Here is a 55,372-nt window from a genome sequence, read left to right as displayed (position 1 = left end):
TACCGCATGCCGGCGGGCATGGTCGAGCAGGATGCCGGAGACCGGCGGACCGGTCGCCGGCATGGCGGTGGTGCGGCGGCCCGGCCGTCGACAGGACCGTCGTCAGGTGCCGCTTCTGCTCACGTGCCGAGGTGCTTGCGCAGCCACTGACCCATCTGCTGGATCGCCTGGTCCACCTCGGGTACGCGCCCGGCGCCCAGGACGAACGAGTGCTGCCCTTCGGGCAGCGGGTGCACCTCGGAGGTGACCTTGAAGTCCGCGAGGCGGCGGCCGAGTTCGGCGCCGTCGTCGGCGAGGGTCTCGTACTCGCCGTAGTGGACGGTCGTGGGCGGCAGGCCGGTCAGATCGGCGTTCGCGATGCTGATCGAGGGGTCGGCGAAGTCCACCGAGGGGTCCTGCAGCCAGGCTCCTCGGAAGAGTTCGAGGGTGTTCCTGCTGAGCATCTTGTCGTTGTCTTCGTTCTCGTCCACCGACGCGTTCTGGATGGTGAGGTCGGTCCACGGTGAGACGCTGACGATCGCGCCCGGGGTTGCCTCCCCCTTCGCGAGCAGGCGCAGCGGGAGCATCACCGCGAGGGTGCCGCCGATCGAGTGGCCCGTGCTGCCGATGTTCCGCGGCTCGTAGCCCTGCGAGAGCAGCCAGCGGTAGGCCGTCTCGGCATCGTCGAGCTGCGCGGGGTAGGGGTGTTCGGGTGCCAGGCGGAAGTCCACGACGAGCGAGCGGGCGCCGGCGGCCTTGGCGATGTGGCCGGCGGCCTTGCGGTCCGAGTGCATGGAGGCGGTGACGGATCCGCCGAAGTGGAAGTGGAGCAGCGCCTTGTCGGGGTCGGCGCCCTCGGGGATGGCCCACAGAGCGGGGACGCCGCCCGCATCCACCTCGGCGTACGTGACGCCTTCCGGCTCGGTCGACGCCTTGTGGTTCGAGTCGACGATGTCGCGGATGACGGCCAGGTCGAGGCCGGGTGTCGACGACTTCGCGCTCACGCTCGCGAGGAACTCCGCGAACTCGTGTGCCTCTGGGCTTACTCCCATGGTGCTGCTCCTTGTCGGGCGGGTGCCGTGCCGCGTTCCCCCGCGGCGGGCGGGTCGAGGTACTGGTCATGACGCTAGTGGCTGAGTATAAGAAAGTAAACTCAGAAGGTCGGAGTCACCTGATGGATGCGCGGAGCCCATGACGGGGCATCGGGCATGGATCCTTCAGGGCGCCTGCCGGGCGGGTCGCGACCTGTGGGCCGGACCGCCCGGGGGCCGGTGGGGCGAGTGCGTGCGACGCGCCTGTGGGCGGCGTCCGCGCCGGCGATCCGGGGATTCTGCCGCCGCGTCCAGGCTTGGCTTCGGGGCGGTCGCGTGGCGGTGGGTGCGGGCGCGACCGCCGGGCGCCACTGCGCCCGGCCTGCATCGCGCGGGCTTGCCCGCCTCGGCCGGCCGTACCGGTAGGCCTGTCGGCTTGCCGGGCAACTGGCAGGCCGACGGGATTAGCGGCGATCCGACCGCCGGACTGTCCTGTGTCTGCGACCGTGGAGGCGCAAATGACTTCATGGATGAGAAGGCGCGCTTGTCGCAGTCCTGGGACCCGTTGGGCTGGGCCGTCATTGCGCACCAGGCATCAGCGACTGCACGAGTGCTACTCCTCGAGGAACTGAATGGCGTGCTTCAGGAAGCGCTCGGGGTTCTGGAACTGTGCTCCATGCCCGGCATCGGGGTAGATCAGCAGTTGCGCGTCGGGGATGTTCTGGGCGAGGTGCCAGGAGTTGATCGAGGCGATCATCACGTCGTTCTCGCCGTTGAGGACCAGCGTCGGCTGGGTGATCGCGTTCAGGTGGGCGTAGGGGTTCTCGCCCGGCAGCGGTTCCGCGTAGGCCATGGTCGCTTCGAACTGCGCCTGTGCGACCGCGGGCGAGCTCGGCGGGTCCTGGTCGGCCCGCTGGTGGCGGCGCTCCCAGAAGGCCTTGCCCGCTTGCTTCGCGGCTTCCGAGCGGCCGAAGAACAGGAAGAGGAAGTCCTCCAGGGTGGGGACCGGGTTCAGGGCGTACTGAGGCACCTGGGGGTCACTTGTCGGGTCCCCGCCTCGGAGGCCGGTGCCGAGCAGGAGGAGCTTGCGTACCAGCTGGGGGTGGCGCAGCGTGACCTCCTGGGCCTGGAAACCGCCGAGCGAGAAGCCGAGCAGGTCGACCTGCTCCAGCCCCAGTGCGCGGATGACCGCGGCGATGTCGTCGGCCATGTCCTCCATCCGGTTACGCGGCGTGCCCGATGACGAGGCGACGCCGCGCCCGTTGAACAGGATGACCTCACGACCTTCGGCCAGGCCGTCGGTGAGCAGCGGGTCCCAGTTGTCCATTCCCCCGCGGAAGTGCTGGATCAGGAAGATCGGGACGCCGGAAGGCTTGCCCCAGCGGCGGTAGGCGAATCGGTCGCCGTCGACCTCGATGTACTGAGTCGGTGCGGTCACATGTGTGTCACTCATGGCCTGAGCCTTTCTGGAGGGGATGAGCAATACGATGACGGTCATCATCTAAAAAGTCAACCCTTTTGATGTCGATCGACATCTATGTATGCTGAACCGTCGAGCATCGACCGAGGAAGGGACGGCTGGACATGCGGGTCACCAAGGCGCAGGCGGAGCAGAACCGGGCCCACATCGTCGCGACAGCCTCCAGGCTGTTCCGTGAGCGCGGCTATGACGGTGTCGGCGTGGCAGAGCTGATGGCGGCCGCCGGGTTTACCCATGGCGGGTTCTACAAGCACTTCCGCTCCAAGGCCGACCTGATGGCCGAGGCGTCCGCGAGCGGGCTCTCACAGACCGCGGCGCGGGCGGAAGGCCGGGACCCCGCCGAGTTCGTCGAGCTCTACGTCTCCCGGGAGCATCGCGACGGGCGCGGTGACGGCTGCACCATCGCGGCCCTCAGTGGCGACGCCGCACGCCAGCCGGCGGACATCAAAACAGAGTTCGCAGCCGGGATCGAGAACCTGCTGACGGCCCTCCAGGCTCAGAGTGATACGCCGGGGGATGCGGACCAGCGCGCGACCCGCACCATGGTGATCGACATGCTCGCCCACTCGGTCGGCGCGATCATGCTGTCGCGCGCATGCCCGGACGGTTCTCCGCTGGCAGACGAAATCCTCGATGTCTGCCGCGAGGAGATTCTCGCGTCACTGACACTCGGCAACGTCGACGGGTCGGAGGCGGGGGGCCCGGAAGCCTGACCGCAGCCAAGTGGTCTTGCCGAGTTGCGCGGCGCGGATCGCGGTGACGTACTCGCTGTTCCGGCGCCGAGGATGATGACGTCGTAGTGCGTGCTCATGACGTGCCCCCTTTCCCGAGTGCTCGATGGTTGGCTCGTGGAGCGAGTGGTCATGCGGCGCGGTGGTGGGGCGTCAGGGTGGCGTGGATCTGGTCGCGGATGTCGGCGAGGACGGCTTCGTCGCTGCGGTGCAGGTACAGGGTGGCGGTGGTGCTGATGTGGATGATCGCGGTGATCACCCGCGCCAGCGTCGCCGCGTCGGCGGCGCCGATGTACTCGTTGCGGACGAGTAGGCCGGTGATGCCGTCCTCGAGGTGGCCGGCAAGGGTGAGACCCGCCTGCCGGTAGGGCTCGGCCGGGTCGCCGAAGACGAGTTCGTGCAGGTATGTGCGGCCGTTCTCGATGTGCTCTCTCAGGCACTCCATCACGGGACGGATGAGAGCGATGACCGGCTCCAGCGTGCCCTGTCCGACGGTGGCGTTCGCGGCGGCGAGGCCGACGTCGAGGGCGGCGGCGAACTTCTCGTTCTGCACCATGATCAGCAACTCGGCCTTCGTGGACGCGTACAGGTAGAGCGTCCCGATCGCGACATCGGCCCGGCGGGCGATCTGCTGCGTCGTGACCCCGCTGACGCCGTGTTCGGCGAACAGGTCGCGGGCTGCGGTCATGATGCGCTCGCGCTTGGCCTGTTTGGCCAGCTCGCGGCGCCCGATCGGCATGTGGCCGCGTCCCATGGGGACCTCCCTTGACAATAATTCTGAGTGCATTCATAGTTGAGTGTACTCGGGTCGATCGGTCGGGGCGAGACCCGGATGCCGCACCGGGTTGGCTGATCTCATCGCAAACATGGATAAATAAGACAAATTTTAGGAGTGGCGCCCCATGAGAGCGTTCGTCGTCACCAAGTACAAGGAGCCGCTGCAGGAGGCGGACGTCCCCGAGCCCACCGTGGGGGAGCACGACGTGCTGGTGCGGGTTCAGGCCGCCGGGCTCAACCCGCTGGATGAGAAGATCCGCGCCGGTGAGTTCAAGCAGATCCTGCCCTACAAGCTGCCGCTGATCCTGGGCAACGACGTCGCGGGCACCGTCATCAGCGTCGGGACGGCGGTTCGCGGCTTCAAGCCCGGCGACGAGGTCTACGCCCGGCCCCACCAGAACCGCATCGGCACCTTCGCCGAACGCATCGCCGTCGCAGAAGACGACCTGGCGCTCAAACCTGCCTCGGTCAGCATGGAAGAGGCCGGCTCACTGCCGCTGGCGGCGCTCACGGCGTGGCAGGCGCTGGTGGAGCGCGGGAAGGCGCGGCCCGGGCAGAAGGTTCTCATCCACGCCGGCGCGGGCGGGGTCGGTTCGATCGCGATCCAGCTCGCCGCGCACCTCGGTGCGAACGTCGCCACCACCGCCAGCGGTTCCAACGCGGACTTCGTGCGCGCGCTCGGCGCGGACACGGTGATCGATTACCGCACCCAGGACTTCGAACAGCTCCTGACCGGCTACGACCTGGTGCTGGACAGCATCGGTGGGGAGACCCTCGAGAAGTCCCTGCGGGTCCTCAAGCCCGGCGGCAAAGCCATCGGGATCGCCGGGCCCCCGGACCCCGCGTTCGCCCGCGAGGCCGGCCTGAACCCGCTGCTACGCCTCGCGGTCACAGGCCTGAGCGGCAAGATCCGCAGGCAGGCCAAGAAGCTCGGCGTGACGTACGAGTTCCTGCTCATGCGCGCCAGCGGCGACCAGCTCCGCCAGATCACCACCCTCATCGACCAGGGCGTTGTGCGCCCGGTCGTCGGCAAGGTGGTCGGCTTCGACCAGACCCCCCAGGCGCTGCAGTCCCTGTCCCAGGGCGGCATCCGCGGCAAGGCCGTCATCGGCAACAGCTGACCCAGCTCACCCCGCCGCAACCGCGACGGGCGACACAAAACACACAGCGACACAGAACACGCAAGGAGAATTCGTCATGAGCAGCACAGGCACCCCGAACGACGCCGTCATCACTTCCTACGCGAAGGCCCCGGCCCGCACCGTCAACGCCGGCGGCGTCACCTACGCCTACCGCGAGCTGGGACCGAAGGGCGGCATCCCCGTCGTCTTCTTCGTCCACCTCGCCGCGACCCTGGACAACTGGGACCCCCGCATCATCGACCCCATCGCGAAGGGCCGTCACGTCATCGCCTTCGACAACCGCGGTGTCGGAGCGTCCACCGGCCAGGTGCCCGACAGCGTCGAGGCGATGGCCGACGACGCCTACACCTTCATCAAGGCGCTCGGGTTCGACAAGATCGACGTCTTCTCCTTCTCCCTCGGCGGCATGGTCGCCCAGGCCCTGGTGGTCAAGCACCCCGAGCTCGTCCGCAAGCTGGTCCTCACCGGCACCGGGCCCAAGGGCGGCAAGGACATGGACAAGGTCGCCGGAGTCACCTACTACGACATCCTGCGCGCCACCCTGACCCGCTCGGACCCCAAGGAGTTCCTGTTCTTCAACCGCAACGCCACCGGCAAGCCCGCCGCACGCGCGTTCGTCAACCGGCTCAAGGAGCGCACCGTCGACCGCGACGCGGACATCAAGACCAAGGCGTTCCAGACACAGCTGAAGGCGATCAAGAAGTGGGGACGCTCCACCCCCGACAACCTGTCGACGATCACACAGCCCACCCTGATCGCCAACGGCGACAACGACCGCATGGTGCCCTCGGTCCTGTCGGAGGACCTGCACCGGCGCATCAAGGGCAGCGAGCTGATCATCTACCCCGACTCCGGGCACGGCGGCATCTTCCAGTACCACCAGGAGTTCGCCCCCGTGGCGGTCGAGTTCCTCGCCCCGTGACCACCACCTGACCAGGAAAAAGGGCAACACCATGAGCACGTCACCGGCCGCCGCGCCCCGGGAAGTGAAGAAGCCCCTCACCTCCTCGATCCTGCTGTGGGTGCGCATCGACCAGCCCCGCCAGAAGGGCATGGACCACTGGAAGGGCCCGCACTCAGGGATCATCTCCGCCACCCCGGGCCTGGACGAGTACCGCCAGATCCACCTTGCCGAGCACAACCCGGGCCGGTGGCCGGCCACCGACGGGGTCCAGACCGCGATCCCCGCCGACCGGAAGATCGACGGCGTCGCAGAAGTCACCTTCCAATCGGCGCTCGCACCCCTGAAAGGGCGCAAACAGACAAAACTGGCCTACGCCGACGAGATCAACGTGTTCCGCCGCACCCTGCTCTACACCGGCCCGCCGAACTCCTCGCGGTGGTACGACGTCGCAGGCCCCGGAGAGACGGTCGGCGCCCGCACTCTCATCTACCTTCGCCGCAGGGACGGCGTCGGCGCCGGCGCCTTCCGGAAGTTCGTCAACGAACAGCTCGCCCCCGCGCTCGCCGGCACCGGAGTACTGAAGGAACTGCGCACGCAGACGTTCCTGCCCTGGATCGAAAAGCTCTGGGACACCCCGCACGTCGCCCACGACAACCCCCAGGACCAGCGCTTCCACGCCTCGGTCAGCCTCGGGTTCACCGACACCGCGGCACGGGACGCCTTCTTTGCCGGCAACGCGATCGGTGACCTGTCCAGCCGGCTGGCACCGCAGGTGTCCGCGATCCACGCCTACGACGTCACCGCCGCCCTCACCTACGTCAAGAACGGCGTCATCCTCCCGCACTACGAGGAGTGAGCGGCGCGCAGACGGAATGCGGGACCGCCGGATCTGCTCGGCAGATCCACCGCCCCGGCTTCCTGGCCCTCCTTGCGCCCCCGTCGCCATCTGTTACCCACCACCCATCTGGAGCCAGCCATGAGCGAGCAGCAGAGCACCATCCAGTACGAGCGCACCTCACCGCAGATCGCGAAGATCACCTTCGCCAACCCGCCCGTCAACCTCATCGCCGGCGAGACCGTCCTGCGCCTCATCGAGATCGTCCAGGAACTGGCCACCGACCCGGACATCCAGGTCGTGGTGTTCGACAGCGCCACCCCCGACTTCTTCTACAACCACTTCGACCTGGCCGCCGCCGCCGACTTCCCCGCCTCCGAGGACCCGGACGCGGTGCCGGCCTGGACGAATCTGGTCCTGGAACTCTCCAAAGCGCCGTACGTCACCATCGCGGCCATCCGGGGACGCACCCGTGGCGGCGGGAACGAGCTCGCCCTCGCCCTCGATCTGCGCTACGCCAGCCGTGAGAAGGCGATCTTCGGACAGCCCGAGGTCGGCAGCGGACTGCTGCCCGGCGGTGGCGGCAGCGAACGCCTTCCCCGGGCCATCGGACGCGACCGCGCCCTGGAAGCCATCCTCACCAGCGACGACTACGACGCCGACACCGCCGAGCGTTGGGGCTGGGTTACCCGCGCCCTCCCCGACAGCGAACTCGACGCCTTCGTCGGCACCGTCGCCGCCCGGCTCGCCTCGTTCGACCGCACCTCACTCGCCTCGGCCAAAGCCCAGATCAACCGGGCATCCCTGCCCCCGGACGCGGACCTGGTCGCCGCGTACGGCGAGTTCGCCCACTCCCTCACCCTCCCCGGTTTCCTCGCCCGGGCCGCAGGCACGCAGGCCGTCGTCGAACAGGCCGGCATCGACTTCGAATACCGCCTCGGGCACTACATCGGCCTCGCCAACCAGCAACGCTGACACCCGGCAGGAATCGAGGACGGACGCAGCCGATGCCGCGTCCGTCCTCGTTTGCCGCGGGGCCCACCTGATTTCCGAGGTCTTCGGCACCGTGGTCGACTGGCGCACCAGCATCGTGGGTGAGATCGAACGCGTCGGCGCCCTCTCTGGCCACGGACCGATTGGCCAGGACTCACGACCCAGTGGCGCAGCCTGTACCCGCCGACGCTGCTGTGAGTGGTGGCGGGGGAAGTGCCCCGGCGGTCGCTGGACGAACTACACCGGATGATGCGCGGACGAGTGCGTGCCGAGCATGGCCTGACCAAGGCTTCACCGACACCGACCGGGCCGAACTCGCGGGGTGCCTGGCACCACCTGAGCCCGTGGCCCGACAAACGCGATGGTCTGTCACCACGGTGGCGCCCCGCTGCTGATCGGGCTGCTGCCGGATCGACCGCCGATGTCATCCACCGCTCGACGGCCGTGACGGTGCAACCCTTCTCGACACCGGCAGGCTAACTGTTCGAACGTCATGGATTACGGGGTCCCGACGTGAAGAGGCCGCATCGGGACCGAGGAACAGGCTCAGGCGTTCGTGCCGCGCAGGTCCGGGTAGAGCGCCTCGACCGGGCCGCTCAGAGCTGCCTTGACCCCCTGGGTCAACTCGTCGGCCAGGACCTCGTACTCGCCGGCCTCGACCGCGTCGTAGACCGTCGTCACCAGCTGCGTCGGCAGCATCTTGGGGCCGTCGGCGTGCGCGGCCATACCGGTGTCGACGTAGCCCATGTGCACGCCTGTGACGTGGACGCCCTTGGGGGCGAGTTCGATGCGTAGCGAGTTGGTGGCCGACCAGAGTGCGGCCTTGGACGCGCTGTAGGCGCCGCCGAAGGCGTACCAGCTGGCGACGGAGTGCACGTTGATGAGGATCGAGCCCTGCTTGGCGGTGAGGATCGGTGCGAAGGCGCGGGCGAGGAGGACCGGTCCGAAGAAGTTCGTCTCCATGTTGGCCCGGATGTCCACCTCGGTGACGTCCAGCAGGCTCGCGCTCGGCGGGGTGGCGCCCGCGTTGTTGACGAGGACGGTGACGTCCGCAGCGGCGGTGGCGGCCGCGGTGATCGACGCGGGGTCGGTGACGTCAAGGGTCAGGGGGATGATGCGTTCGTCGTCCCAGGCGCGGGGGGTGCGGGCGGTGGCGTAGACCTTGGCGGCGCCGCGAGACAGGGCCTCGTGGACGAAGTGGGTGCCGATACCGCCATTGGCACCGGTGACGAGGACGACTGCGCCGTCGAGAGAGGGCATGGGTTCCTACTTTCCAAGGGGGATGTGAAGTACGTGGCTGCGCACGGATGGAGCAACGACACGTCGCCCCGCGATGGGAGAATGAACGGAGCCACATTCGAGCCCACATGATATTGAGTACAATCATAACTGATTGCAGTCGAAATCTATTCCTGGAGGACGCGACCATGCCTGTCGGACGGCGCGAGCGGAACAAGCAGGAGAAGTTCGACCGCATCGTCGCTGCCGCGACTGAGTTGTTCGCCGAACACGGCGTCGATGAGGTCACGACCCAGCAGATCGCCGACAAGGCCGACATCGGCACCGGGACCCTGTTCCTTTACGCCAAGACCAAGGGCGAACTCCTCCTGCTCGTGCAGAACGCCAAGTACGCCGAAGCACTCGAGCAGGGCCTTGCGGACGCCGAGACCGTCCCGGGCGTGCTGGACGCGGTGATGGCGATCGTCCGGCCGATCGTGGAGTGCAACCGCATCCAGATCGACAACGGACGTACCTACCTGCGAGAGATGGTCTTCGGCGACCCCGAGGAGCCCCGGCACGGCGCGGCACTCGCCATCGTCGCGCAGACCGAGGAGGCCGTCGCCGCCGTGCTGCGCCGAGACGAGCGGGTCACGGAGGGTGACGCCGCGACGCTGGCACACATCGTGTCCGCCGTGATGTTCCTCAGCATGGCGGTGAGCGTGAACATCGGCTTGAGCGTCGAGGAGCTCCTGCAGGACATCCGCAGGCAGGTCGACGTCCTGCTGCCTTGAAGCACGGCCGCCTCCGCCCCAGGCGATCATCAGGATGGTTTTCGGCTACGCCATGGCTCTGATCCTGACCGCCGCGACCAGGCGGCGGCTGTAACTCGCCGGCGTTTACTCCGGAAGCAGTTCATCGGCCCGTTCGGCGACCTCTTGCCGTAGCGCGGCCCACAAGGCGCGCACGGCGGCGTGTGTCACCGCTTCCCGGCGGACGGCCAGGGTGATGGGGAGCCGGATGTCGATCTCGTCGGGGAGTAGTCGGCGCAGTTGCGTCCGCTGAGTCAGGAAGGCCGGCAGGACGCCGATGCCGGCTCCCTGCCGGGTGGCTTCGAGCTGGGCGAAGACGTTCGTCGAGGAGAACGCCGGGGTCATGCCGGGAAGGTGGCGTTCGATGTCGAGGTCGCCGACCTGCAGCATCGACTCGATGTAGAAGATGAGCGGGTGCTCGCGCAGCTCGGCCAGCGACTTCGGCCGGCCGTACTTGGCCAGGTAGTCGTCGCAGGCGTAGAGACCCAGCGTGTAGTCGGTGAGGTGCTCGGTCACCAGGCGGCTGCCGGCGGGAACGCCGATCACTACGGCGAGATCGAAACCGGACGGGCGCAGGGCGAGCTGCCGTGTCGCGGTGATGAGTTCGACCTGGAGCTGGGGATGGTGGCGGCGCACCCGTACCAGGGCGGGCGTGGCGAAGGCGGTGCCGAAGCCGTCGGGCGCGCTGACGCGCACCGTGCCGTGCAGGGACGGCGAGTCCTGGCCCTCCACGGTGTCGACGACGCGGTCGACGGCCTCCTCGATCACGCGCGCGCTGTCCGAGATGGCTCTTCCGATCTCCGTCAGTGACCATCCGTCCGGGCCGCGCTCGATGAGGCGCAGGCCGATGCTCTTCTCCAGTGCGGCGACACGGCGTGACACGGTCGTGTGGTCCACCCCGAGCGCGTCGGCGGCCGTCACCAGGCGTCCGGTACGGGAGACCGCGAGCAGGTAGCGCAGGTCATCCGCGCGGAGTCTGCGCGGATCGATGGAGCGGGGCGAGCCGGCCGGCCGTGGAGCGGGGCTCTCGTCCGGGGAGCGGGGATGCACAGTCCCACCGTATCTGCGTTTCTGCACAGTCGGTGTGCGCCATTGGTGGTTGTTTGCACACGGTGCGGGGCCGCACAGTCGGGGCAGCGGGCGCGACACCCCCGTTCCCCGTTCTTGCCGAAAGGGCCGCCATGGTTGCCAGCCTTTCCCTCCCGCGGATCCTGCGCGTCGGCGGCGGTGCCGTCGGCGAGCTGGGTGACGTCGTCGCAGAGCTGGGCCTGCACCGCCCCTTGCTGGTGACGGACGCGTTCCTTGCCGGGACGGGTGTGGCGGAACGCCTGATGTCGACGCTGAGGGATGCCGGGCTACAGCCGTGCCTGTTCGCCGGCACCGTCCCGGATCCGACGACCGACTCGCTCGAGGCGGGCCTGGCCGTGCTGTGGGAACACGGGGCGGACTCGGTGATCGGGTTCGGCGGTGGCAGCCCGATGGACACCGCCAAGGCCCTCGGCCTGCTGGGCGTCCAGGGCGGCCGGATGCGGGACTACAAGGCCCCGCACACCAGCCTCGGCCCGGCGCTTCCGGTGATCGCGGTCCCGACCACCGCGGGCAGCGGCTCGGAGGCCACCCAGTTCACCATCATCACCGACAGCGCGACGGACGAGAAGATGCTCTGCCCGGGGCCGGCGTTCCTGCCGGTCGCCGCCGTCGTCGACTTCGAACTGACCCTGTCGATGCCCGCTCGGTTGACCGCCGACACCGGTGTCGATGCGCTTACCCATGCCGTCGAGGCGTACGTGAGCCGCAAGGCCAATCCGTTCGCCGACGGCCTCGCCCTGAACGCGATCCGGACCATCGGCCGCCACCTCCGCCGCGTCTACGCCGACGGGGCGGACACCGGGGCTCGCGAGGCGATGATGCTCGCCGCGACCCAGGCCGGCATCGCCTTCTCCAACTCCAGCGTGGCGCTCGTGCACGGCATGAGCCGCCCGATCGGCGCCCACTTCCACGTCGCCCACGGTCTGTCGAACGCGATGCTCTTCCCCGCGGTGACCGCGTTCTCCGTGCCTGCCGCCGAGAGCCGGTACGCCGACTGCGCCCGCGCCCTCGGAGCCGCCACCGACGGCGACAGCGACACCTTGGCCGCCGATAAGCTCGTGGAGGCGCTCCGAGCCCTGTGCCAGGATCTTGAGGTGCCCACCCCCCAAGCCCACGGCATCGACAAGGACGAGTGGTTCCGCCTGTCGCCCCTCATGGCCGAGCAGGCGCTCGCGTCCGGGTCCCCCGCCAACAACCCCGTCGTACCCACCGTGGACGAGATCCAGGATCTCTACGCGCAGATCTACGCCTGACATCCGACGAGTGAGGAACCGTGATGGCCACGACAGCCAGGTCCATGCGGAGTGCGAGATGACGAGCCATGACTGATACCGCTGAGGTCGAGGTTCTCATCGACGTGCACCGAGGCGTGGGCCGGATCCTGCTGAACCGGCCCAAGGCGCTCAACGCCCTGACGACGAGCATGGTCGGCGCCATCGACGGCGCATTCGCCGCATGGGAGCACACCCGCCTGTCCGCTGTGCTGATCGCCAGCACCAGCACGAAGGCGTTCTGCGCCGGCGGAGACATCCGCACGATCCAAGAGCACAGCCTCGCCGGGGATGCCGAGGGCAGTGAAGGGTTCTTCGCCTCCGAGTACCGGCTCAACGCCCGGATCGCCGAGTATCCCGTCCCGATCGTGTCGCTCGTCGACGGCCTCTGTATGGGTGGCGGTCTGGGGCTGTCCGTCCACGGCGGCTTCCGCGTCGTCACCGAGAGCGCGGTGCTGGCGATGCCCGAGACCGGGATCGGGTTCTTCCCGGACGTCGGGGCCAGCTACTTCCTGCCGAGGCTGCCCGGCGCGATCGGCATGTACCTGGGGCTGACCGGGCACCGGCTCGACGTGGCCGACGCCCTGTACACGGGGCTGGCCACACACTTCGTCCCCAGCGACCGGCTCGCCGGGGTCGCGGACGCTTTGGCCGACAGCCCCGGTGACCCGGTGGACGTCGTCCTGAACCGTCTTGCCGGCCGTTCCCCGGTGGCGGAGAGCAGGCTGGCGGACGTACGCGGTGACGTGGACTGGGCGTTCGGTGCGCCGACCCTCGGCGAGATCGAGAAACGCCTGCACCACCTCGACACCCCCTGGGCCGCAGCAGCGCTGGCCGCCCTGGAGGCGGCCTCGCCGCAGAGCCTGGAGATCACTCACGCCTTGCTCGGGCGGGGCAGGCAGTCCACGTTGCGCGAATGCCTCGCCATCGAACTTGCTCTCACCCGCACGACCATCCGCACGCCGGACTTCCTGGAGGGCGTCCGTGCGGCCCTGGTCGACAAGGACCGCAGTCCCCACTGGCAACGTGCGTCGCACGGCGGAGGGACGCTGCAGTCCTGAGTAATTCCGCGGGGTCGGGAGGGACGCGGAGCCGTCCACGGCGCCGGTGCGTGGTCGATGCAAGCCTGTCAGAACCTGTCCGTCATGAGCGTCGATGACCGCGAGCCGTAAGGGGTTTCGCCTGGCGCGGTGAAATCTCCGTCTCTCCGCCTCGGCGGGCTCGCACAGGCGCGGTGGTTCGGAGTCGTGACCCAGCCTGACGCGCAACGGGTGCGAGGTATCGACCACAGCTGGGGCGGCGTAGCGGCCCGGCCTGATCTCAGTCGCCGTCGGGCACCATCGAGACCACGACCTTGCCGGCCTTGGTGCGGCCCTGCTCGACGTACGCCATCGCCTCGAGCGTCTGGTCGAACGGGAAGGTCCTGTCGACGACCGGGCGGAGCTTCCCGCTGTCGTAGAGGGCGCTGAGCTTGCGCAGCTGGGAGCCGTCGGCCTGCATGAAGAAGAACTGGTAGCGCACGCCCAGCGCCTTGGCCTGCTTGCGGACCTTGCGGCTGAGCGTGTTCATCACCAGGCCCATGAACGAGGGGGCGCCGAGCTGCTTGGCGAACCCGGCGTCCGGCGGGCCGACGACACCGATGGCCAGACCGCCGGGCTTCAGCACCGTCAGGGACTTCTCGAGGTTCGCCCCGCCCAGGGAGTCCAGCACCAGGTCGTAGCCGGACAGCTCCTTCGAGAAGTCCTCCTTGGTGTAGTCGACGACGATGTCGGCGCCGAGGCTCCTGACCAGCTTCTCCGTGTCGGTGCTCGTGGTCGTGGCGACGGTGGCCCCGAGGTGCTTGGCGAGCTGGATGACCGTGGAGCCGAGGCCACCGGCACCGGCGTGGATGAGCACCTTCTGCCCCGGCTTTACGTGGGCCCGGTCGACGAGGATCTGCCAGGCGGCCAGGGCCACCAGCGGCACCGCGGCCGCCTCTTCGAAGGTGAGTGAGGCCGGCTTGGGCGAGACGTCGTCCTGGTCGATCGCGATGAACTCCGCGAAGCCGCCGATCCGCAGGTCGCGCGGACGGGCGTAGACCTCGTCGCCGACCTTGAAGCCGCGCACGGCGGAACCGACCCGGGTCACGACGCCGGCCACGTCGTGGCCGAGCACGAACGGGGGCTTGTACTTGAGGAGTTGCTTGAACTCTCCGTTGCGGACCATCTTGTCCAGCGGGTTGATGCTGGCGGCGCTCACTCTGACCAGGACGTCGCGGTCCCCGACGGTGGGCTCGGGTACCTGTGAGGCGCGGGCGCCGTCCTTGCCGTACTTCGCGACGACGAATGCCTTCATATCGGCCGGCTTTCTGCGAGGCCCCGCTTCGCGTGCGCGGCCGGGTTGATGTGCCAGTTGCGACGCTACTCGCTGGGTATAGGAAAGTAAACTTAGACGAGGTTAGTATCACCCCATGGATGTATGGACCGAAGCTCTTCAGGACTCCGGCATGGACCACCGTCTCGACCGGGACACGTCGAACTGCTCGATCGCGCGGACCCTTGAGGTCGTGGGGGAGAAGTGGACGATCCTGATCCTCCGCGAGGTCTGGTACGGCTCGTCCCGCTTCGGCGACTTCGAACGCGTCCTGGGCTGTCCTCGCAACCTGCTCGCGGCGCGACTCCGGATGCTGGTGGAGGAAGGGATCCTGGCCACCGAGACCTACAAGGAGCCGGGTGCGCGGAGCCGACCGAAGTACGTGATCACCCCGAAGGGCATGGATCTCGTGCCGGCCGTGATGGGGCTCCTGCAGTGGGGCGACCGGTATCGCGCCGATCCGGAGGGGCCGGCCGTGCTGACGCGGCACCGTGGGTGCGGCGCGCACGTCAACGTCCACGTCCGCTGCGAACAAGGCCACTCCGTGCGGGAGGAAGACATCGAGAGCGTTCCTGGGCCCGCTTTTCGCATGAAGGCCGCCGAGTGAGCTGAACGCGGTTGCGTCGGGCGACCGGCGCGACGTCGCTGGCTGTCGACGAGGGTGCCGGGTGGAGGGCCTCAGCCTCTCGGGGTGTGCTAGCTCCGTCTGGCCCGGGCCTGGTGGAGGCGGACCTTGGTGCGGTTGCCGCAGCGCGCCATGGAGCACCAGCGGCGGTTGTGGGCAGGGGAGCGGTCCAAGAAGCGCAGGGCGCAGGTGTCCGCGCCGCAGACGCGTACGCGCCGGATCTCGGCGGACAGAAGTAGATCGACGGCATCCTGAGCGACGAGCGCTAAGGCGACCGCGGGGTCGGTGGCCATGTTCGTGGTGCCGGCAGGCTCCAGGCGTCCGTCCGTGACGGCGATCTGCAGGGCGGGGCGCGGGGCCTCTGCTGCTGATCGGTTGAGCACCATGATGTCGTCGGCTGCCGGCAGACGGCCGTCGGCGCCCGCCAGCACGGCCCGGTTGACGGCCTCGCGCAGTCGGCGGCCCGACGCCAGGGCGGCGGCGGTGGCGGAGCGCGGAGGGTCCGGTGCGAGCAGCCCGGCTTCTTGAAGCCAGAGGACCAGGTCGCCCGAACTCTGCAGTGTCTCCACCGGCGGTGTCCGCCAACGGTTGCGCAGGGTGTTGACGAGGTCCAGGCAGACCCGCCCGCCGTCCCAGATCCATATGCCGTCCGTTGCCACGTCCCTATTCTGCACGTTAGCTTAACCATCTAAGAGGGTTAGTGCGTGTGAAGGAGGCGGATCCATGGGACAGCCGACAGTGGCGACCGGAGTGAGTCAGGTGGACGGGGTCCGTCTGCACTACCTCCGCGCGGGATCCGGCCCTCTGCTCGTCCTGCTCCACGGCTGGCCGCAGACCTCCGACTGCTGGCGGCCAGTGCTGGCGGATCTCGCTGCCGACCACACCGTCGTGGCACCCGACCTGCGCGGCTACGGACTGAGCGACAAACCCACCACCGGCTACGACAAACGGCGCATGGCCGCCGACATCGCCGGCCTCGTCGAAGTGCTCGGCTTCGAGAAGGCCGCGGTCGTGGGGCACGACCGCGGCGCGCGGGTGGGGCACCGCTGGGCGCTGGACCGCCCGGAGCAGGTGGAACGGCTGGCCGTGCTCGACATCGTGCCCACCCGGGAGATGTTCCGCCGCCTGGACGCCTCGCTTGCCTCCGGATACTGGCACTGGCTGTTTCAGATGCAGCCCGATCTGCCCGAGCGGCTGGTGGGGCATGACATACGGGGGTATCTCGAGTACTTCTTCGAGCGGTGGACCTACAACCGCCACGGACTGACACCCGATGCAGTCGACGGGTACGTCCGCGCCTTCTCCCGTCCGGGTGCCATGCGCGCGAGTTTCGACGATTACCGGGCCATGGAGCAGGACATTGCGCTGGACGACATCGACGCCTCCGCGGGGCGCCGCCTCGCCATGCCGGTGCTGGCGTTGTGGGGTGCCGCGGGGCTGCCGGCCCGCTTGCCGACGCTGGAGATCTGGCGCGACTACGCGGATGACCTCACGGGTGCCGAGATCCCGGAATGCGGTCACTTCATCCCGGAAGAACAGCCGGAGGCGCTGTTGGCGCACTTGCGCCCGTTCCTGGCCGGAGAGACGAACCGCTGACGCCGTCGCGGTGACGGACATTACGTCCCTCCGGAGGGTGCGCACCGGCCGCATGGGCAAGTCGTCGGAGGGGCTTCGGCCACGGTGCGATGCCCCCGCGTGCGGCGAATGAGCTTGAAGCGTGAAGGACGGGAGCGCCGGGGGGTGGCCCAGCTGCAACAGGCTGGGCCACCCGGCGTGGAGCTCAGATTGCGACCGATACGCCGGCCGGAGCGTCTTCCGTGGCAAGGCCGTCAGCTGGGCCGTCAGCCCCGTGCCGCCGGGGCATCAGGAGAGCCAGGGCCGCCCGCAGGCCAGGTCGACCGCACCGGCACCGACCCAGAGCGCCAGCACCAGCCCGTCCACGAACAGCGAGGCCGATTCATAGCCGCCCTGCGCGGAGAACACCGCCGCCGGCGATGCGACGCCTGTGCCACCGCCTCGCCTCGCGGATCGCGTTGTTGGCACCGGAGGCTATGCCCTGCTCCTCCGGGCGGACCGTGCTCATGACGAGGTTCGCGCTGGGAGCGACGAACATACCCATGCCGATTCCGCAGACGATCAGCGCCGGCAGAAGCGAGGTGTACGACACCTGCGGCTCGACGGCCGGCGCCCAGAGCTCCAGGCCCACCGTGTTCAGGGCCATGCCGACTGTGATAACGGGAGCGCCGCCGATGCGGTCGGACAGGTGCGGCCCATAACCTCAACTGTGCTGATCAGGACCCTGCAGGGACGGCGGTGTGGCCTGCCCGCAAGGAGCCTTTGTCGATCTTGCCGACCGCGTTCTTCGGGATGGCTTCCACCACGACGTATGAGGCCGGGCGCTTGAAGCCGGTCAGGCTGCGCGCGCAAAGCGCTTCGAGCGCCGCGGGGTCGACGGTCGAACCAGGCCGGGGCTGAACGTAGGCGACCACCACCTCGCCCCACTTCTCGTCGGGTACGCCGATCACTGCGGCCTCGAGGACCGACGGGTCGCTCGCGAGCACGTCCTCGATCTCCTTGGGGTAGATGTTCTCCCCACCACGGATGATCATGTCTTTCGAGCGTCCGACCAGGGTCAGATAGCCCTCGGCGTTGAGGTGGCCCACGTCGCCCGTGTGCAACCAGCCGTCGACGACGACCCGGGCCGTGTCGTCCGGACGGCCGAGATAGCCGCGCATGATGTTGGGGCCCCTCAGGACGACCTCGCCGTCCGTGCCCGGCGCCGCCTCGTTACCGTCGGCGTCGAGGATCCGGATCTCCTGGCCGGGGAAGGGAAGCCCCACGGTTCCCGCGCGACGGGGTCCCGCGACGGGGTTGATGGTGGAGCCGCAGGTTCCTTCGGAGAGCCCGTACCCCTCGACGAGGGGAAAGCCGTACCGGGCCTCGAACCGGGTCAGCAACTCGGCGGAGGCAGGTGCGGCGCCGCAGACCGCGAACCTCACCGACGATGTGTCGGGCCGAACGTCGTCAGGGAGTGCTGCGAGCATGCTGTAGATCGTCGGGACGGCGCTGAAGAAGGTGGGGCGCTCCTGTTCGACGAGGTCGAAGAAGCGGTAGGGGTCGAACCGGCGGCCCGCGATGACGACACTGGCGCCGGCAAGAAGCGGCGTCAGGATGCTCACCACGATGCCGTTCACGTGGAAGAGCGGCAGGATCAGCAGGCAGCGGTCGCTCGGCCCCAGCTCGAGAGCCTGGCGTCCCATCTCCACCATGGCGTCGATGTTGGCGTGGTCGAGCATCACGCCCTTGGGCACCCCGGTCGTGCCGCTGGTGTAGATGAGGAGAGCCAGCGCGGACGAGTCCGGACGCGGCGCCTGATCCCACTCCGGCGCCTGATGTTCGCGCAGTTCACCGACGGTGAGTGTGGTCAGGCCTGCCGTGGTTTCCGAATTGTCCTCGACCACGAGCAGGCGCGCACCGGAGTCCTTGAGCTGCCGGACCACTTCGACATCGGTCATGCTCGGGTTGACCGGCGTGATGGTGGCGCCGAGCCGCCAGGCGGCGAACAGCAGAAGGACGAACTCGACGCGGTTCGTCAGCTTGAGGGCGACGACGTCACCGGGACCGATTCCGAGATCGTGGAGCTGGCGCGCCGTCCGGAGGACGCCGCTCAGCAGTTGGGCGTTGGTGAAGGACTGCCGCCCGTCCGAGACCGCGGCCCCCTGGGGGTCGACCTCGGCTCGGCGATCGGGCAGAGAAGCGAAATTCATGGCGGGCATACCTGTCTCGGTGTGATGCGATCCGGTCAAGTCGTCGACACGGCGGGTGCCGGGTCCAGCTGGCGGGAGAGAAACTGGATCTGGTCGCGAACCAGTTCCTCGAACGTCTCGCCGGTGTAGAAGTCGAAGTGACCGGCGTCGTACCGCTTGATCTCTCCCTGGGGCGCGGTGCGCGCGTATCGCAGGGTCTGGGCGGGAGGTGTGACCGAGTCGGTGTTGCTGACGCAGAAGAGGATCGGCATGGCGACCTTCTTCGCGGCCCGCCCGGGCCGGTAGCCGGCGATGGTCGGGATCACGCGTGCCGCGACCTCGTTGCGGAACGTCTTCCCGGGTGGCTGCAGCGCCTGGTATCCGGGGAGGGCGTCCGGAGCGTTCATGAGGGCCGGTGAACCGGGGGCGGCGGCGATCGGCACCATCGCGGGCGCCTTGCCGCGCACTCTGGCCGTCAGGTCCCGGGCGAGCACCGGAGTCATTCTGAGTGAGGCGAGCGGGCCGAGCGCGAGCGCGGAGGCGAGACCGTCGGTGAACGGGCACTGGGCCACGGCCGCGCGCAGTTCCGGATGCCGGGAGGCGACGGTGATGGCGTGGCCGCCGCCGAAGGAACTGCCCCACACCGCGACGCGTGCGCGGTCGACATCGTGGCGTGTCCTGACGTAGGCGAGGGCGGAGTCCCAGTCGGTCAGCTGACGCCTGATCGACAGGAGCTGGCGAGGGTGGCCGCCGCTGTCCCCGAAGTGTCGGTACGTGAAGGCCAGGGAGGCGATGCCGGCCTGCGCGAAACGCTCGGCGAAGGCGTCCAGGCGCATCTCGCGGGTGGCGCCCAGGCCGTGCCCGAGTACGACGACGGGCGGGGAGACGACACCTGTGGGCAGGTAGAGCCAGCCGGCGCAGGTACTGTCGCCGGAGGGGAAGGTGACGTTGTGCCGGATGAAGGGCTGCGGAGCGGTCATGTCGGTCACCGTCCATTCGCCGGGCGGCGCCCGGGCACGCTGCCCGAGGCGAGCGCCTGCGCGTACGTGTCCGGGCTGTAGAGCGGGAGCTCGCCGGTGGCCTCTGTCGTGTCCTGGTAGTCGAGCATCAGTTCCTGCCCCTCCTTGGACATGACTCTGGCGAAGAACTCGGCGCGTTCGACGTGCAGACCGTCCTCCAGCGACATCGAGCCGCCGAAGTACACCGACCGCTTGGCGGCCTCGACCGACCCCTTCGGCCGCTTGCCGAAGCGTTCTGCGAGTTCGATGGCCTGTGCGACCACCTTGTCCTGCGGAACGACCTGGTCGACCGCCCCGTTGGCGAGAGCCTCCGCAGGCGTGAAGGGCCTGCCTTCGAGGATCGCGGCCAAGGAACGGTGGGTGCCGATCAGGCGGGTCAGCCGTTGGGTGCCGCCTCCGCCCGGGATGATGCCGAGGAGGATTTCCGGCTGGCCGATGAAGAAGTCCCCGTCGGCCATGACCCGCAGATCGCATGCCCAGGCGAACTCCGCGCCGAGGCCGAGAGCCGAACCGTTGAGGGCGGCGACGAAGAGGACACCGCTGCGGTTCATCCGGAGGAAGGTCGTGTGCAGGTGCTCCAGTTGGAGGGCACCTCGCATCGGAGTCTTGCGCATCAAGGTGCCCAGGAGACGAGATCGGTCCACGTGCTTTGCCATGCGCACGACGGCGGCGGCCCCACGGCGGCCGACGGTAGGGCTGGCTGCGCCCTCTTCTTGAAGCCATCGGACCGCGGCATGGCTGACGAACCGTTCGGGATGCGCCCCGGTGAAGACGACGGCACGAATGTTCGGATCGCGGTCGGCCCGGTCCACCAGTTTGTCCAGTTGGGTGGAGATGTCGAGGCCGAACTCCTGGTGCGGGCCACCGTCGACACGGACGATCAGGACGGCTCCCCGGTCCTCGATCTTGAGATGGCCCTTGTCTTTGTACGGCATGAAGTCTGCTCCCGTGCTGAGTTCATGGAGGGGTGGGAAAGTGCGTGGGGACAGTTGCGGCCGCGTGTGGCAGTGACGAGGTCGGGATCGCCCCGGGGGTTGTGTCCGCGCAGGCGGCATGAGACTGGGCAGCGCGTGACGACGTGTCCAGAGACGTACGCCGTGTCCGTGACGACATGTCGCCCACGATGTGTAACATTGCCGTGAAGAGTTAGATAACCAAGTTATTTTGAATGTGTCAACGGTGGAAGCAGGCGCGACATGGCAGGGCGGGCGAGGGTCGAAGACGCGCAGGAGCGACTTGTCCAGGCGGCCATCGGTCTGCTGGCCGAGCAGGGGCCGTCAGCCATCAAGGCGCGCACGGTGGCTTCCGCGAGCGGACTGTCGACCATGGTGGTCTACAGCCACTTCGGCGGGATCCCTGAGCTGATGCGCGCCGTTGCCGACCATGGGTTCAAGGAACTCGGTAGAGCTTTTGCCCAGGTGCCGGTGACTGAGGATCCGATCGCGGAGCTCTTCGCCATGGCCTTGACGTGTCGTCGAATGGCCCACGAGAACCCTCACCTGTACGACCTGATGTTCGGCCTGTCCACTCGCGCGACATACCGGCCGCTGTCGGACTCGGACCTTCGCCTGAGCGGGCATTCACCGGGATTTCGAGAAGCCCACGCCCATGTCGCCGCGGCGTGCGAACGGTTCGTGCGCTCCGGCAGGGGCCGGCAGCAGCGACCCGAGGCCGTAGCCGCTCAGCTGTGGAGCTTTGTACACGGCTACATCACCCTTGAACTGGCCGAGCACTTCGTCGAGTTCGACGACGCGGTGGCGCAGGTGCTTCTACCGATGGGTGTGAACTTCTCTGTCGGCCTGGGTGACAGGCGTGAACGTGCCGAGGCCTCGCACGAGGCCGGCGCGCGCTTGTACGACTCCATCGTCCAAGGCCTGTGAGAAGGGGGGCGGCCGGGTGCCGCCCCTTGCGCTCCACGCTAGGGCGACCTGGTCTCCACGGTGGGGGTGTTGGTGCCCGGCGTGAGTTGGTCATGCCTCCCCAATGCCTCGACCTCCCGTTCCAGGGACGGAACCGCGCGGGCCGCGAAACGCCGAGCCCAGGGCCAGGTCAGCGGCGAGTTCAGTGCCCCCTTGGCCCAGTTGGCCACGGCGACGGCGCGCGGGACGTACACGCGGCTGCGTCGGCGCACGAGCCCGTCGACGATCGCGGCGGCAGCCCGGTCGGCGCTGGTGGTGACATTGCCCGGATAGGGCAGCCGTCGGCGCAGCCCCTGGAACGAGGGGAGGTCTGCCTCGGCCCCCCGGACGAGGTCCGTGTCGATCCAGGAGGGGTGCACGAGGCCGACCGTGACCCCGAGGTGTGCCACCTCCTGGCGGTAGGTCAGGGCGAGCAACTCGACCGCGGCCTTGCTCGTGCCGTACGAGGCCATCGCGGCCAGCGGCATGAAGGAGAGCGCGGACGCCACGACCAGTACATGGCCCCGGCTGCGCTCCAGATGGGGCGTCGCGTACTTGAGGGTGCGGAACACGCCGTTCACATTGACGTCCAGGACCCGTTCGAACGACGCATCATCTGTCTGCCGCACCGTTCCGTATGCCACGACGCCGGCATTGGCGAGGACGAGGTCGACGCCGCCCATGACCTCCGCGGCCCCATCGATCGCTGACCGGAGGGCGGCACCGTCACGCACATCGGCCTCACGCCATGAGGCGGCGGGGCCCAGATCATCGGCGAGGTCGCGCAGTCGATCGGACTCCAGGCCGATCAGGGCCACACGAGCCCCTCGGGCGGCGGCCAGGCGGGCCACCTTCTCGCCGATCCCACGTGCCGCTCCGGTGACAACCAGCTTTCTGCCCAGCAAGTCACGTTTCATGGCGGCAACATAACTTCGTTATTTACGGAACACAAGGCATCGCGCGCAGGTTCCGTACTTGCTGTACCTGCTGGGTCTCATGACTGGACGAACCTATGCTGGCTGTCATGAGGCGGACATCCTTTGCTCAGTGGCCCTGCTCGATCGCGCGGACCATGGACCTGCTCGGGGACTGGTGGACGCCCTTGGTGCTGCGCGAGGCGTTCTACGGGATCCGGCGGTTCGACGCGTTCCAGGAGTCGTTGGGGATCGCACGCAACACGCTCACGGACCGGCTGCGCCGGCTGGTGGAGGAGGGGCTGCTGGAGAAGCGGCCGTACCAGGCGGAGCCGGTTCGCTACGACTACGTGCTCACCGAGAAGGGGCGCGACTTCTACGGCGTGCTGCTGGTGATGAATCGCTGGGGGGACCGTTGGCTGGCTGGTGAAGCGGGCCCGCCGGTCGCCATGCATCACGAGGTGTGCGGGGAGGACACCCATGCCGAGGTGGTGTGCGCCGCCTGTGGTGAGCCGATGACCGCGGACAACACCCGCACTCGGATGGGCCCTGGCTATCCGCCGCACCTGGCCGAGCGGCCGGATGTGAAGGAGCGATTCGCGGGCTGACTCAGTGGTTCCGCAGATCCGCACTCACCCTTGACAGGTAAGTCTATCTACGCAACTTTACAGGTCACAAGCTCACGTGGGTGTCATTAGCGAGAGGCTGCGGGATCATGGAGTGGACGGGCGCGCACTACGCGGACAAGCCGACGGTCGAGGTCCACACCTGGATCGCCGCCCCACCGACAGAGGTGTGGACGCTGGTGTCCGACATTGAGCTGATGCCGCGCCTGAGTCCCGAGCTGCAATCGGTCGAGTGGCTGGACGGCGGAGGCGGACCTGCCCTGGGGGCCCGGTTCATCGGCCGGAGCAGTCATGAGTCCTTGGGGGAGTGGGCCACCACGTCCCACATCGTCGAGTGTGAGCCGTCGAGGAGGCTCGCCTGGGCGGTGGAGGACCCGTTGAACCCGACAGCGATCTGGCGGTTCTCGTTGGAGCCGCAGGACGGCGGCACTCTGCTGCGGGAATGGATGCAGATGGGGCCCGCCCGCTCGGGTCTCTCCTTCGCCATCGACCGTATGCCGGAGAAGGAGCAGAAGATCGTCTTCGTGCGCATGCGGGAGTTCGAGGCCAACATGATCGCCACTGTCGAGGGGATCAAGAAGCTGGCTGAGGGCGCCGGGGCCTCTGGCGAGGCGACTCTCTGATGCGCACCTCTACCACGATCGAAGCCTCCGGCGCCGATTGGCAGGAGATCGTCGACTACGTCACCGAGGCGGAGAAGCTCGGTCTGGACATCTGCTGGGTTGCGGAGGCGTGGGGCTCCGAGGCGCCCTCGCCGCTGGGCTATCTCGCTGCGAGGACCGAGCGCATGCTGCTCGGATCGGGAATCATCCAGCTCGGCACCCGCACGCCGATGGCCATCGCCCGCGCCGCGATCACGCTGTCCCGGATTTCTGGCGGGCGCTTCCTTCTCGGACTGGGACCCTCCGGGCCGCAGGTGATCGAAGGACTGCACGGAGTGCCCTTCGACCGTCCGCTGTCACGGATGCGAGAGACCGTCGAGATCGTGCGGCGGGCCGCGTCGGGGGAGAAAGTCGCCTACTCCGGGCGGGAGTTCCAGATCCCCCTGCCGGGCGGGGAAGCCAAGCCCATGCGGCTGTCGATGCGCGCCGAGTACGACATCCCGGTCTACCTGGCGACCCTCTCCCCGAAGATGCTGCACCTGACCGGTGAGATCGCGGACGGCTGGCTGGGCACCAGTTTCGTACCCGAGGGCGCCAAGGAGGCGTACTTCGACCACCTGGACCAGGGCCTGGCTGCCGCTGGTCGCAGCCGCTCGGACCTGGACATCTGCCAGGGCGCCGAGGTCGCCTTCGCCGAAGACGAGGACGCGCTGTTCGCAATGGTCGCCGGGCGCAAGAAGGAGCTTGCCTTCAGCCTCGGCGGCATGGGCTCGGCGACCACGAACTTCTACAACAACGCCTACAGCCGCCAGGGTTGGGCCGATGTGGCGGCCGAGGTCCGGACACGTTGGCAGGCGGGGGACCGGGACGGCGCGACCGGCCTGGTCACCGACGAGATGGTGCTGGCGACCACGCTGATCGGAACCGAGGACATGGTGCGCGAGCGGCTGCGCGTGTGGCGCGACACCGGTGTCGACACCGTTCGCTTCTATCCCGCCGGCGAGACCCTCGCCGCCCGGCTCGCGACCTTGGGCCGGGCCATCGACCTGGTCCGCGACATCGAGGACGAGGCGGCACGGTAGCGACGGGTCATGCCGGTCAACGAGGGCCGCTCGGCGTCGGCGCCGTCGACGGGGTCCCGGTCAGGTCAACCGGGGGCGCTGATGTCGTCGGCGGCCAGGCCCGACATCAGCAGGGTGATCGCGCGGAACGTCCTGGCCAGGGCCTCTTCCCGATCCGCCGCGGCGGCGATGATCTGGTTGCCCTCGCACAGGCCTGCCAAGAGCAGCCGGGCGACGGTGGGGACGGGCACATCCGGTTGCAGGTCGCCGCGTTCGGCCAAAACGGTCAGGAGCCGTTCGATCGGCGGTTGGGCAACGGTTTCGTTGATGTGCCGGTACTGCTCGCCCAAGACCGCGGGTGCCTGAGCCATCAGCTCGCGGTGCAGGGGGTCGTCGATGGTCCGGCGCAGGAAGGCGTGCGTGAGGTTGGCCACCGCGGTCATGGCAGGCTCGTCCGGCGTGGTCCGGACCGCCTCGGACGTCGCGTCTCCCAGAGCCCCGACCTGCTGAATGAGCTCCGTGTACAGCTCGGCGAACATCGCCTTCTTGTCCGGGAAGTGGTGATAGAAGGTGCCCTTGCTCACCAGCGCCGCCCCGGTGATGGCCTCGACCGACGTGCCCGCGAAGCCATTGTCGACGAACAGTTTGCGCGAGGTCGCCACCAGGTCCGCCCGGGTCTGCTCCGCGTACATCTGGCGTCGGTTCGGCCCTCTCATGTGTGCCATCGTATAGTCAATGACCCGAAGTCAGTGAATGACTCACGGTCGGTCGATGGTCGTCATGACAATGCCCTCCGGGAAGGCAGGCGGAGCCGTGGAGAAGCGCAGGATCGTATTGCTGGGTGCGACGGGATACACCGGACAGCGAGTGCTCCGGGAACTGCTCGAACGAGGCGAGAAGCCGACCTTGGCCGGGCGCAGCCGAACCAGGATGCTGGCTCTGGCTGACACCTTCGAGGCAGAGCTTCCGGTGTTCGAGGTGGACGCCACGTCGGCGTCCGACTTCGCGCGCCTCCTGGAGCCCAGCGACGTGCTCCTCTCTACCGTCGGGCCGTTCACCCACGTCGGTATGGTCCCGGTCACGGCCGCCGCGCGGGCAGGGGCCCACTACTTCGACTCCGCGGGGGAGGGGCCCTTCGCTCGCCGTGTCCGCGATGAGCTGGACTCCGTGGCCGCCGCCCGGGGAGCGACCCTCGTGCCGTCGTTCGGCTATGACTACGTGCCGGGCAACCTCGCCGGCGCGCTGGCTCTGGACACGGCAGGCGAGCGGGCACGACATGTCGAGATCGGCTACTTCATCACCCGCTCGGGACACGGGGACGAACTGCTCTACCGCACCACTCTGCGCGACTCCTACACCCTGACCACGGCAGGTACGCGGCAGACACTCGTTGCCGCAGCGGCCGAGGACGGCTTCGCTTACCGTCCTGCACGTCGCGGGCAGCCTTCCCGGCTGATCGACGAACGTGCCGCCAAGAGGGTCCGCACATTTCGCTACGCCGGTGTGAAGCGTTCGGCCATGACCGTCCCGGGCACGGAGCATCTCGGACTCCCGGCGATTTTCCCCCAGTTGGAGAGTGTCGAGGTAGGTCTGGGCTGGCTCGGACGGTGGACCCGGCCGATACAGATCGCCGCCACCCTGCAGGCGCCATTGCTGCGGTCGGCGAAGGTGCGGGCCGCGTTGGCGCGATGGTCCGAGCGGCTCCCGGGATCCCGCCGTGAACCGGATCTCGACGGCCGTTCCCTGGTGATCGCTGTCGCCCGTGACGGACAGGGCCGGCCCCTGGCAACGACAACCCTCACCGGGCCGGATCCGTACGAGATGACGGGATCTCTTCTGGCATGGGGTGCGGTGCAGGCAGCGGCGCCGGATGCGGTCCTTGAACCTGGCGCGCACGGACCGGTCGCGGCCTTCGGGCTCGACACCCTCAGGCTCGGTGCAGCCGAGGCCGGAGTGCATGAAGTCGACGAGGTCTCGGCGCGCCGCCGCTGACCGCTGCCCGGGCATAGATCATGGCGCCGGGGCGCTGAGATGGACGTACAGGAGACTGCCTGCGCTTTCCCTGAGGCAGGCGGTGGCTGAAGCTGCCACTAATGAGTTGATGAACAGGTTGTTCGATCGGGAGCCGGCCGGTCCCTCGCGAGGAGCCGACCAACCCAACGGAAAGGAACCTTCCATGGACGAGCAGGGCGAGCGCTTCGATGTCGTCGTACTCGGCGCGGGCCCAGGCGGATACGTCGCTGCCATCAGGGCCGCCCAACTGGGCAAGCGCGTCGCGGTCGTCGAGGAGAAGTACTGGGGCGGCGTCTGCCTGAACGTGGGCTGCATCCCCACCAAGGCCCTGCTTCGCAACGCCGAGCTCGCGCACATCTTCACGCGCGAGGCGAAGACCTTCGGTATCAAGGTCGAGGGCGAGGTCTCCTTCGACTACGGCGAGGCCTTCCGTCGCAGCCGGAAGGTCGCGGACGGCCGGGTCAAGGGCGTCCACTACCTGATGAAGAAGAACAAGATCACGGAGATCAGCGGTCGCGGCACGTTCCTCGACCCGCACACGCTCCAGGTGGCCGGCTACGACGGCGACACCCGCACCATCGGCTTCGATCACTGCATCATCGCCGCCGGGGCGAGCCCCAAGCTGCTGCCCGGCACCCGTCGCACGTCGCGTGTGGTGACGTTCGAGGAGCAGATCCTCGCCGAGGACCTGCCGCAGTCGATCGTGATCGCGGGCGCCGGCGCGATCGGCATCGAGTTCGCCTACGTGCTGCACAACTACGGCGTGAAGGTCACCGTCGTCGAGTTCCTGGACCGGATCGCGCCGCTGGAGGACGCCGAGGTCTCCGCCGAACTGGCCAAGCAGTACCGGAAGTTGGGCATCGACGTCCTCACCTCGACCCGTGTCGAGTCGATCGACGAGTCCGGCGCGCAGGTGCGGGTCACGGTCACCGGCAAGGACGGCGCCCAGCAGGTCCTGGAGGCCGACAAGGTCCTGCAGGCGATCGGCTTCGCGCCGAACGTCACCGGCTACGGCCTGGAGAAGACCGGCGTGCGCGTCACCGAACGCGGCGCGATCGACGTCGACGGCCACTGCCGCACGTCCGTCCCGCACATCTACGCCATCGGCGACGTCACCGCGAAGCTGATGCTCGCGCACGCCGCCGAGGCGATGGGCGTGGTCGCCGCCGAGACGATCGCGGACGCGGAGACCATGGAGCTGGACTACGTGATGATCCCGCGGTCCACCTTCTGCCAGCCGCAGATCGCCAGCTTCGGCTACACCGAGGCGCAGGCGAGGGAGAAGGGCTTCGACGTCCAGGTGGCCAAGTTCCCGTTCACCGCGAACGCCAAGGCCCACGGCCTGGGGGATGCGACCGGCTTCGTGAAGCTGATCAGCGACGCGAAGTACGGCGAGCTCCTCGGCGCCCATCTCATCGGTCCCGACGTCACCGAACTGCTCCCCGAGCTGACCTTGGCCCAGCAGTGGGACCTCACGGTCCACGAGGTCGCCCGCAACGTCCACGCGCACCCGACCCTGGGCGAGGCGGTCAAGGAAGCCGTCCATGGCCTCGCGGGCCACATGATCAACATGTAGCAGGGTGCCGTCCCCTCGAAATGCGGTGTGGGGATGCATCGGGGGCTCTGCCGCGTTGCCGACCTGCGCGCGAGACAGTCAGACAGGGGAGATGGTGAGTTGGACCCGGTGCAACGGCGCGGGGGCGCAAGCGTGCTCGGATCGGTTTAGCGCTCTTGAGTCACCAAGGGTTGCCAATCCCTTGCCTGGCGCGTTCCAAGAGACCGGTTGCCCCCGGGGCGTTCAAGGCCGGAGACGCGGGGCCCCGTGTTGCCGGACGTGCAGCATCTTGCTTTGAGGCAGCGTGGGCGGATGGTCAGGGTTCAGCGGTCGGGGGTTAGACGAATGCCGGAGGCGGCACGAAGCCGTCCACTTCCCGGCCCAGCAGGGCGGCGAACTCGATGGTGGTGAGATCGCCCCCGCTGGGGCCCATGGCCTGGAGACCGATGGGCAGTCCGCTCCTGCCCTTGGTCACCGGGATGGTCGTCGCCGGCCCCCCGGAGACGTTGGCAATGGCGCTCCACTTGACCTGGTCCCAGTAAGGGCGTCGTACACCGTCGACTTCGAAGGGCCGTCCGAACCAGTCGATCAGTTTGTTGTGGTGGGCGGGGGCGGCCGTCGGGGTGACCGGCATGAGCACGATGTCGAAGTCCTGGAAGAATTCGAACCATCGCTGCCGGATTTCGTTGCGCACCATGTGGGCCTGCAGCCAGCGGTAGTGGGACTGGAAGGTTCCGAGCAGGGCGGGGCTGGCGTCACCGCGCGGGTGCTGGACCATCCGGGCCAGTGTCGCGGCGCTGGAGGCAGGCGCGAGGCTGGTGCGGTCGCCCGCGCCGAAGAGCAGAGGCAGGAAGGCCTTCCGGTGATTCGTCGCGATGTCGATGGGGAGGTTCGCGGGCTGGACGGTGACCTTCGCGCCGTTTGCCCGCAGCACTGTGACCGCGTCTTCCATGGCTGCCGTGATGTCGCTGTCGACCGGGCACGCGGGATCCTCACCCCAGACGGCGACTCGGAAGTCGGCGAGCTTCGTCGCGCGCGGCGGAGCGAGCGTGTAGCTGAAACCGCCGTCGTAGTCGGCTGCCCCGACCGTTGCCCGCAGGATCGGGACGAGGTCACGGGCGTCGCGGACCTGTGCGCCGCCGCAGGCCATGTCGGCGTCCGTCCATCGTCCCGTGCCCGGGCCGTAGGGCACATGCCCGATGAGGGGTATCGACCGCCAGGTCGACTTGTGCCCGTACAGGCCGTTGAAGTGGGACGGGATCCTGGTCGATCCGCCGATTTCCGAGCCGAAGTCGAACGTCGTGAGGCCTGCGGCGGTGGCGACGGCGCCGCCCCCGGCGGATCCGCCCGAGGTGCGGGTCGTGTCCCACGGGTTCGATGAAGGACCGAACACCGGGTTGTCGGCCTGGACGTCCTGGTTGCCCGGAGGCATGTTGCTCTTCCCTATGATCACGGCACCGGCCGAACGCAGCCGTTTGACCGCCTCGGCGTCCTGGTCGGGCACGTAGTCCTTGAGGTCTGTTCGCCCGCAGACGGTGCGCATCCCGGCTGTCTCGAAGCTGTCCTTGACCGTGATCGGCACACCGTGCAGACGACCGAGGTCTCGCCCGGCCGCCCGGGCGGCGTCGGCTTCCCCGGCCTCACGACGGGCACGCTCGGCGTCGAGGGTCACCACCGCGTTCAGCGCGGTGTTGTGGATGGTGATCCGCTCGAGATAGAGCTCGACGAGTTCCCGGCTCGAGATCTCACCGGCGGCCAGCGCGCGCGACTGCTCCACTGCGGGCTGGAAGGGGACGTCACTCACGGCATGCCTCATCTCTGACTCTGACATCGCCAATAAAATGTGAGTAATAATATTACATTCGACAGACAATAGATGTGGGGCGGGGCGCACGGCAATGGCCTTGCGGGATGAGCGGAGGATTCTGTGGCGCGGTACGTCGGCTGGCGCTCCAGAGGGGACGGTGTCGGTGGCTCCGGCACCAGTGCGGCGTCGGATGTGCTTCCGTCGCCTTGATCGAGGAGTCGGCCGCTGCCCGGGCGCGGTCAATCGGCTGGGCAGCGACGGCGCGCGGGCCATCGTGGACGAGATCGTCGGCCATCTGGCACCCGAGGATCCCGCGCCCGTACGTGGCAAGGTCCTCGGACTCTTCGCGATGATGGCGGGGTCGCTGCAACTGTCCCGCGCCGCCTTCGGCTCGAAGCTCGCCGACGAGGTCCTTGACAACGCCCTCGCGTTCATGTGCTGAGCGGTGCGGGATCAGGCCGGATCGACGAATATGTCGAGCGCGAGATCACCCTCAAAGCCGGCAGGGCTGTAGGCGGACAGGTCGGTGACGCCCTCGTCCGAGAGGACCTCGTCGTCGATGAACAGGTTGGCGGTGCACTTCCGCGCGTCACGCGTGACGATGGCGTACGCGGCGTCAGCCATGATCCGCGGACTACGGGCTTGTCCGGCGCCGCCGACCACGTTGCGCACGGCGGCTGTGTTGATCAGGGTTCGCGGCCACAGCGAGTTGGCGGCGATGCCGTCGGCGGCGAGCTCCTCGGCGAGCCCGATGGTGCACAGACTCATGCCGTACTTCGACAGCGTGTATCCGAGATGCTTCCCCACCCAGTGCGGCGCGAGGTTCAACGGCGGGGAGAGCGTGAGGATGTGTGGGTTGCCCGCCTTGCGCAGATGTGGGATCGCTGCCTTGCTCAGCAGGAACGTGCCACGCGTGTTGATGTCCTGCATCAGGTCGTACCGCTTCATCTCCAGCTGCTCCGACGACGACAGGTCGATCGCGCTGGCGTTGTTGACCACGATGTCGATGCCACCGAAGGCGCTGACCGCCGCGTCGACGGCGGTGCGCACATCGTCCTCGTCGCGGACGTCGCCGACTACGGCCAGCCCCTTGCCGCCCGCGCGCTCAACCTCGTCGACGGCGGTGTGGACCGTGCCTTCGAGCTTTGGATGCGGCACGGCGGTCTTGGCGAGCATCACCACGTTCGCCCCGTCGCGGGCCGCGCGCAGGGCGATGGCGAGTCCGATGCCGCGGCTGCCTCCCGACATCAGGACGGTCTTGTCGGCCAGTGTCTGTGTCATGTCTGAACCTCCAGAATAGATTGCCAGACTAATGATACGTGATGCTAATGGTATCTTCCGCGTATGACTTCGACTCCCACACGCCAGATCGACCGGCTCTACCACGAGCTCCTGGCCCCCAAAGAGACACAGTCCGTTCGCGCTGCCGTGCGCCGGATCGCAGAACGCGAAGTGGCTCCGCACGCCGTGGCGATCGCCGGTGGTGACGAGCGCACGGACGGCTTCCCCCGGCATGTGTTTGACGGGCTTGCGTCGGCGGGGGTCTTCCGGATCCCCTTCCCCGGCGAGGTCGGCGGCGACGGTCTGACCCACCCGGCGACCGCCACCGCCGCGGCCATCGAGGAACTGGCCTACTACTCGAGCAGCGTCGCGGCCGTCTTCGATGTGCACTGCATCCTGGCGGGCAACGCCCTGCGGCAGGGCACCGAGGAGCAGCAGCAGCGATGGCTGCGAAAGGTCGTGGAGGGCTCAGTGGTCGGCGCGTTCGCCACCACCGAGCCGGACGCCTCAAGTGACCTGTCCCCGCAGGCGGTTCAGACCGAGGCGATACGCACCGAGGCCGGCTGGGTGCTGAACGGCCACAAGCGGTGGATCTCCAACTCGCCCGTCGCCGGGTTCGTGGTGGTTCTCGCCCGCACCGGCACCCGGCTGAGCATGTTCATCGTCGACACGGCACTTCCCGGAGTGGAAGTCGGCCTTCCCGACCGCAAGATGGGCAACCGCGGCCAACTCACCGCGGACATCCGCTTCACGGATGTGCACCTGACCGACGACGACCTCCTCGGTGGCGCCGAGGGACACGGACTGCGCCATGCGCTGTCCACTCTGACCTACGGCCGGATCGGCATCGCGGCTGCCGGGGTCGGCATGGCGCAGGCCGCCTTCGACCACGCTGTGGCCCACCTGTCGACGCGACACGCCTTCGGCAAGCCGGTGGCCGCCAACCAGCACTGGCAGTTCCTGCTCGCCGAACGGGCCACCGAGATCGAGAACGCCCGTACCCTCTACACCAAGGCCGCCCTGCGCCTGGACGCCGGTGACCCGTCCCCGGAACCCGAGGCCGCGATGGCGAAGTACTACGGCACCAAGCTGTCCGTGGACATGGCACGCGACGCCGTCCAGGCCTTCGGAGGCCTCGGCTTCGCGCGCGAACTGGGCGCCGACGGCAGCCCCGGCCCCGTCGAGGCGATCTACCGGGACAGCAAAATCGGTGAGATCTACGAGGGGACCAATGAGATCCAGAAGTGGGTCATAGCTCGGCAGATCTTCGGTCGGGCCATCGTCGGCTGATCGCCCAGGACGCGCCGGTGCAGTAAGCCGACGGACAGTGGGGCATCCCGTCGGCCTGCAGCGGTCCCGCCGCCTCGGGCTTCCTCGTACGATGGACAGGACCATACGTATGACTAACCATGGGCGGGATAAACGATGTCCGAGGCTCCGCTGGTACCAGGGACAGTGGCCGAACACACCATCTGCCTGCTGGTCAAGCTCGGGCAGGTGGCGTTCAGGATCGCTGAGGACGGTATCGGCGGGACCGGCCTGCGCGTGCGGCACTACAGCGTCTTGCAAGCTCTTGCGGACAACGGCGCCATGCCGCAACTGGCACTTGGTTCATTCCTGCGCATCGACCCGGCGACGATGGTGACGAGTCTCGACGACCTGGAGCGCACCGGATACGCCGAGCGGACACGAGATCCACAGGATCGTCGCCGCTACGCCGTGGACATCACCGCCGAAGGCCGCAAGGTTCTTGCCGACCTCAACCGCACACTCGTCGATCTCGACGGCGAAATCCTCGCAGACCTGGGCACCACGGAACGAGACTCGCTTCACGCCCTGCTGGGCAGCCTCGCGGGAAGTCCCACTCTGACCTCCCTGTTCGACGCCGCCCGGGAGCAGAATGGAGCGAGACGGGCTTAGCGGCTTGGGGGGATCGCACCTCACGCCATGACCCAGCCGCCGCAGCTCGGTGTGAACGCGCGGGACACCGTAGGCGCCCCGCGAGGCGAGATGGACCACGGTGATCTCGTGAACGAGAGCCTCATCGGCCCGCAGGCGCGCGCCCCGGGCGTCCTGCCCCTGGGCCCAGGCGTAATAGGTGGGGCGGGGCACGCCGAGGATGCGGCACAGCAACGTGACCGGATAGGTGGCCTTCTCCGCCGCGATGAACCGGTAGAGCTCACTCACCGGTCGCTCTCCCGCGCGAAGAAGGCCGTCGCTTTTTCGGGACCTGCCGGCAGAACCTCGAACAGCAGAAGACCATTGCCATGGGCGACTCGCCTCAAACGGTTGGAGTCCCCGCTTTTCCGGAGTGGCTGTGCACGCTGGGGGAAACGCGGGAAGGAGATCATGAACGTTCGAAGCCCCTTGCGCAGGCTTGCACTGGTGCCCGAGCCATACTCCGGTGAGTCGCTGCTGAGCTGGGTGGACGCGCTCGCGCGCCTCAACCAGGTTTCCCGGCCCATGGCACTGCGGATGACGGGCATGGCCAATGGCCCTTCGGTGTCGGACGCTTTCGGCTACCACGTCAGCGACGCCGTTGTCCGGTCGGTTTAGCTTACCACTGGGCTGACGGAGGAGCAGGTGCGGGGCATGACGCTTGCTCGCTACGCAGGAGGGGTCCTGGATCCGCTGCCGCCACCTGACGCGGAAGGGCAGGACGCACTGGCTGGCTGGAGATATTGGCAGCGGATGGTGCTGCGCCAGCGTTCCAACGCGTGTCCGGTATGCCTGAGGGAGAACGGCGCCCGATGGCTCCTGAAATGGCGGCTGGCTTGGTCCTTCGCATGCGTGGAGCATCGGTGTTACCTGATCTCGGAGTGCCGGGGATGTGATGCCGGACTTCATCCCCCGCGGCCTGGGACTCCGAAGTCCTGGATCTGTCCCGGCCCCGCTCCGGGTTGGGGACGCTACAAGCCGAGTAGGCCGTGCGGTCGTGACATCCGCCGAATGTCTGCCAAGCCGGTCCATGACCTCCGGCTTCTCGACTGCCAGCAGCGGATCGACCGCCTTCTGGAGGGTTCGGAAGACCTTCCGCAGGAACAAGTTCACGAGCTTTTCGGAGCGTTGTACCGCTCGATGCAGGATGCCTGGGCTGCGGTGCTGCCGGTGAGCCTGCCACGCACCGACGAGGTGGTCCACCAGGCATGGGACACCTACCTCGCTGGCGGCCTCCGTGGGCAGTACTGGTCACTGGTCGTGGCTGCCACCGTGAAGATTGCGACCGAGGCCGGGGTCGGCTCGGCAGACGGTGGAGAGACTGGGGTAACGGAGCAGTTGAAGGCGCGGTCGAACTGGGGTCCACCCCGGCCGCAACTTCTGTTGGCTCATATCGAGTTCCAGCTGCTTGCGAATCGCTTCGGCGGCCACTGTGGCCACGATGGCTGCGAGGCCTGGGTTCCGGCGGGGCACGGTGCGGTGTTGAACGACGCATCCGGCATGGGCACCCACTGTCTGCGGCACGCGGATCAGGCCACCGTCCGGGCACATTCTCAGGAACGTTCCGGGCCGATCACGTGCACCGATCCGCGGATTCGATTTCTCGATGCGCGGCTCCGCGAAGAAGAACAGCAAATCGAAGCGGCAGGTGATGAACTGCGATGGCGGCGGATTGAGGCTCAGCGGCTGATCATGGACGCCTGTGCGGACACCGATCTGCGAACCAATGAGGGGAAGGCTCTGAGGTATGCCTTACGGTGCCTGCTGCTGCCCTACGCCAGTCACCTGGACTTTCGCATGACATGGCTGCCACGGCGGGATGGAAACCCCGCGCCTCCCATAGCGGAGAACACGATCGGCGGAACAAGCGGAGACCTGGTATCCCGTGATTGAGCAAGAGCACGACCGGCGGCTTGGCGTCGTTCCGACTCCGTTCGCCGGGGAGTCGTTCCTCAGTTGGGTCGACACGGTTGCGGTGACCATGAGGCTGCCGCGTGTGGCCGCACTGCGGGAACTGGGGCTGCCGGGGCCAGCGACGTTTTGCCTCCAGGCCTCCGGTGGCCGGTGGTTGCTCAGCTGGCGGTTGAAATGGACCTTTCTGTGCGCGGATCACCTGGTGTACTTGGCGGACCGCTGCCCGCGCTGCCGTTTGTGGCTCTACTGGCGCCATGACGCGACCGGTCCCAGCCAACGCGAGCACTGCACTCGGCCGTTGGAGCCCCGCCAAGGCCGTGGCCCGCGCCGCTCGGATGCCAAAGTGTGCGGGTTCCAGGTGCGGGAGATCCCGGCAATTCCCGTAGAGGACGAGGAGGCTGTCCACGTCCAACGACGTGTCACCGCTCTCCTCGCACCCGCGGACGGCTCACACAATGAGATGTCGCGCCGCCTGCTGCAACACATGTCGGGGATCGTCAAGGAAGCTGCAAGACGGAAGACGATGGCCGGCATGCTCGACCGTATGGAGAGCAGCGTCGTGCGCGCCGTGTACGAGAGCCAGCGGCAGGCTCCCCATCTGCCGCTGGCGTGGACACTGGAAAACGGGTCGCCTGCCGCGGTCTCCGCCATCGTACGCATCGCTGCCCGCACCGCTTTTTCGGAGAGACCGGGCGCCGGGCCCCCTGGTTGACTCAGCGCTCGGGGAGCGTGGACACGGCTGGCCTGCGACTCATCACGGCCCTGTTCGGATGCGGGAAGAAGTCGGCATACGAACCTCATCTGCCCGGCGCGATGGCGTGATCGACGTGCGCGGAGCACAGGGCGTACGGTCCGTCCTTCGCGTACACCACGGCTCCTTGTCCGGGCAGGGCCCAGGACGGGCACGCGATGGCGCGGCATGATCCACCGAAGCGGTTGACCGGCGGTGCGTCGGTGTTCGGCTGGGGAAAGCCGTCGGTCGACCAGGAGGCCGTGTCCGCCTGCGCAACGGCGTCTTGGGAGGTGCCCAGGCCACCCACCGTCGCGATCTTGATGAGGGCCGCCGTCAGTAGTGGATCGTCTGCGTACGACAAGACACCACCGTGGCCGTGCCACCGGCGATGGAGCACGACGTCGGTGTCCGGCAGCGACGGAGCTTCGTCATAGTTGATGCAGATGTTCTCCAGTGCCACGTGCAGGGTCCGCAGGATGTCCTGGGCGCCCTGGCAGTGCGGGTGGTCGACGAGGTCGTCGAGACGGCGCTGGCACTCAAGGAGATGCGTGTCGAGCAGCTTGGGAGGACGCATGTGCCAGATGGAACGAGGGCAGGCATCTCCTGGACGGTTCCAGTCGTACTGGCCGCACACGACGGCGCTTCCCGGACCAGGCAGTACCTGGTGCAGGCCTTTGCCGCAGCCACGGCAGGCACTGAGCAGGAATACGCGGTGACGTACACAGGCGAAGGACCAGATCAGGCGCCAACGCAGCAGCCAGCGGCCCCCGTTCTCCCTCAGACAGGCCGGGCATGCGCGTGAACTGATTGGGTGCGCGAGCTGCAGGCGGTTCAGCCATGCAGCGATAGTCCGCCGGTGCGTAGCAGAGGGCGGCGAGGGCAGCACGCCATCGGCGTAATGCATGAGCGTCATCCGGCGTAGCTGCTCGGCGGACAGTCCGGTGGTGACCTGGACACGGGCCATCGCCTCCGTCGGCAGATGGGCAACGAAGCGCACACTGGGCCGATATCCGGAGCTGCCGGGACGGACGAAGGCCGCGAAACGTATGGCCTGCAGACGGCTGATCCGGTTCAGACCGGCGAATGCGTCGACCCAGCTGAGCAGGGATTCGCCGGGGTACGGCTCCGGCACCAGAGCAAGGCGACGCAGCGACGTGGACATGCGCAGAGCGTGCCATTACGCCTGTCACAGGCGCCACGTCAGATGTCACTGGCTTCTTCAGGCGCTCCCGTCTGCTGCCGACGACTTCGTGCTCTGCTTGCTCCTGCCCTTCGCCGAGGTGCGGGACCGCAGTTCGACAACCTTGGCGTAGGCGCGTTCGTGGGCGTACGACAGGACGATGGAATCCATGATCTCCCTCGTGATGGCCTCGGTTCCCTGCTGAACGGCGCGTACCGCGCTGCGGCGGATGAGGGCATGGAGACCGGCGATGCTGCCGTTGGTGCGCTCGTGCAGGTAGCGCCAGTGCTTCCTGGTCAGACTCCCGTCCTCGTGGTTGTACAGGGCCAGTACCTTTTCCAGCGAGTGGATGACTCCGACCCACTCCAGGATGTGCTGTTCGCTGTCGAGGGCGAACGCGTTGAGTTCCTGGCGGCTGAATCGGCCGGCGGTCTGGGTCCTGGGGCCGCTGGACGGCGGAGACTTGACACGGGCGTTCCGTTTGACGGGTCCGGTAGGACCTCCCTCGCTGAGCAGAGGACTGTCCTCCAGGTCGACACCGGTGCCGATGATCGTGCATGGGGCGTGGTTGGCGAGGAACTTGATGTGATCGTTGGAGGCCCGCCCGTCCTTGAGAGAGCAGTCCAGGAAATGCAGGTCGTCGAAGATGATCAACTGAGTACCGCACGCCGTGAGCGCGGTCAGGACACGATCGTCGATCGTGTCCTTGGTGCCGCTGGTCGAGGTGCTCAGGTAACGGGCGATCGCTATGGAGATCTGCTTGGGCGTGACCTGGTCCGTGAGGGAGATGTAGACGACGGGGACATAGACCCCCAGCCGCTCAGGGGCAAAGCGTTCGGGGAAGTCCTCGCGAAGATCCTGCTCGAACTTCCGGCCGATCATCTTGACCAGAGTGGACTTGCCGACTGTGGGCGGGCCATCGATGAGCAGTCCGAGCCGAGCCCCGGGCGGAGCCATCTCGTTCGCGGCGAGCAGTTCCGTGATCTCCGTCTCGAAGTGCTGCACGGCCGGGGTCCAGGCCAGCACCAGGGCGCTGTGATAGCGATTGCGGTCGCGGTTCAGGCGACGCCGCTCCGCATCGTCTTCGTCCATCGCCGCGTAGACGTCGTACGGAGGAAGGCGGGGACGGGGCGGCGGTTCGTAGAAGACGTACGCGAACCAGTCCTCATTGGTGCGTGGTTCGGCCAGTCCCGGGTGCAGGCTTTCGGACCATTCCGGCGGCGGGGCCATCACGGTGCGTCGTCCTTTTCCGGATGCCCGCCCCACACCTCGTACGAGGGCAGAGCGTCGAAGTCGATCGTGAGCTCTTCCTCATCGCGTTCGGGCAGCGGTGGCACGGCCCGCAGGCGGGGCTCCTTGAGAGGGGCATCGGCGGCCGAGTCGACCAACTCGGTGCGGGACCTGTCCCGAGCCGCCACCCTGGCGCGCTCGGCGTCCCGGGCCCGTGCCCGTCGGGAAGGGGCGGTGGACGCCTCGGCGGCGTCCGTCCGGTTCTGCAGGTCCAACAACGCGGCCAGGACGGCTTCTTGATCCTGCGGTTCTCGGCCGCGTTCGCGCAGTTCCTGTTTGACCTGGCGCAGGGTGATATCGGTGAACGGCTCCAGGCCGGTCAGTGCGTGGGTCCAGCGCAGTGTGTGCCAGATGCCGGTGTAGGGGTCGTGGAAGTAGGCCTGTGTGACATCACGCGGGTCGTAACGGATGGGCCAGGTCCCGTTGGCTTGTGCGTACGGGGACTTGGTCCCGTTGTGGGCACCGAGGACCGGTGCGCTGTAGTGCAGATAGTCCTTCTGGATCCGGCGGTTCGTGATCGCGCACCAGTGGATCGGCAGCAGTTCGAGGAACAGGTTGGCGTCGCGCGGGGCGGCGATGTAGCCGCAGCGGTGAACGGCCATCCGGTAGGCGTCGTTCGGCGACAGCTTGATCTCCGGAAACCCCGGCAACACGAGACCCTTGTGCCGGCGGCGCTGGTAGACCGCGACGACGTACTCGGCGAAGAACTCCTCCAGTTCCTCGATCGTCCAACGGGCCACAGCATCGACGTCCCGGCCTCGATGCACCACATGATTGCCCTTGTAGCCGGCGATGTGTTCGGAGAACTGGCTCCTGATCGTCTTGAACGCGGCTTCGACCTGCGGCTTGTCGGTGGGCTTGTACTTGCGGGTGTCCTGGATGACGATCCCGTGGCGGCGGCACACGTTCTTCACCGCCTGTGAGGCGAACGCCTTGCCGTGGTCGATCACGATCTTCTCGGGGAACACCACCGGGCGGGCCGCAGCGGCGGCGAACCGCTCGTCCTGCGCGAGCAATGGCTCGCACGGCAGGCGCAGCATCCGGTGCCGTAGCCCTTCCGGCCAGCCTGGACGCATCGGCTCCGGAGTCATCGCGTCCGCGATCACCAGGCCCGCGTCCACCCCCTTCGTCCCCTTGGGGACCAGGCGCCACCCCAGCAGACTGCGGGTGCACACGTCGATGGCGATCGTGAGATCCACCGAGACGACGATGTCCTCGATCGGGTCGTAGGCGCGTACGTCCAACCAGCTGGTGTCGATCATCATCAGTTCGCCTGGACGGCTGGCGGTGATCGGTTGGTAGTGTCCGTCCGGCCGGTTCGCCACCGACTGGCGTGTCGTGGCCTGTCCAGTGGTGTAGCGGCCGGGCAGGAGAACGGCGACGTACCGGTTGAACGGCTTCTGTGACGGCATCTTCACCGTGCCTGAGCCGTGGGCGTCGTCCAAGCGGCGCTCCACCCGACGCCGCAGCCGGTTCAGGCTGCCGGTCGAGTCGTCCTCCTCCGTGACATAGTGCTGAGTGAGAATCGCGTCGATCAGCCGGGGATCCACTCCCGCCAGCGGATCCGAGGGCCGATGGGTGCGCCGGTCCACGAGCCCCCAAGGACCTTCTTCCCGCCACTGCCGCAGCCGCCGCCAGACCTGGGGCTCGCTGTAGCCCAGTTCCTGAGCCTTGCTCCGTACCCGCTGGGCCAGTGACACGTCGGGGGCGTACTCCGGCCGGGGTTCCCCGGGCAGTGCGTCCTTCGGATCACCGTTGCGATAGCCGGTGGTCATCTCCAGGAGATGTTCCTGGGCCCGCTGGAGGTCCTTCAGCTGCTTGTCGGTGAGCTTGTCGAAGAGGGCAGCGGCGTCCGGCCACAGTTTCCGTTCTGGATGGTCCCGCTCACTCGAGGGTTCACCCTCTGGGATTTCGTCGGCGTCGCAGGGACGGAAAGTCGGGTCCGCCAGGAGGTGTCCCACACCGATCACGGTCCACGCGCCGCTTTCTGAACGGAGCCGCACTCCGCCGTCGGTCACCCCTGTCACGGTGTGTACCTCGTCGTCCAGCCACAGCTTGGTCCCGTCGCGCAGCCGCATCCCACCTTTGGCGGTCATGCCCATGCCTCCGGCGTGGCCTTCACCAACGTGGTCTCGCGCAGCGCACGGTCCAGATCCGTGACGATCCGCCGGTGCCACATCAGGTGGTACAGCACCCCGCGAGCCAGGTCCGGGAACTCCATGAACCGCATCAACTCCCCGATCTCCACCGGCTCACGGGCCAGTTCCAGCAGGCGCGGCACGAGTTCCGCCCCCAGATGCAGCGGGCGCCGTGCGCTGGACAACAGATCGACATTCGCCCAGCGCTGCGCACTCGGCTCCGACACCATGGCGTAGTCCCAACCCAGCCGCTCGCACGTCCGCGCAGTGCGCTCCTCCTGCAGCTTCACCTTCGGATCGTCTCGCAGTTCGGGGTTCTTCACGTCCAGCAGCAGTACGCTTCCGTCTCGGCGACGCGCGAATACATCCGGCGTGTGCCCCCACGCCCCACGGGCGTCGATCGCGTCGAACTCCAAGGGCTGCGTGACGAACGCGGTGACCTGCGGGTCGAAGTCCAACAGCAGGAGCCACTTCGATTCCAGCACGCTCTCGTAGTCGACGAAGTCACCCCACTTCGCCACCCAGAACTGGCCCGGCATGTGCCCCTGGTCCCGGTAGCTGGGGATACTTCGCACCATCCGGCCGTCCTCGAACGGTACGTCTGAGGCCTCTTCCAGCCGCACCCGGTGTTCGATCCCGTCGGCATCGATGTACCGCACCCATATCAGGTCGATTTCTCGAACTGGCGACTCCGGTACCTCCGTATCACCGCTCACCGCGTGCTTCCTTTCCCCCACGGGCTCCTTGCCGAACGCCCCACCGGCACCTGCGCCGCCACTGCCGCCGCGAAAACCTCCGGCACCGGAAGCCGCGCCAACGGCCGGGCCGTGAAGCAGCCTTCTTCAACCGCCGTCCGCACCAAAGGTGCCAACCGCCGAGTCAACGCCCGCATGTCAGCCGCGGCCAGAAGAGGGGTCACCATCGTGAGAAACGCTGCTGCAGCTTCGGCCGAAGCGGGACCCCATCCAAACTGGTTCCGGTGCACATCGCGCTCGATGCGTTCATCCAGAAGGGCCCGGCCGCACCAGTCAGGCACGCTCGGTAGACGTCCTAAGATCCTGGGCAGTCCGAGCCGCAACAAGATCACACACGCGCGGAACGCCGCGAACCAATCTCCCGCAGACACGTTCACGCCGCCCAGCGAGGGGCAGGCCCGGCTGTACGCGGTGTCCAGCCAACGACGCTGCGCGTGGACCGTCCGCTTATCTGCCCGGCTCACGCGAACCGAAGGCAGCCACTGTGAACACGGTTTCCCGCGAACGGAATTCGCGCAGTACGTCGGAGGCCTGACCCACCGAGCCGGCAAGACCCGAGGCCGGTCCCCGCCCCATCGCAATATCCAACCGCACGCCGGACACCGATCCAGCAGCGTCACCTGATGCTCCGGGCACACCGCCGCGCACGACAGCTTCCACCACAGTTGCCACACCCCACCCGACGCCAGCAGGCAGCGCGGACAGGCCCGGCTGCCGTACATCTCTACCCACTCCCGGCTCGCCGACGGCCAGTGCGCTTTGCCCGCGGAGAGCACTGCCGCCACGCTCAGCGGCCCACCCTCGAAGACCGACAGGTGCATCCCGTCCACCGTGTCGCCGGGGACGCCCGTCGCTGCGTACACGGTCTGCCGGATCGCCTCATCACATTGCACTCCGAACACAGGGGGCCGGGCATTCGCATACACCCCTCGAAGGCCCAGCCCCATCAGGTCGGCGACCTCAGCCGACGGGCATCGGTTCACGCGAGCCATCCGATCCACCCACGACGCGAACGCCTCGTTCGCTTGCGGGGCCGTGACCAGTGCTAATCGTCGTGGAGGCATACATACACCCCTAGAAAGTGATCCAGGTCACTATCATTTAGGGCTCCATGCTATCAAGTGCACTATCACGTTGGGCTCCACACTCTCATTTCCAGCGTCCGCCCTCACAGGCGGGTCGAGCCTGGGCGTCCTTGGCGAGAATAGGAACATGTGACATTGTACTGACGTGAGCAAGCGACTGACCTGCGACGTTGTGGTCATCGGCGCCGGAATGGTCGGCGCCGCCTGCGCCCTGTATCTCGCCCGGGCAGGCCTCGTGACCCTGGTCCTCGACCGGGGACCGGTGGCCGGCGGCACCACCGGCGCCGGTGAGGGCAACCTGCTCGTCTCCGACAAGGAGCCGGGGCCCGAGCTGGACCTCGCGCTGCTCTCCGCCCGCCTCTGGTACGACCTCGCCGCCGAGCCGGGCATCGGTGGCGCTGTCGAGTTCGAGGCGAAGGGCGGGATCGTCGTCGCCTCCGACACCGAGGGCATGGCCGCGTTGACCGCCTTCGCCGACAGGCAGCGGGCGGCGGGAGTCGAGGCCGAGGTGGTCGACGCAGGCCGACTCGCCGACCTGGAACCGCACTTGGCCCCAGACCTCGCGGGCGGCGTCCGGTACCCGCAGGACTGCCAGGTGATGCCCTCCCTCGCGGCCGCACAGGTCGTCCGGGCGGCCCGGCGGGCGGGAGCCGAGCTGCGCACCGGCACGGCCGTCACGGACATCCTGCGCGCGCCGGACGGTTCCGTGCACGGCGTACGGACGGCGGGGCACGGCGACATCCACGCCCCGGTCGTCATCAACGCGGCCGGCACCTGGGGCGGCGAGGTCGCCGCGCTGGCCGGGGTGCGCCTGCCCGTGCTGCCGCGCCGCGGCTTCGTCCTGGTTACCGAACCGCTGCCGCCCGGCACCGTCCGGCACAAGGTGTACGCCGCCGACTACGTCGCCGATGTCGCCAGCGGCGACGCCGGGCTCCAGTCCTCGGCGGTCGTCGAGAGCACGGCCGCGGGCCCGGTACTGATCGGGGCCAGCCGTGAACGGGTCGGCTTCGACCGGACCTTCTCCCTGCCTGTCGTGCGCAGACTGGCCGCCCAGGCGACGGCGCTCTTCCCGGTCCTCGGCACGGTCCACGCGATGCGCGCCTACCTGGGCTTCCGCCCCTATCTGCCGGACCACCTGCCTGCCATCGGGGCCGATCCCCGGGCGCCGGGGCTGTACCACGCGTGCGGTCACGAGGGCGCGGGGATCGGGCTCGCGGTCGGTACGGGCCACCTGATCGCACAGTCGCTGACAGGCCTGACGCCCGACCTCGATCTGACGCCGTTCCGCCCGGACAGGTTCGCGGGGGAGGAGCGGTGAGGAACGTGAAGAGCACGAAGCGGGTGGAGAAGGCGGAGAGGGTGGAGAAGGTGAAGGAAATGACTCCGCTGGAGCTGGCACGGGCCCGGCCCGGACCCCCGTTCACCGTCACCGTCGACGGGGACGGGACCGACGCACTGCCCGGTCAGACCGTTGCCGCCGTGCTCTGGTCCGTGGGCATCACCTCGTGGCGCCGCACGCGGGGCAGCGGTGCGCCACGCGGGATCTTCTGCGGCATCGGGGTCTGCTTCGACTGCCTCGTCACTGTCAACGACCGTCCCAACCAACGGGCTTGCCTCGTCCCGGCCGCACCTGGCGACGCGATCCGCACCCAGGAAGGCACCGGCCATGACGAACTCGGGTAGGGCCTCTCTCGCGGTGGTCGGCGCAGGTCCGGCAGGCCTCGCCGCCGCGCTGACGGCGGCCGACCGGGGCGTCCGGGTCGTGCTGCTCGATGCCGGCGCGCAGGCGGGCGGGCAGTTCTACCGGCAGCCCGCGGCGGCGCTGAAGGCACGCAGGCCGCAGGCCCTGCACCACGCCTGGGGCACCTGGAAGAAGCTGCGGGACCGGCTGGCGGCGCATGTCGCGGCGGGCCGGGTCACGCACCTGACTGATTGTCATGTGTGGTTCGTGGAAGGGGAGTTCGGAGGGGGTGGCGGCTTCGGTGTGCACGCCCTCCTCGGTCCCGGGCAGACCGGGTCGCAGACCGTCACCGCCGACCCCGCCCTCCTCGCGACCGGCGGCTACGAGAAGGTGCTGCCCTTCCCCGGCTGGACCCTCCCCGGTGTGGTCACCGCGGGCGGCGCGCAGGCGATGCTCAAGGGCGGCCTCGTCCTGCCGGGCCGTACGGCGGTCGTCGCCGGAACCGGGCCGCTGCTGATGCCGGTCGCGGCGGGCCTCGCGGCGGCGGGCGCCGAAGTCGCCGCGTACGTCGAGTCCACGCACCCCGCCGACTTCGTACGGCACACGGCGACGCTCGCCGCCAACCCGGCGAAGGTCGCCGAGGCGGCTCGTTACGCGGCCCAACTGCTGCGCCACAAGGTGCCGGTGACGGTACGTCACGCCGTGGTCGCGGCGCACGGCACCGACCGCGTCGAAGCTGTCACCGTCGCCGCCCTGGACACCCACGGCCGGGTACGGCCGGCCACCAGGCGGCGGATCGCCTGCGACACCCTGGCCGTCGGGCACGGCATGCTCGCGCACACCGACCTCGCCGAGACCCTGGGGTGCGCGATCGACGCCACCGGGGACCCCTTCGTCGTCACCGACGCCGAGCAGCGCACCGACGTCGAGCGTGTCTGGGCGGCGGGCGAGGCCACCGGCATCGGGGGAGTGGTGCTCGCGCTGGCCGAGGGCGAGATCGCCGGACACTCGATCGCCGCCCGGCTGAGGGGAGTCGAGCCACGCCCCGCCGACTGGGAGACGGCCGCCCGGACCCGTACCCGGCTGCGGAAGTTCTTCGCCGCCCTCGACACCGCCTACGCCCCGCCCGCGCACTGGGCGGAACAGGTCACCGACGACACCGTCGTCTGCCGCTGCGAGGAGGTGACGGCAGCGGAAGTCCGGGAGGCGGTCGTGGAGTTGGGCGCGACAGATCTGCGGACCGTCAAGCTCCTCACCCGCGCCGGCATGGGCTGGTGCCAGGGGCGGATCTGCGCGCCCGGCGTCGCCGGGATCGCGGGCTGCCCTGCCGGCCCGGCGAAGCGGCCGTTCGCCCGTCCGGTTCCGCTGGGCGTGCTGGCGCAGGAGCCCGAACACCCCTGAAGCACAAGCCAGTTGCCACCCCGCACCCCGCACCCCGCACCCCGCACCCCGCGCCCCTCCCCCCGTACAACTGATCCGAAGGTCGAGGCACCCATGAGCACCCCCACTCCCACCCCCGTCTGGCGAGGCGTCCTCGTCGCCACCGCGTTGCCGTTGAACGACGACCTGAGCGTCAACTTCGAGGCCTACGCGGATCATTGCCGCTGGCTCGTCGAGAACGGCTGCGACGGCGTCGTACCGAACGGCTCGCTCGGCGAGTACCAGGTGCTCACCGCCGAGGAGCGGGTGAAGGTCGTCGAGACCGCGGTCGCCGCGATCGGCGGGGACCGGGTGATGCCGGGCGTGGCCGCCTACGGCTCCGCCGAGTCCGCCCGCTGGGCCGCGCAGGCCAAGGACGCCGGCTGCGCCGCCGTCATGCTGCTGCCGCCCAACGCCTACCGCGGCGACGAGCGTTCGGTGCTCGCGCACTACGCGGCCGTCGCCGAGGCCGGTATCGACATCGTGGCGTACAACAACCCGATCGACACCAAGATCGACCTCACCCCCGAACTGCTCGCCCGACTGCACGCGGCCGGACACATCAAGGGCGTGAAGGAGTTCTCCGGGGACACCCGGCGCATCTACCAGATCCAGGAACTGGCCCCGGAACTGGACGTGTTGATCGGTGCCGACGACGTCCTGCTGGAGCTGGCCACGGCCGGAGCGGTGGGCTGGGTCGCCGGTTACCCCAACGCCCTGCCCCGGGCGACCGTCGAGCTGTACCGCGCGGCCGTGGCGGGCGACCTTGCCACCGCCCTGCCGCTCTACCAGCAGCTGCACGCGCTCCACCGCTGGGACTCCAAGGTCGAGTTCGTGCAGGCGATCAAGCTGTCGATGGACATCGTCGGCCGGCACGGCGGTCCCGTCCGTCCGCCGCGCATGCCGCTGCTGCCGGAGCAGGAGAAGGCGGTCCGCGAGGCCACCGAGAAGGCCGTCGCCCTCGGCCTCGCCTGAGCGACAGCACGCCGACCCGAGTCCACCTGAGTTGACCTGAGAGGATCGCGATCATGCGCAGCAAGCTCGTCCTGCACGCCGTCGACTCGCACACCGAGGGCATGCCGACCCGGGTCGTCACCGGCGGTATCGGCACGATCCCCGGCGACACGATGAACGAACGCCGGCTGTGGTTCCGCGAACACCGGGACGACGTACGGCACTTCCTGATGAACGAGCCGCGCGGGCACCCCGCCATGAGCGGGGCGATCCTCCAGCCGCCGACCCGGCCCGACTGCGACTACGGCGTCGTCTACATCGAGGTCTCCGGCTATCTGCCGATGTGCGGCCACGGCACGATCGGCGTGGCGACCGTGCTCGTCGAGACCGGCATGGTCCCGGTCGTCGAGCCGGTCACCACCATCCGCCTCGACACCCCGGCCGGGCTCGTCGTCGCCGAGGTGGCCGTGGAGGACGGCGTGGCGAAGGCGGTCACGATCCGCAACGTGCCTTCGTTCGCTGTGGAGTTGGACCGCAAGGCGACCCTCGCCGACGGTCGCACGGTGACGTACGACCTTGCCTTCGGCGGCAACTTCTACGCCATCCTGCCCCTCGACGAGTTCGGCCTGCCCTTCGAGCGCGAGCGGAAGGACGACATCCTCGCCGCAGGACTCGCCCTGATGGACGCGATCAACGCCGACAGCCCACCCGTACACCCGGAGAACCCGACCATCAACGGCGTTCACCACGTCTACCTCGCGGCCCCCGGCTCGAACGCGATCCGGTCCCGGCACGCGATGGCCATCCACCCCGGCTGGTTCGACCGCTCGCCCTGCGGCACCGGCACCTCCGCCCGGATGGCCCAGCTGCACGCACGCGGTGAACTCCCGCTGCACCAGGACTTCCTGAACGAGTCCTTCATCGGTACGTCGTTCACCGGGCGGCTCGTCGAGAGCACGGAGGTCGCCGGACGCCCCGCCGTGGTGCCCACGATCACCGGCCGCGCCTGGATCACGGGCACCGCCCAGTACCTGCTGGACCCGGACGACCCGTTCCCGGCCGGCTTCGTACTCTGACACCGCACCATTCGAGATCCACCCAGGAGAACTCCCATGGCCGCTCAGCGCACCGGCCCCGCCCTGCCCAGCATCGGCGGGCCGCGGCCCAGTTACCGGGCGAGCGTCGCCGACGCTCTGCGGGCCGCACTCGTCGCCGGTGAACTGAGGCCCGGAGAGGTCTACTCGGCGCCCTCGCTCGCCGCCCGCTTCGGCGTCTCGGCGACCCCGGTGCGCGAGGCCATGCTCGACCTCGTGAAGGAGGGCATGGTCGATCCCGTACCCAACAAGGGTTTCCGGGTCACCACGGTCTCCGAGCGGCAGCTCGACGAGTACACCCACATCCGGTCGCTGATCGAGATCCCGACCACCGTCGGCCTCGCCGCGACCGCCGATCCCGTCGCCCTGGAGGCGCTGCGCACGCACGCGGAGGAGAGTGTCGCCGCGGCGGACAGCGGCGATCTCATCGCCCATGTCGAGGCCGACCGCCGCTTCCACCTCGGTCTGCTGGCCCTGGCCGGCAACGAGCACCTGGTCGAGGTCGTCGGCGACCTGCGCAAACGGTCCCGCCTGTACGGGCTCACCGCACTGGCCGAACGCGGCCTGCTGAAGTCGACCGCCGAGGAGCACCTGGAGATCCTCGACGCGCTCCTCGCCCGGGACGCGGAGCGGGTACGGACCGTGATGACCCGGCACCTGGGTCATGTCCGGGGCGACTGGGCCCATTGAGCCCCACCCACCCCTGCTGAACCGCTGAACCGGACCGCTGATCCGCCGAACCTCTTCCACGAATGGCGTACACGAACTCCCCGTGCGCGTTCGGACGTGTTCGGTTGTTGCCGTCCGGGCGGGGGAGGACACTGGATCCATGGCCTCCGAGCGCGCTGACGACGACCATCAGGACGGACCTGACCTGGTGGAACAGGCGTTTCGGCAGGCGTCGTTCTCGATGTCCGTCTTCGACATCGAGCAGCGCTACCGGCGGCTCAACGACGTGGCCTGCCAGGTGATGGGCGTCCAGGAGGACGTGCTGCTCGGCCAGGTCTTCCCGTACGGCGTACCGGCGGACGTCGAGCAGCTCGGCATGCTGGCGGCCCTGCGGGACGTGGCCGAGACGGGCAAGCCCACGCACTACGAGAGCTTCACGCGGGCGCCCTCCGGGATCCGCGAGCACGCCTGGAACCTGGAGCTGTGGCCCGTCCGGGACGCCTCGGGCGAGGTGTGCGCGGTCGGGATGGCCGCGTTCGACAGCAGCGAGCAGCACTGGGCGCGGCAGAGGCTGGCGGTGCTCGACGAGGCGGCCGTCTCGATCGGCACCAGTCTGGACCTCGACCGTACCGCCCAGGAACTCGCCGACCTGGCCGTTCCCCGGTTCGCCGACTTCGCCAGCGTGGACCTGCTGGAGGCGGTCATGCGTGGCGACGAACCCGCCGAGGCCGGTCCGGACGGCGAGGTCGTGCTGCGCCGCCTCGCCCACGCCACGGGGACGGCATGGGTGCCCGGGGCCGTGCTGGGCCTGGGCACCACCGACACGTACCCGCCGTACTCCCCGCCCGCCCGCGCGCTGCGCACCGGGCAGCCGGTGCTCAGCCGCAGTGGCGCCCCCGACTTCGACCGGTGGATGGCGAGCGCGCCCGTACGCGCCCAGAGCCTGCGCGGAGTCGTCGTCACCTCGCTGGTGGCGGTGCCGCTCATCGCGCGCGGTACGACACTCGGGGTCGCCGTCCTGCTGCGCACCCGGCCCGACGTCTTCAACGAGGACGACTTCGTCCTGGCGAGAGAGCTGGCGAGCCGCGCCGCCCTCTGCGTCGACAACGCCCGCCGCTACACCCGCGAGCGCACCACCGCCCTCGCCCTCCAGGAGAGCCTGCTGCCGCGCGGCCCCTCCCGGCAGTCGGCGGTGGACGTCGCCTCCCGTTATCTGCCCACCGACTCACGCGCCGGCGTCGGCGGCGACTGGTTCGACGTCATCCCCCTCTCGGGCGCGCGCGTCGGTCTCGTCGTCGGAGACGTGGTCGGCCACGGCATCCAGGCGTCGGCCACCATGGGCAGACTGCGTACGGCCGTCCAGACGCTCGCCGACGTCGACCTGCCGCCCGACGAGCTGCTGGCCCACCTCGACGACCTGGTCCTGCGCCTCGGCGCGGACGACGACAGTGCCACCGGCGGCGACCGGGTGGCCGTCGGCGCCACCGGGGCGACCTGCCTGTACGCGGTCTACGACCCGGTCTCCCGCGAGCTGGCCGTCGCCAGCGCCGGCCACCCCCCGCCTGTACTGGTCCTGCCGGACGGCGAGACCCAGGTGGTGGACGTCAGCGTCGGGCCGGTGCTCGGGGTGGGCGGTCTGCCCTTCGAGACCACCGAGATCCAGCTGCCGGAGGGCAGCCTCGTCGCCCTGTTCACGGACGGGCTGGTCGAGGCGGCCGAGCCCGACCCGGACCTTGCGATCGCCCTGCTGGCCCGGACCCTCGCGGACGGTCACAGCGCGCACGCCTCGCTGGAGGACCGCTGCGACCAGGTCCTGTCCGCCCTGCTGCCGAAGCACCCCGCTGACGACGTCGCCCTGGTGCTGGCCCGCACCCGCGCCCTGGACGCCGGCCATGTCCGCGTCTGGGACCTGCCCGCCGACTTCGAGGTGGTCGCCGAGGCCCGCAGACGCGCCGTCGCCCAGTTGGAGCAGTGGGGCCTGGAGGACGCCGCCTTCGTCACCGAACTGGTCGTCAGCGAACTCGTCACCAACGCGATCCGCTACGGCGCCGACCCGATCCAGCTCCGGCTGATCCACGACCGTACGCTCATCTGCGAGGTCTCCGACGGCAGTTCGACCTCACCGCATCTGCGCCGGGCCAGGATCTTCGACGAGGGCGGCCGGGGTCTTCTCCTGGTCGCCCAGCTCACCACCAGCTGGGGCACCCGGCACACCAGGACCGGAAAGACGATCTGGGCGGAACAGGCACTGAACTGATCCCGACCGCCGGGGGCTCATGAAACGGCCGCACCGCCCGTCGTACGCAGCCGCTCCGGCACCGCCCACCACTGGTCGGGCCGGTCCACCACCGCCGCGTCCGGCCCGGTCTCGACGAACCGGGCGAGCCGGAAGAGATACGCCGCGATGCCCGCCGCACCCTGCATCCACGCGGTGCCCGGCGGCAGCAGCGGGTGCTCCTGGCGGTGTTCGAGGAAACGCCAGCGGGCACCCGCCCCGTCCCTGATCGCCCGCTCCACCAGCGCGTCGCCCATCACACGCGCCGCCCGCACCAGGCTCTCGGCGTCGGCGGTGTCCGTGTCCGAGTCCCCGCAGTCCTGCGCCGCGTCCAGGAGTACGTCGCCCACGCCCGCCGTGCCGCAGCATCGGCCGTCGTTGTCCCAGAAGCCGGGGCGCAGGCGCTGCGGGACGCCCGAGGTGAGGATCGAGGTCATACAGCGCTGCCGCAGCTCGCCGACGCCCAGGCCCGACACCTCAGCCACGCCCGCGTGCGCCAGCGCCGAGAACAGGTGAGAGGTGCCCGTCGGACCGTGGCACCAGGTGTACGTCACCGGCTCGACCTCGCGCTTCGACGGCGGGATCGAATGCGGAACGACGAAGCCGCCGTCGTCCAACTGCCCAACGGACAGAACGTGTTGGGCTCCCAGGACGGCCGCCTCGACGAAGTCCCGCCGGCCCAGCGCCGCCCCCGCCACCGCCAGCGCCGAGGCCACTCCGGCGGTGCCGTGGGAGTAGTTCGGCGCCCGCCACTCCGTGGTCGCCCCGATGCCCCAGTCCAGGCCGGCCTCCGTACGGTCCGCCACCCGCAGCAGCGCCTCGCAGCCCGTCGTCGCGATCGGCTCCGCGAACTCGCCGCCCGCCCAGACGGCGGTCAGCACCACACCCGCGGTGCCCATGATGATGTCGTTGAGGGGCGCGTCCGATCCGGCTTCGAAGCCGACGGTGGTCCGCCAGCCGTCGGGGCTCGCCAGCTCGGCCAGCCGTCGCAGGGCGACCGACTCCGTGCCCGGCGCGAGCAGCCTCAGCGCCGTCACGTCACCGGACAGGCCGTCGTACAGCGAGGGTTCCGTCCGGGTTTTCGCCGCCGCCGACAGCCTGGTCACGATCCCGGCCGCCAACGACCGCTCCCGGTCGGTCGGTTCGCGGTGGCGGGCGATCTCGGCCAGCACGGGGGCCAGGCCGGCGATCCCCCCGTACAGACAGTCACGGTCCTTCGCGGGCGTGGGGTCCGGACCGTCCTTTGCCGCGTCCTCGGCCACCGTCTCCGGCAGCCACGGGCCGTCGTCCTCGCGGACCTGGTCCAGCACCCACGACCAGGCGGCCTCGCCCAGCTCCCGGTACCCGTCGTACGTACTCTTCGCGTCGCTTGCGTCGCTCTCCGGCACCCGGTCACGCTACAACCGCACGATCACCGCCGGAAGGCGCCCACCTGCGACGCCGCGATGCTCCTGCCCCGTCCCCACGGTCATGGGTAAGGGAAATCTGTTCCCATCGCGGGCGGGAAGGTTCACTTCGGCACGGTAGAAAGGACCCATGGCGGAGCGCGAGAACCCTGCGGGGGACATGGACGATGTTGACGCGGTGACCCGTGCGGTGCTGACCGCGTCGCGGCTGCTGGTGGCGGTCTCCGCCCGTTCCCTCGCCGAGGTCGAGGAACGCGTGACGCTCCCGCAGTTCCGGATGCTGGTCGTCCTGTCCACGCGCGGTGACACCAAGCTGGTCACGCTCGCCGATCAGCTCCAGGTGGCCCCGTCCACCGCGATGCGCATGATCGACCGGCTGATCGCGGCAGGCCTCGCCGAACGGCACCTCAACCCCGACAACCGCCGTGAGACGCAGCTCGGCCTCACCGAGGAAGGACGTCGTACGGTCGAGGACGTCACGGCCCGGCGGCGGGCCGAGATCTCCGGGATCGTGGCACGCCTGGCCCCGGCGCAGCGGGCCGCGCTCGTCGAGGCGCTCACCGCCTTCAGCGAGGCGGGCGGCGAACCCCCGGCCCCGGCGGCGGGCGACACGGAGCCGCACCCGCTCGGCTGGGCGGACAGCGCGATCGTGTGACGTCGTCCAGGGCGGACGGGATCCGAGCCGAGGTCTCTCAGCCCGCTGACGGCGACGGACTCGACGGTCCCGTGGGTGCCGGTGCGGCCGTGTGGATGTTCAGGTCCGGGCGCGGGGTGAGCGCGAGCATCGGAGCGCCCTGCGGGGGCGGCGGCGGGGTCGTGTCGTCCTTGGGCAGTTTCGGCGGCGTGCTCTGCTGGAAGTTGACCTGGTCGATGTTTACCAGGCCGGTGTTCTCCAGCACCGTGATGTGGTCGAGGACGGTGTCGTTGGCCAGGTCGGCCAGGGCGCGGACCACGACGTTCCTGGTGGTGGCGCGGGTCTTGGCGATGACCGGGAAGATCTGGCCGTGGGTCACTCGCATGATGGTGACCGCGGTGGAGTCGAACTCCTTGCCGGCGGCCGCGTCCGCGGTGGCCACGAACTGCTGCTGTTGCGGCGACGCCAGGTTGGGCAGGACGACCCCGAGCTCGGGGGCGAACCTGCGGCACATGTCGTCCAATCCGGCGTGACCGACGATCAGGTGCTTGCCGGCCTCCCTCATCTCCACGGTCGTGCCCCGCTCCATCGCCATCTCGCCCAGCGGGTACTCCCACAGCCCCGCCGCGCGCACCTTGACCACGAAGTCCCGGTCGGCCTGGGTCAGCGGTCCGTAGCGGGTGTTGGCGATCACGCGGTCCGGTGAACTCGTCGTGTTCTGCACTCCGAGCATGGCGGGATAGGCGAGCGCGGTGAGAGTCAGACCCAGAGCGCCGAACACGAACACGTTTCCCACCTTTTTGGCCGAGATGGGCATGGGGGCCTCCTGGTGTGAGCGGCTCGTACGCCAGGAGGTACGGGAAGGAGACGACTTTCAATCATTGCGCAGAGCAAAGTTTGCACTCTGCCAAATCTGTTTTCGCGGCATGATCGGTGGATGGCAGCTGTAGAGGACGAGAGTGGTGGCCGCGACGTGGCTGGGCGGGCGGAGATCTCGTCGCCGCTGGAGGCCGCGAACGACGCGCTGGTGCTGGCGTTCGGGCGGTTGCAGGGTGCGGCGAACCGGCTGGAGTACATCCTCGGCCGGTCGCTGGAGCAGGAGTGCGGCATCAGCCACCTCATGTTCGAGGTGCTGCTCATCCTGGGACGGGCGGGCGAGCCCGGGCTGTCGATGCGGGCCGTCGCTCAGGAGCAGGTGCTGACCACGGGCGGTGCGACGCGTCTGGTGGACCGGATGGCGGCGGCGGGTCTGGTCGAGCGTGCGGAGGATCCCGACGACCGGCGCGGCCGGCTGGTGCGCCTGACCCCGTTGGGGGAGGAGACCGCCGTGCGGGCGTCCCGGCTGCACGTGGAGAACATACGCCGCTATTTCATGGCGCCACTGCCGCCCGAGCACCGGGAACGGTTCGCCGAAGACCTGCGCATCCTCAGCCACTCCGCGCGGGACGAGCTGCCCCGCCTGCCCTGAGGTCGCGGGCGGGCATGTGTGGGGCGGGGGGTGTGTCGGGCGCCACGCGAGCGGGACATGCGCGAGGAAATATCTGACAAGTCAGTTACTGTTCTCTCAGGTGAAGCGCTCGCACCCGGTGGGCGCCACACCCCTGCCGAGGTCCTTGATGAAGCTCGTCTATGTCTTCGATGCCTATTGCGGCTGGTCGCACGGTTTCTCCGGAACGTTGGGTGAGGTTGTCTCGCGTCATCCGGATGTGCCGGTGGAGGTGGTGTCGGGTGGCTTGTTCACGGGGTCGCGTCGGGTGCCGGTGCGGGAGTTCGGGTACGTCCAGGGTGCGAACGCGCAGATCGCGGAGCTGACCGGTGCGGAGTTCGGTGCGGCGTACGAGGTGCTGGTCGCCGACGGTTCGTTCGTGATGGACTCGGAGGTCGCCGCGCGCGGGGTTGTGGCTCTGCGTCAGGCCGCGCCCGCCCGTGCGGTGGAGCTGGCCGTGGCGTTGCAGCACGCCTTCTACGTCGAGGGTCTGAGCCTCTCCGACCCGGCGACCTACCGGAAGGTCGCCGGGGCGGCGGGTCTGGACGCCGATGCGGTGGTGGCCGCCTTCGAAGGGCCCGGGGTGCGGGTGGCGGCCGGAGCCGACTTCCACCGGGCAGCCTCGCTGGGCGTCACCGGCTTCCCCACCCTGCTGGCCGTCGACGGCGACCGGGTCACCGTGCTGGCCCGGGGCCGCGCCACCGCCGACGAGGTCGACCGGCGGCTCGCGACTCTCCGTACCCCCTGAACCTTCCCCCTCCCTGTCGTCCCCGTCCCCACCCTCCCCTTCGCCCCGCTCAACCCCCCTCTCTCCCGCTCGCAAGGAGCTTTCGATGAGTGCTCTGTCCTTCAAGGTCCTGGATCTGGATTTCCCGGCCGGCAGCAAGAACAAGACTGCGACGCTGGTCACCGGTGAGAGTGAGGCGCTGCTGGTCGATGCGGCGTTCACCCGTGCCGACG

General features: G+C 68.8%; 53 protein-coding genes and 3 pseudogenes. 34 read left to right on the top strand and 22 right to left on the bottom strand.

All coding sequences use genetic code 11. The features are described from left to right. Window positions 1-119: 119 nt before the first annotated feature. Window positions 120-1,031 carry an alpha/beta hydrolase gene (locus G3I71_RS36205; protein WP_164321597.1) on the bottom strand — a complete coding sequence of 304 codons (912 nt, stop codon included), beginning with the start codon at window positions 1,029-1,031 and terminating at the stop codon, window positions 120-122. Window positions 1,032-1,623: 592 nt separating this feature from the next. Next, on the bottom strand, window positions 1,624-2,463 hold the full coding sequence (locus tag G3I71_RS36200; RefSeq protein WP_164321595.1) for an alpha/beta fold hydrolase: 840 nt from the start codon (window positions 2,461-2,463) through the stop codon (window positions 1,624-1,626). Between the two features lie 131 nt (window positions 2,464-2,594). On the opposite strand from G3I71_RS36200, the gene G3I71_RS36195 reads away from it, so the two are divergent. After that, a complete protein-coding gene (locus G3I71_RS36195; RefSeq protein WP_164321592.1) occupies window positions 2,595-3,203 on the top strand; it encodes a TetR/AcrR family transcriptional regulator in 609 nt (202 codons plus the stop codon). Between the two features lie 148 nt (window positions 3,204-3,351). Here G3I71_RS36195 and G3I71_RS36190 read toward each other — a convergent pair whose 3' ends face one another. Next, entirely contained in the window at window positions 3,352-3,975 is a 624-nt protein-coding gene (locus G3I71_RS36190) for a TetR/AcrR family transcriptional regulator (RefSeq protein WP_164321590.1), read from the bottom strand. Between the two features lie 148 nt (window positions 3,976-4,123). Between G3I71_RS36190 and G3I71_RS36185 the strand changes: the two genes are divergently transcribed. The 4 genes from G3I71_RS36185 (at window position 4,124) to G3I71_RS36170 (ending at window position 7,854) form a co-directional block, all read left to right on the top strand. Beyond that, a complete protein-coding gene (locus G3I71_RS36185; RefSeq protein WP_164321588.1) occupies window positions 4,124-5,119 on the top strand; it encodes an NADP-dependent oxidoreductase in 996 nt (331 codons plus the stop codon). Window positions 5,120-5,195: 76 nt separating this feature from the next. Then, the gene (locus G3I71_RS36180; RefSeq protein ID WP_164321586.1) at window positions 5,196-6,062 is read left to right on the top strand and encodes an alpha/beta fold hydrolase; all 867 of its coding nucleotides are present in this window, start codon (window positions 5,196-5,198) and stop codon (window positions 6,060-6,062) included. Between the two features lie 31 nt (window positions 6,063-6,093). Then, complete coding sequence (locus G3I71_RS36175) at window positions 6,094-6,900, top strand: strictosidine synthase (RefSeq protein ID WP_164321584.1); 807 nt, start codon at window positions 6,094-6,096, stop codon at window positions 6,898-6,900. A 120-nt stretch (window positions 6,901-7,020) separates the two neighbouring features. After that, a complete protein-coding gene (locus G3I71_RS36170; RefSeq protein WP_164321582.1) occupies window positions 7,021-7,854 on the top strand; it encodes an enoyl-CoA hydratase/isomerase family protein in 834 nt (277 codons plus the stop codon). A 564-nt stretch (window positions 7,855-8,418) separates the two neighbouring features. Here the strand turns inward: G3I71_RS36170 and G3I71_RS36165 are convergent. Beyond that, window positions 8,419-9,132: an SDR family oxidoreductase gene (locus G3I71_RS36165; protein ID WP_164321580.1), complete on the bottom strand. Its 714-nt coding sequence runs from the start codon at window positions 9,130-9,132 to the stop codon at window positions 8,419-8,421. A 167-nt stretch (window positions 9,133-9,299) separates the two neighbouring features. On the opposite strand from G3I71_RS36165, the gene G3I71_RS36160 reads away from it, so the two are divergent. After that, a complete protein-coding gene (locus G3I71_RS36160) occupies window positions 9,300-9,884 on the top strand; it encodes a TetR/AcrR family transcriptional regulator (RefSeq protein ID WP_164321578.1) in 585 nt (194 codons plus the stop codon). Between the two features lie 105 nt (window positions 9,885-9,989). Here the strand turns inward: G3I71_RS36160 and G3I71_RS36155 are convergent, their stop codons facing one another. Beyond that, on the bottom strand, window positions 9,990-10,952 hold the full coding sequence (locus G3I71_RS36155; protein WP_203732286.1) for a LysR family transcriptional regulator: 963 nt from the start codon (window positions 10,950-10,952) through the stop codon (window positions 9,990-9,992). 131 nt (window positions 10,953-11,083) lie between these two features. On the opposite strand from G3I71_RS36155, the gene G3I71_RS36150 reads away from it, so the two are divergent. Both G3I71_RS36150 and G3I71_RS36145 read left to right on the top strand, forming a co-directional pair. Next, window positions 11,084-12,244, top strand: coding sequence for an iron-containing alcohol dehydrogenase (locus G3I71_RS36150; RefSeq protein WP_164321576.1), 1,161 nt, complete (start codon window positions 11,084-11,086; stop codon window positions 12,242-12,244). A gap of 68 nt (window positions 12,245-12,312) precedes the next feature. After that, window positions 12,313-13,323 (top strand): enoyl-CoA hydratase/isomerase family protein, encoded by a 1,011-nt coding sequence (locus tag G3I71_RS36145; RefSeq protein WP_164321574.1) that lies wholly within the window; start codon window positions 12,313-12,315, stop codon window positions 13,321-13,323. Between the two features lie 259 nt (window positions 13,324-13,582). Here G3I71_RS36145 and G3I71_RS36140 read toward each other — a convergent pair whose 3' ends face one another. Further along, a complete protein-coding gene (locus tag G3I71_RS36140) occupies window positions 13,583-14,596 on the bottom strand; it encodes an NADP-dependent oxidoreductase (protein ID WP_164321572.1) in 1,014 nt (337 codons plus the stop codon). Window positions 14,597-14,711: 115 nt separating this feature from the next. Here G3I71_RS36140 and G3I71_RS36135 point away from each other — a divergent pair, with 115 nt between their 5' ends. Beyond that, complete coding sequence (locus tag G3I71_RS36135) at window positions 14,712-15,221, top strand: helix-turn-helix domain-containing protein (RefSeq protein WP_239149543.1); 510 nt, start codon at window positions 14,712-14,714, stop codon at window positions 15,219-15,221. Between the two features lie 89 nt (window positions 15,222-15,310). Here the strand turns inward: G3I71_RS36135 and G3I71_RS36130 are convergent, their stop codons facing one another. Further along, complete coding sequence (locus G3I71_RS36130; RefSeq protein WP_343243168.1) at window positions 15,311-15,898, bottom strand: ABATE domain-containing protein; 588 nt, start codon at window positions 15,896-15,898, stop codon at window positions 15,311-15,313. A gap of 64 nt (window positions 15,899-15,962) precedes the next feature. Here G3I71_RS36130 and G3I71_RS36125 point away from each other — a divergent pair, with 64 nt between their 5' ends. Continuing rightward, entirely contained in the window at window positions 15,963-16,835 is an 873-nt protein-coding gene (locus G3I71_RS36125; protein WP_164321570.1) for an alpha/beta fold hydrolase, read from the top strand. A 184-nt stretch (window positions 16,836-17,019) separates the two neighbouring features. Here G3I71_RS36125 and G3I71_RS36120 read toward each other — a convergent pair. The 4 genes and pseudogenes from G3I71_RS36120 to G3I71_RS36105 all read right to left on the bottom strand — a co-directional run. Then, window positions 17,020-17,502, bottom strand: a pseudogene (locus tag G3I71_RS36120) (MFS transporter); the annotation flags it as partial. Window positions 17,503-17,530: 28 nt separating this feature from the next. Beyond that, window positions 17,531-19,006: a class I adenylate-forming enzyme family protein gene (locus tag G3I71_RS36115; protein WP_164321568.1), complete on the bottom strand. Its 1,476-nt coding sequence runs from the start codon at window positions 19,004-19,006 to the stop codon at window positions 17,531-17,533. A 35-nt stretch (window positions 19,007-19,041) separates the two neighbouring features. Beyond that, window positions 19,042-19,965 (bottom strand): alpha/beta hydrolase, encoded by a 924-nt coding sequence (locus G3I71_RS36110; RefSeq protein WP_164321566.1) that lies wholly within the window; start codon window positions 19,963-19,965, stop codon window positions 19,042-19,044. Window positions 19,966-19,970: 5 nt separating this feature from the next. Beyond that, on the bottom strand, window positions 19,971-20,939 hold the full coding sequence (locus tag G3I71_RS36105) for an enoyl-CoA hydratase/isomerase family protein (protein ID WP_164321564.1): 969 nt from the start codon (window positions 20,937-20,939) through the stop codon (window positions 19,971-19,973). A gap of 261 nt (window positions 20,940-21,200) precedes the next feature. On the opposite strand from G3I71_RS36105, the gene G3I71_RS36100 reads away from it, so the two are divergent. Continuing rightward, complete coding sequence (locus G3I71_RS36100; protein ID WP_164321562.1) at window positions 21,201-21,884, top strand: TetR/AcrR family transcriptional regulator; 684 nt, start codon at window positions 21,201-21,203, stop codon at window positions 21,882-21,884. Window positions 21,885-21,922: 38 nt separating this feature from the next. On the opposite strand, the gene G3I71_RS36095 is transcribed toward G3I71_RS36100, so the two are convergent. Then, complete coding sequence (locus G3I71_RS36095; RefSeq protein WP_164321560.1) at window positions 21,923-22,819, bottom strand: short-chain dehydrogenase/reductase; 897 nt, start codon at window positions 22,817-22,819, stop codon at window positions 21,923-21,925. A 107-nt stretch (window positions 22,820-22,926) separates the two neighbouring features. Here G3I71_RS36095 and G3I71_RS36090 point away from each other — a divergent pair, with 107 nt between their 5' ends. The 3 genes from G3I71_RS36090 to G3I71_RS36080 all read left to right on the top strand — a co-directional run bounded on the left by G3I71_RS36090 (window position 22,927) and on the right by G3I71_RS36080 (window position 25,126). Then, a complete protein-coding gene (locus tag G3I71_RS36090; protein ID WP_164321558.1) occupies window positions 22,927-23,424 on the top strand; it encodes a helix-turn-helix domain-containing protein in 498 nt (165 codons plus the stop codon). Window positions 23,425-23,531: 107 nt separating this feature from the next. Then, window positions 23,532-24,065: an SRPBCC family protein gene (locus G3I71_RS36085; RefSeq protein WP_164321658.1), complete on the top strand. Its 534-nt coding sequence runs from the start codon at window positions 23,532-23,534 to the stop codon at window positions 24,063-24,065. Next, window positions 24,065-25,126, top strand: coding sequence for an LLM class flavin-dependent oxidoreductase (locus tag G3I71_RS36080; protein ID WP_164321556.1), 1,062 nt, complete (start codon window positions 24,065-24,067; stop codon window positions 25,124-25,126). The genes G3I71_RS36085 and G3I71_RS36080 overlap by 1 nt, the downstream gene beginning before the upstream one ends. A gap of 65 nt (window positions 25,127-25,191) precedes the next feature. On the opposite strand, the gene G3I71_RS36075 is transcribed toward G3I71_RS36080, so the two are convergent. Beyond that, window positions 25,192-25,821 carry a TetR/AcrR family transcriptional regulator gene (locus G3I71_RS36075; protein WP_164321554.1) on the bottom strand — a complete coding sequence of 210 codons (630 nt, stop codon included), beginning with the start codon at window positions 25,819-25,821 and terminating at the stop codon, window positions 25,192-25,194. 55 nt (window positions 25,822-25,876) lie between these two features. On the opposite strand from G3I71_RS36075, the gene G3I71_RS36070 reads away from it, so the two are divergent. Together G3I71_RS36070 and lpdA are read left to right on the top strand one after the other, a co-directional pair. After that, the gene (locus G3I71_RS36070; RefSeq protein ID WP_203732284.1) at window positions 25,877-27,097 is read left to right on the top strand and encodes a saccharopine dehydrogenase NADP-binding domain-containing protein; all 1,221 of its coding nucleotides are present in this window, start codon (window positions 25,877-25,879) and stop codon (window positions 27,095-27,097) included. Window positions 27,098-27,281: 184 nt separating this feature from the next. Beyond that, window positions 27,282-28,694 carry a dihydrolipoyl dehydrogenase gene (gene lpdA / locus G3I71_RS36065; RefSeq protein ID WP_164321552.1) on the top strand — a complete coding sequence of 471 codons (1,413 nt, stop codon included), beginning with the start codon at window positions 27,282-27,284 and terminating at the stop codon, window positions 28,692-28,694. 316 nt (window positions 28,695-29,010) lie between these two features. Here lpdA and G3I71_RS36060 read toward each other — a convergent pair whose 3' ends face one another. Further along, a complete protein-coding gene (locus tag G3I71_RS36060; RefSeq protein WP_203732282.1) occupies window positions 29,011-30,477 on the bottom strand; it encodes an amidase in 1,467 nt (488 codons plus the stop codon). 166 nt (window positions 30,478-30,643) lie between these two features. On the opposite strand from G3I71_RS36060, the gene G3I71_RS36055 reads away from it, so the two are divergent. Beyond that, window positions 30,644-30,922: a hypothetical protein gene (locus G3I71_RS36055; RefSeq protein WP_164321550.1), complete on the top strand. Its 279-nt coding sequence runs from the start codon at window positions 30,644-30,646 to the stop codon at window positions 30,920-30,922. Between the two features lie 11 nt (window positions 30,923-30,933). On the opposite strand, the gene G3I71_RS36050 is transcribed toward G3I71_RS36055, so the two are convergent. Continuing rightward, window positions 30,934-31,761 carry an NAD(P)-dependent oxidoreductase gene (locus tag G3I71_RS36050; RefSeq protein WP_164321548.1) on the bottom strand — a complete coding sequence of 276 codons (828 nt, stop codon included), beginning with the start codon at window positions 31,759-31,761 and terminating at the stop codon, window positions 30,934-30,936. Window positions 31,762-31,824: 63 nt separating this feature from the next. Here G3I71_RS36050 and G3I71_RS36045 point away from each other — a divergent pair, with 63 nt between their 5' ends. The 6 genes and pseudogenes from G3I71_RS36045 to G3I71_RS36025 all read left to right on the top strand — a co-directional run bounded on the left by G3I71_RS36045 (window position 31,825) and on the right by G3I71_RS36025 (window position 36,325). Beyond that, on the top strand, window positions 31,825-33,051 hold the full coding sequence (locus tag G3I71_RS36045; protein ID WP_164321546.1) for an acyl-CoA dehydrogenase family protein: 1,227 nt from the start codon (window positions 31,825-31,827) through the stop codon (window positions 33,049-33,051). 165 nt (window positions 33,052-33,216) lie between these two features. After that, window positions 33,217-33,681, top strand: coding sequence for a MarR family transcriptional regulator (locus tag G3I71_RS36040; RefSeq protein ID WP_164321545.1), 465 nt, complete (start codon window positions 33,217-33,219; stop codon window positions 33,679-33,681). 465 nt (window positions 33,682-34,146) lie between these two features. Beyond that, on the top strand, window positions 34,147-34,317 hold the full coding sequence (locus G3I71_RS36035) for a hypothetical protein (protein WP_164321543.1): 171 nt from the start codon (window positions 34,147-34,149) through the stop codon (window positions 34,315-34,317). 12 nt (window positions 34,318-34,329) lie between these two features. Next, a pseudogene (locus G3I71_RS52995) lies at window positions 34,330-34,560 on the top strand (TniQ family protein); the annotation flags it as partial. A gap of 150 nt (window positions 34,561-34,710) precedes the next feature. Further along, window positions 34,711-35,592: a hypothetical protein gene (locus tag G3I71_RS36030; protein WP_239149542.1), complete on the top strand. Its 882-nt coding sequence runs from the start codon at window positions 34,711-34,713 to the stop codon at window positions 35,590-35,592. Continuing rightward, window positions 35,585-36,325, top strand: a complete 741-nt coding sequence (locus G3I71_RS36025; RefSeq protein ID WP_164321539.1) for a hypothetical protein — start codon at window positions 35,585-35,587, stop codon at window positions 36,323-36,325. The genes G3I71_RS36030 and G3I71_RS36025 overlap by 8 nt, the downstream gene beginning before the upstream one ends. Before the next feature lie 85 nt (window positions 36,326-36,410). Here the strand turns inward: G3I71_RS36025 and G3I71_RS36020 are convergent, their stop codons facing one another. Genes G3I71_RS36020 through G3I71_RS52990 form a run of 5 tightly spaced genes read right to left on the bottom strand, consistent with a single transcriptional unit; the run spans window position 36,411 to window position 42,773 of the window. Further along, window positions 36,411-37,508, bottom strand: a complete 1,098-nt coding sequence (locus G3I71_RS36020) for a TniQ family protein (RefSeq protein WP_164321537.1) — start codon at window positions 37,506-37,508, stop codon at window positions 36,411-36,413. A gap of 57 nt (window positions 37,509-37,565) precedes the next feature. After that, on the bottom strand, window positions 37,566-38,756 hold the full coding sequence (locus G3I71_RS36015; RefSeq protein ID WP_164321535.1) for a TniB family NTP-binding protein: 1,191 nt from the start codon (window positions 38,754-38,756) through the stop codon (window positions 37,566-37,568). Continuing rightward, the gene (locus G3I71_RS36010) at window positions 38,756-40,912 is read right to left on the bottom strand and encodes a DDE-type integrase/transposase/recombinase (RefSeq protein ID WP_164321533.1); all 2,157 of its coding nucleotides are present in this window, start codon (window positions 40,910-40,912) and stop codon (window positions 38,756-38,758) included. The genes G3I71_RS36015 and G3I71_RS36010 overlap by 1 nt, the downstream gene beginning before the upstream one ends. After that, window positions 40,909-41,670: a TnsA-like heteromeric transposase endonuclease subunit gene (locus G3I71_RS36005; RefSeq protein WP_343243166.1), complete on the bottom strand. Its 762-nt coding sequence runs from the start codon at window positions 41,668-41,670 to the stop codon at window positions 40,909-40,911. The genes G3I71_RS36010 and G3I71_RS36005 overlap by 4 nt, the downstream gene beginning before the upstream one ends. Continuing rightward, a complete protein-coding gene (locus tag G3I71_RS52990) occupies window positions 41,667-42,773 on the bottom strand; it encodes a TniQ family protein (protein ID WP_164321531.1) in 1,107 nt (368 codons plus the stop codon). Before G3I71_RS52990 ends, G3I71_RS36005 begins: the two co-directional genes overlap by 4 nt. A 166-nt stretch (window positions 42,774-42,939) precedes the next feature. Here G3I71_RS52990 and G3I71_RS35995 point away from each other — a divergent pair, with 166 nt between their 5' ends. The 7 genes from G3I71_RS35995 to G3I71_RS35965 all read left to right on the top strand — a co-directional run bounded on the left by G3I71_RS35995 (window position 42,940) and on the right by G3I71_RS35965 (window position 50,868). Then, window positions 42,940-44,112 (top strand): FAD-dependent oxidoreductase, encoded by a 1,173-nt coding sequence (locus G3I71_RS35995; protein ID WP_164321529.1) that lies wholly within the window; start codon window positions 42,940-42,942, stop codon window positions 44,110-44,112. Window positions 44,113-44,171: 59 nt separating this feature from the next. Beyond that, window positions 44,172-44,477: a (2Fe-2S)-binding protein gene (locus G3I71_RS35990; protein WP_164321650.1), complete on the top strand. Its 306-nt coding sequence runs from the start codon at window positions 44,172-44,174 to the stop codon at window positions 44,475-44,477. Further along, on the top strand, window positions 44,461-45,876 hold the full coding sequence (locus tag G3I71_RS35985) for an NAD(P)/FAD-dependent oxidoreductase (protein ID WP_164321527.1): 1,416 nt from the start codon (window positions 44,461-44,463) through the stop codon (window positions 45,874-45,876). The genes G3I71_RS35990 and G3I71_RS35985 overlap by 17 nt, the downstream gene beginning before the upstream one ends. A gap of 93 nt (window positions 45,877-45,969) precedes the next feature. After that, complete coding sequence (locus G3I71_RS35980) at window positions 45,970-46,869, top strand: dihydrodipicolinate synthase family protein (protein ID WP_164321525.1); 900 nt, start codon at window positions 45,970-45,972, stop codon at window positions 46,867-46,869. Window positions 46,870-46,922: 53 nt separating this feature from the next. After that, window positions 46,923-47,924 carry a proline racemase family protein gene (locus G3I71_RS35975; RefSeq protein ID WP_164321524.1) on the top strand — a complete coding sequence of 334 codons (1,002 nt, stop codon included), beginning with the start codon at window positions 46,923-46,925 and terminating at the stop codon, window positions 47,922-47,924. A 36-nt stretch (window positions 47,925-47,960) separates the two neighbouring features. Then, a complete protein-coding gene (locus tag G3I71_RS35970; RefSeq protein ID WP_164321522.1) occupies window positions 47,961-48,632 on the top strand; it encodes a GntR family transcriptional regulator in 672 nt (223 codons plus the stop codon). Window positions 48,633-48,771: 139 nt separating this feature from the next. Beyond that, window positions 48,772-50,868, top strand: a complete 2,097-nt coding sequence (locus tag G3I71_RS35965; RefSeq protein ID WP_164321520.1) for a SpoIIE family protein phosphatase — start codon at window positions 48,772-48,774, stop codon at window positions 50,866-50,868. A gap of 17 nt (window positions 50,869-50,885) precedes the next feature. Here the strand turns inward: G3I71_RS35965 and G3I71_RS35960 are convergent, their stop codons facing one another. Beyond that, the gene (locus tag G3I71_RS35960) at window positions 50,886-52,274 is read right to left on the bottom strand and encodes a lanthionine synthetase LanC family protein (RefSeq protein ID WP_164321518.1); all 1,389 of its coding nucleotides are present in this window, start codon (window positions 52,272-52,274) and stop codon (window positions 50,886-50,888) included. 148 nt (window positions 52,275-52,422) lie between these two features. On the opposite strand from G3I71_RS35960, the gene G3I71_RS35955 reads away from it, so the two are divergent. After that, a complete protein-coding gene (locus G3I71_RS35955; RefSeq protein ID WP_164321516.1) occupies window positions 52,423-52,947 on the top strand; it encodes a MarR family winged helix-turn-helix transcriptional regulator in 525 nt (174 codons plus the stop codon). Between the two features lie 37 nt (window positions 52,948-52,984). Here G3I71_RS35955 and G3I71_RS35950 read toward each other — a convergent pair whose 3' ends face one another. Continuing rightward, the gene (locus G3I71_RS35950; protein WP_164321514.1) at window positions 52,985-53,743 is read right to left on the bottom strand and encodes a DUF4142 domain-containing protein; all 759 of its coding nucleotides are present in this window, start codon (window positions 53,741-53,743) and stop codon (window positions 52,985-52,987) included. A gap of 156 nt (window positions 53,744-53,899) precedes the next feature. On the opposite strand from G3I71_RS35950, the gene G3I71_RS35945 reads away from it, so the two are divergent. From G3I71_RS35945 to G3I71_RS52790, 3 genes and pseudogenes are all read left to right on the top strand, one after another. Then, window positions 53,900-54,394: a MarR family transcriptional regulator gene (locus G3I71_RS35945; RefSeq protein WP_164321648.1), complete on the top strand. Its 495-nt coding sequence runs from the start codon at window positions 53,900-53,902 to the stop codon at window positions 54,392-54,394. A gap of 148 nt (window positions 54,395-54,542) precedes the next feature. Then, window positions 54,543-55,160: a DsbA family protein gene (locus tag G3I71_RS35940; RefSeq protein ID WP_164321646.1), complete on the top strand. Its 618-nt coding sequence runs from the start codon at window positions 54,543-54,545 to the stop codon at window positions 55,158-55,160. 85 nt (window positions 55,161-55,245) lie between these two features. Then, window positions 55,246-55,372: pseudogene (locus G3I71_RS52790) on the top strand (MBL fold metallo-hydrolase); the annotation flags it as partial.

Origin of the sequence: Streptomyces sp. SID12501 (assembly GCF_010550245.1) — a bacterium.
Lineage (GTDB): Bacteria > Actinomycetota > Actinomycetes > Streptomycetales > Streptomycetaceae > Streptomyces.
This window is presented reverse-complemented; position numbering and strand designations above follow the sequence as displayed.

What these genes read in the sequence shown, in the direction of transcription:
- G3I71_RS36205 (WP_164321597.1), bottom strand. Translation starts at nt 1,031, where the DNA reads ATGGGAGTAAGCCCAGAGGCACACGAGTTCGCGGAGTTCCTCGCGAGC.
- G3I71_RS36200 (WP_164321595.1), bottom strand. Translation starts at nt 2,463, where the DNA reads ATGAGTGACACACATGTGACCGCACCGACTCAGTACATCGAGGTCGAC.
- G3I71_RS36195 (WP_164321592.1), top strand. Translation starts at nt 2,595, where the DNA reads ATGCGGGTCACCAAGGCGCAGGCGGAGCAGAACCGGGCCCACATCGTC.
- G3I71_RS36190 (WP_164321590.1), bottom strand. Translation starts at nt 3,975, where the DNA reads ATGGGACGCGGCCACATGCCGATCGGGCGCCGCGAGCTGGCCAAACAG.
- G3I71_RS36185 (WP_164321588.1), top strand. Translation starts at nt 4,124, where the DNA reads ATGAGAGCGTTCGTCGTCACCAAGTACAAGGAGCCGCTGCAGGAGGCG.
- G3I71_RS36180 (WP_164321586.1), top strand. Translation starts at nt 5,196, where the DNA reads ATGAGCAGCACAGGCACCCCGAACGACGCCGTCATCACTTCCTACGCG.
- G3I71_RS36175 (WP_164321584.1), top strand. Translation starts at nt 6,094, where the DNA reads ATGAGCACGTCACCGGCCGCCGCGCCCCGGGAAGTGAAGAAGCCCCTC.
- G3I71_RS36170 (WP_164321582.1), top strand. Translation starts at nt 7,021, where the DNA reads ATGAGCGAGCAGCAGAGCACCATCCAGTACGAGCGCACCTCACCGCAG.
- G3I71_RS36165 (WP_164321580.1), bottom strand. Translation starts at nt 9,132, where the DNA reads ATGCCCTCTCTCGACGGCGCAGTCGTCCTCGTCACCGGTGCCAATGGC.
- G3I71_RS36160 (WP_164321578.1), top strand. Translation starts at nt 9,300, where the DNA reads ATGCCTGTCGGACGGCGCGAGCGGAACAAGCAGGAGAAGTTCGACCGC.
- G3I71_RS36150 (WP_164321576.1), top strand. Translation starts at nt 11,084, where the DNA reads ATGGTTGCCAGCCTTTCCCTCCCGCGGATCCTGCGCGTCGGCGGCGGT.
- G3I71_RS36145 (WP_164321574.1), top strand. Translation starts at nt 12,313, where the DNA reads ATGACTGATACCGCTGAGGTCGAGGTTCTCATCGACGTGCACCGAGGC.
- G3I71_RS36140 (WP_164321572.1), bottom strand. Translation starts at nt 14,596, where the DNA reads ATGAAGGCATTCGTCGTCGCGAAGTACGGCAAGGACGGCGCCCGCGCC.
- G3I71_RS36135 (WP_239149543.1), top strand. Translation starts at nt 14,712, where the DNA reads ATGGATGTATGGACCGAAGCTCTTCAGGACTCCGGCATGGACCACCGT.
- G3I71_RS36125 (WP_164321570.1), top strand. Translation starts at nt 15,963, where the DNA reads ATGGGACAGCCGACAGTGGCGACCGGAGTGAGTCAGGTGGACGGGGTC.
- G3I71_RS36115 (WP_164321568.1), bottom strand. Translation starts at nt 19,006, where the DNA reads ATGAATTTCGCTTCTCTGCCCGATCGCCGAGCCGAGGTCGACCCCCAG.
- G3I71_RS36110 (WP_164321566.1), bottom strand. Translation starts at nt 19,965, where the DNA reads ATGACCGCTCCGCAGCCCTTCATCCGGCACAACGTCACCTTCCCCTCC.
- G3I71_RS36105 (WP_164321564.1), bottom strand. Translation starts at nt 20,939, where the DNA reads ATGCCGTACAAAGACAAGGGCCATCTCAAGATCGAGGACCGGGGAGCC.
- G3I71_RS36100 (WP_164321562.1), top strand. Translation starts at nt 21,201, where the DNA reads ATGGCAGGGCGGGCGAGGGTCGAAGACGCGCAGGAGCGACTTGTCCAG.
- G3I71_RS36095 (WP_164321560.1), bottom strand. Translation starts at nt 22,819, where the DNA reads ATGAAACGTGACTTGCTGGGCAGAAAGCTGGTTGTCACCGGAGCGGCA.
- G3I71_RS36090 (WP_164321558.1), top strand. Translation starts at nt 22,927, where the DNA reads ATGAGGCGGACATCCTTTGCTCAGTGGCCCTGCTCGATCGCGCGGACC.
- G3I71_RS36085 (WP_164321658.1), top strand. Translation starts at nt 23,532, where the DNA reads ATGGAGTGGACGGGCGCGCACTACGCGGACAAGCCGACGGTCGAGGTC.
- G3I71_RS36080 (WP_164321556.1), top strand. Translation starts at nt 24,065, where the DNA reads ATGCGCACCTCTACCACGATCGAAGCCTCCGGCGCCGATTGGCAGGAG.
- G3I71_RS36075 (WP_164321554.1), bottom strand. Translation starts at nt 25,821, where the DNA reads ATGAGAGGGCCGAACCGACGCCAGATGTACGCGGAGCAGACCCGGGCG.
- G3I71_RS36070 (WP_203732284.1), top strand. Translation starts at nt 25,877, where the DNA reads ATGGTCGTCATGACAATGCCCTCCGGGAAGGCAGGCGGAGCCGTGGAG.
- lpdA (WP_164321552.1), top strand. Translation starts at nt 27,282, where the DNA reads ATGGACGAGCAGGGCGAGCGCTTCGATGTCGTCGTACTCGGCGCGGGC.
- G3I71_RS36050 (WP_164321548.1), bottom strand. Translation starts at nt 31,761, where the DNA reads ATGACACAGACACTGGCCGACAAGACCGTCCTGATGTCGGGAGGCAGC.
- G3I71_RS36045 (WP_164321546.1), top strand. Translation starts at nt 31,825, where the DNA reads ATGACTTCGACTCCCACACGCCAGATCGACCGGCTCTACCACGAGCTC.
- G3I71_RS36030 (WP_239149542.1), top strand. Translation starts at nt 34,711, where the DNA reads ATGTCTGCCAAGCCGGTCCATGACCTCCGGCTTCTCGACTGCCAGCAG.
- G3I71_RS36020 (WP_164321537.1), bottom strand. Translation starts at nt 37,508, where the DNA reads ATGTCCACGTCGCTGCGTCGCCTTGCTCTGGTGCCGGAGCCGTACCCC.
- G3I71_RS36015 (WP_164321535.1), bottom strand. Translation starts at nt 38,756, where the DNA reads ATGGCCCCGCCGCCGGAATGGTCCGAAAGCCTGCACCCGGGACTGGCC.
- G3I71_RS36010 (WP_164321533.1), bottom strand. Translation starts at nt 40,912, where the DNA reads ATGACCGCCAAAGGTGGGATGCGGCTGCGCGACGGGACCAAGCTGTGG.
- G3I71_RS52990 (WP_164321531.1), bottom strand. Translation starts at nt 42,773, where the DNA reads ATGCCTCCACGACGATTAGCACTGGTCACGGCCCCGCAAGCGAACGAG.
- G3I71_RS35990 (WP_164321650.1), top strand. Translation starts at nt 44,172, where the DNA reads ATGACTCCGCTGGAGCTGGCACGGGCCCGGCCCGGACCCCCGTTCACC.
- G3I71_RS35985 (WP_164321527.1), top strand. Translation starts at nt 44,461, where the DNA reads ATGACGAACTCGGGTAGGGCCTCTCTCGCGGTGGTCGGCGCAGGTCCG.
- G3I71_RS35980 (WP_164321525.1), top strand. Translation starts at nt 45,970, where the DNA reads ATGAGCACCCCCACTCCCACCCCCGTCTGGCGAGGCGTCCTCGTCGCC.
- G3I71_RS35975 (WP_164321524.1), top strand. Translation starts at nt 46,923, where the DNA reads ATGCGCAGCAAGCTCGTCCTGCACGCCGTCGACTCGCACACCGAGGGC.
- G3I71_RS35970 (WP_164321522.1), top strand. Translation starts at nt 47,961, where the DNA reads ATGGCCGCTCAGCGCACCGGCCCCGCCCTGCCCAGCATCGGCGGGCCG.
- G3I71_RS35965 (WP_164321520.1), top strand. Translation starts at nt 48,772, where the DNA reads ATGGCCTCCGAGCGCGCTGACGACGACCATCAGGACGGACCTGACCTG.
- G3I71_RS35955 (WP_164321516.1), top strand. Translation starts at nt 52,423, where the DNA reads ATGGCGGAGCGCGAGAACCCTGCGGGGGACATGGACGATGTTGACGCG.
- G3I71_RS35950 (WP_164321514.1), bottom strand. Translation starts at nt 53,743, where the DNA reads ATGCCCATCTCGGCCAAAAAGGTGGGAAACGTGTTCGTGTTCGGCGCT.
- G3I71_RS35940 (WP_164321646.1), top strand. Translation starts at nt 54,543, where the DNA reads ATGAAGCTCGTCTATGTCTTCGATGCCTATTGCGGCTGGTCGCACGGT.